Here is a 57,368-nt window from a genome sequence, read left to right on the forward strand (position 1 = left end):
GCTACCGCCATACCGGAGGAAAGATCATGGGTTTCTTCTCGAAGGACATCAAGACAATGGACGATCTCTTCGTTCACACGCTCCGCGACGTCTATTACGCGGAGAACAGGATCCTGAAGGCACTCCCTTCGATGATCGAGAAAGCCACCGACCCTCAGCTGAAGGCCGGCTTCGAGAATCACCTCAAGGAAACCGAGGGCCATGTGAAGCGCCTGCTGGAGGTGTTCCAGTTGCACGGCGTCGAGGCCAAGCCGGTGACCTGCCCGGCGATCGACGGCATCATCAAGGAAGCCGAGGAAGTGAGCGGCGAAGTCGCGGACAAGGAAGTTCTCGACGCCGCCCTCGCCGCAGCCGCTCAGGCAGTGGAGCACTATGAGATCACCCGCTACGGCACGCTGATCGCCTGGGCCAACCAGCTGGGTCGCTCCGACTGCGCCCGCGTGCTCCAGCGCACTCTGGAAGAGGAGAAGAAGGCGGACGCCCTGCTCTCCAAGGTCGCGATGTCCAAGCTCAACATGCGCGCCGCCAGCTAGCCACACGAGCACGGGCGACCGCGCGTCGTCGGCCGCCCGTCCGCTTTCCAAAAGACGAGGAGACCACCATGGTACGCGATCCGCGCCAACTCGATCAGAACCCGGTCGTCATCGATCCGGCCGATGTCGACGCCGTGCTCGAGGACCGCCCTACTCCGCCCGGTCCTCCCCTCCAGCCGGCGCTGGACGAAGTTTCGCATCCGCGCCCGCTGACGAACGACAACCACCGGAAATCACCGGCAAAGCGCCCCACTGGCCACCTGCCGGGCAATGCCCGCCCCTCACTCGACGGGAAGTAGCCTTCCCAGGTCAGCGCAGCATGCCCCAGCGACGGACGGTGGCGCTCTCCAGGCCACGGAACGCCACCGCTTCGACCAGCAGGCCGATGAGGATCACCGTGGCGAGGCCGGCGAAGACGCGATCGGTATAGAGCTCGTTGCGGGCGCGGAAGATGAACCAGCCGAGGCCGCCGGAGCTGGAGCTCACCCCGAACACCAGTTCGGCCGCGATCAGCGTGCGCCAGGCAAAGGCCCAGCCGACCCGCATGCCGGAGATCAGCGCCGGCAGCGCCGACGGGATGAGGATCTGCCGGACATAGGCCGGCCCCGTCAGCCCGTAGTTGCGGCCCACGAGGCGATGCGTCTCCGGCACCCCCTCGAAGCCCTGCAGGGCTGCGAGTGCGAAGGGCCACACCACCGCATTGATCAGCACGAACAGCAGGCTCGCCTGGCCAAGGCCGAACCACAGCAACGCCAGAGGCAGCAGCGCGATAGCCGGCAGCGGGCTCAGCATGGCCGCCACCGTCTGCAGGGCATCGCGCACGAAGCCGTTGGCCACGGCGAAGGCGACAATGACGGTGGCGATGACGATCGCCGCGACATAGCCCTTCACCAGCACGGCGAGCGAGGCGACGGCGGCCGCCAGCAATCCCTCGTTCAGGCTCGCCTCGCGAAAGGCGGCGAAGGCCTCGAGGAAACTCGGCAGCAGGATGGGATTGTCCTGCCATCGGGCCGCCAGTTCCCAGCCCAGTGCCAGCACCACCAGCACGGTGAGACGACGGAACCACAGCGCGCGCGTCAGGCGTCGCACGCCCTCCCGCCAGCGCGGCGCCGCAGCGGTGGCGGCGGCAGGATCTCGGGAGACGGCGTCGAAGACCGGAATATCGCTCATGATTTTGCTCCCGCCCTTAGTCCGCCGTCGCCTTGTCGAACAGCGCGGCATGCACGCGGCGGCTCACCGTTTCGAAAGCGGCGGTGCCGAGGTCGCGCATGTCGAAGGCGGAGACGTCGAGCGTGGTGATGGTGCGGCCGGGATGGGCGCTGAGCAGATGCAGCCGCGTGCCGATCAGCACGGCCTCGTCGATGTCATGGGTGACGAACAACAGCGTCAGGCCGGTCTCGCGGGCAATGTCCAGAAGGTCGCGCTGCATCTGCAGCCGGGTGAGCGCGTCGAGCGCAGCAAAGGGCTCGTCCATCAGCAGCACGTCCGGGCTCGCCGCGAGCGCCCGCGCTATGGCGGCACGCTGCTTCATGCCGCCGGACAGGGTATGTGGATAGCTGTGCAGCACGCGCTCCAGCCCGACCCGTCGCAGGGCGCCGGCGGCGATCTCGCGCGCCTCGTCCTTCTTCTTGCGGCGGGTGGCGATCAGCGGGAAGGCGACATTGTCGAGCACCGTCTTCCAGGGCAGCAGCTGGTCGAATTCCTGGAACACCACGATGCGATCCGGTCCCGGCCCGGTGATCGGCCGGCCGCGCAGTGTCAGCGTGCCGGCGCTCGGGGCGATGAAGCCGGCGGCTGCCTTGAGGATCGAGGACTTGCCGCAGCCGGAGGGACCGAGCAGCACCAGCCGCTCGCCCTTGGCGAGGGTGAAGTCGACGGCGTCGACCGCCCGCACCGGCCCGCGCTCGGTCGCGTAGTCGAGGGTCAGACCGCGCGCCTCGAAGAGCGGGGTGGCGGGTTTCACCTGATGCGCCGTCTCGGTGGCCGGTGCGAGCATCGGTCAGCTCCCCGCCTGGTCGTGCAGTTCCGGGAAGGTGTAGCTCTTCCAGCTACCGGGCTGGGTCTTGATCGCTCCGGTGCGGAACAGGAAGTCGCCGAACACCTCGCTCTTAAGCGGCACCAGGGTGAACTGCACCTCCGGATTGTCGATGATCTGCTTCACGAAGGCCGGATCGAGCTTGGACTTCTCGACCTTCACATAGGTATCCGCGGCCAGCTGGTGATTCTTGGCGGCAATCTCGGTCGCTTCCTTGAAAGCGCGGAAGAACGCCTCGTAGGTCTTCGGGTTGGCGTCGCGCCATTTCAGCGTCGTGTAGGCCACCGTCGGGGTGAAGGGGCCGCCGAGCACGTCATAGGACGACCACACCTTGTGGACCTTCGGGTCCTTCAGCGCCTGCTCCTGAAACGGCGAGTTGGAGAGATGCCCGGTGATCTCGGTGGAGCCGGAGATCAGCGCCGCCGTGGCGTCGGGATGCGGCAGTGTCACCTGGATCCCGTCGAGCTTGCCCTGATTGCCGGGACCGAACTCCTTCTCGGCGGCAATCTGCAGCGTACGCGCCTGCACCGACACGCCGGCCGCCGGGGTGGCGATACGGTCGTTCGGTCCGAAATCCTTCAGGCTCTTGATGTCCGGCTTGTTGGTGAGCAGGTAGTTCGGCGTCGCCCCGAAGGCACCGACGATCTTCACCGCTCCCTTGGTGCGATCCCACACCGTGAAGAACGGGCCGATGCCGGCGGAGGCGATGTCGACCGAGCCAGACAGTAGCGCGTCGTTCACCGCATTGCCGCCGGACAGCTTCGCCCACTCGACCTTGACGTCGATGCCCAGCTCCTTGCCGTGCTTCTCGATCAGGTTCTGGTCGCGAAGGATGTGGAAGGGAATGTAGAGCGTGCCGAACTGCTCGGAGATGCGGATGAGCCCTTCGGCGGAGGCCGAGCCGGCGGCGGCGCCGAACATGGCGAGGGAAAGCGCGGCGGCACGGATAAAGCGTTTCATCGATGGTGTCCTCAAGGTCGAGCGTCGGCCTTCGCGCGGGATGTCGTCTCGCGGCGGCGGCGGAAAGGGCGTGGCATGAGTGGAGGATGCGCGCTCAGCGCGCGGCGCTACATCGTTCCCTCGACCGGATGGCGGCGACGCTCATCAGCTCACTCCGCCGCGATCGCCAAGGGCAGGGTCGCGTGGCGGACCACGCTGACCGCCTCGTGCACCAACCGCTCGAAGCGCTGCTCCGCCGGCTCACCGATCAGGGCCGAGCCGGACCATTCACGCTCGGTGAGGAACAGGCCGGTGCCGAGCGGCTGGGCCTGGAAGAAGGCGAAGAGCGGCCGCAGCTGATGCTCGATCACCAGCGCATGGCGCTCGCTGCCGCCGGTCGCCAGCAGCGCCACCGGCTTGCCCACCAGCCCGCCATAATCGACAAAGTCGATGAAGTGCTTGAACAGGCCGGAATAGGAGCCCTTGTAGACCGGCGAGCCGATCACCAGCAGGTCCGCGGCCTCCACGGCGGCGAAGGCGGCGGTCTCCTCGCGCCCGGCGGCTTCGCGCGAGCGCATGAGGCCGAGCTGCGGCAGGCGGGAGACGTCCACCACCTGGACGCGGGCGTCGAGCTCTCGTCCCAGCCGCTCGGTGGCGAACTGCACCAGCGAGAGGGTCCGGGACGGGGCCGAGAGGCTGCCGCTAATACCGACGACGTTGAGTTTGCCGCTCATGACTGCGCCGCCTGCCGGACCGGCCGGTAATCATTGGCGATGGTCTCGCCGAACGGCCCGGTGTTCACCGTGGTGGCGGCGCGGGCGATGTCGTGGTTGAGCTTGAGCCGGGGCAGCACCAGCTCGCCGACGCGATAGGCTTCTTCCAGATGCGGGTAGCCGGAGAAGATGAAGCTCTCAATGCCGAGCTCGGCATATTCCTCGATCCGCGCCGCCACCGTCGCGCCGTCGCCGACGAGCGCGGTGCCCGCGCCGCCACGCACCAGACCCACGCCGGCCCAGAGGTTCGGGCTCACTTCCAGCTTGTCGCGACGTCCGCCATGCAGGGCGCTCATCCGCGCCTGCCCGACCGAATCCAGCCGGGAGAATACGCTCTGCGCCGCCGCGATGGTGGCGTCGTCGAGATGGTGGATGAGGTCTTCCGCCGCCTCCCAGGCCTTCGCATTGGTCTCGCGCACGATGACGTGCAAGCGGATACCGAAGCGCACCTTGCGCCCGCGCGCCTCCGCCTGCCGACGTATCTCGGCGATCTTGGCCTTCACCGCCGCCGGCGGCTCGCCCCAGGTGAGGTAGACATCGACATGCTCGGCCGCGACCGCGCTTGCGGCCGGTGAGGAGCCGCCGAAATAGAGCGGCGGCCCGCCCGGCTGCACCGGCGGGAACAGCACATTGCCGCCTTCTACCTTCAGATGCTTGCCCTGGTAGGTCACCGTTTCGCCGGCCAGTAGCGGCCGGTAGATGTCGAGGAATTCCTGCGTCACCTCGTAACGGGCGTCGTGATCGAGGAAGATGCCGTCGCCGGCATTCTCCACCGGATCGCCGCCGGTGACGATGTTGATCAGCAGCCTCCCCTCGGAGATGCGGTCGAGGGTGGCGGTCATGCGGGCATAGAGGGTCGGCGAGGCGAGACCCGGACGGACCGCCACCAGATAGCGCAGCCGCTTGGTGGCCGGCGCCAGCGCCGAGGCGACCAGCCAGGAATCCTCGCAGCTCTTACCCGTCGGGATCAGCACGCCGTAGAAGCCGAGCGAGTCAGCCGCCTGCGCCACCTGACGCAGATAATCGAGTGTCACCGCCCGCCCGCCGGTCGCGGTCCCGAGATAGCGCCCGTCGCCATGCGTGGGCAGGAACCAGAAGACGTTGAGCCCATCGGAGGGGCTCGGAGGCAATGTGGAAAGGGTCATGTCGAAATCCCCGGCAGGGAATGGAGGTCACGGATGCGCGGAACGGGCGTCAGCTTGCCCGGCTCAGGGCCGACATCGGCATATCCAGCGCATATCCGCATCCCTCGCTGCCACGGCCGTGCCGCGTATCGTGCTTCAAGAAAACGCAGGATCGGCGGCAGGTCAACATATTTTCTATAGAGTCTATGGTATTTAAGTTCAATCACAGGCAACGGCCGTGCAAATACCTGTCAGGCAATAAAAAACCCGCCGGCCACCAAGGGCCGGCGGGGTCGAGAAGCTGCGTTGCGTCAGGTGGTCGCGATCAGACCACGGTCACGTCGAGCGTGCCGACGCCGTCGACGCCACCTTCCATCTTGTCGCCGCGCACGATGGCGCCGACGCCCGCCGGCGTGCCGGACATGATGATGTCGCCCGGCCGCAGCTCAAACAGACCCGAGAGGTAGGAGATCATCTCCGGCACCTTCCAGATCATCTGGTTGAGATCGCCGCTCTGGCGCAGCTCGCCATTGACCTTCAGCCACACCTTGCCGTCGGTCGGGTGGCCGATCTGCGAGGCCGGAACCAGCGCCGAGCAGGGAGCCGAGGCCTCGAAGGCCTTGCCGACTTCCCACGGGCGGCCGAGCTTCTTGGCCTCGCCCTGCAGGTCGCGGCGGGTCATGTCGAGGCCGACGCCATAGCCCCACACATGCTCCATGGCGCTCTCGACCGGGATGTTCACTCCGCCCTTGCCGATGGCGACGAGCATTTCGAGCTCGTAGTGCACGTCCTTCGACTTGTCGGGATAGGGGAACGAGCCGCCGGTGATGACGTTGTCCGGGTTCTTCTGGAAGAAGAAGGGCGGCTCCTTGTCGGGATCGTGGCCCATCTCGATCGCGTGCTCGGCATAGTTGCGCCCGACGCAATAGATGCGGTGGATCGGGAACAGCTTGTCGCTGCCGGCCACCGGCAGGGTGGGAATGCCCGGCGGGGCGATGACATAGGCGGTGGTGTCAAGCGGCGCGTTCATCAGCGGACTCCTGCATAATATTCGACGCGTTTTTCGATGTTCTCGATCAGGGCCGACAGTCCCATCGCCGCGGCGAACAGGATGATGGTCAGCGCCCAGAAATTCTCCATGTCGAAATTGCGCGAGTAGAGTTCGAACAATTCGCCATAGCCGATGATGGAGACGAGCAATTGCCCGATCACCACGCCCTTCACGCCGCGCACCATGCCAAGCCGGATACCCGCGAGGATTTCCGGCAGGGCGGCGAGAAGGATGATCTTGGAATAGAGGCGCAAGCCCCCTGCCCCGTAGCTGCGGCCCATTTCCTCCAGCGAGCGCGGCACCGCCTGGATGCCAGCGCGGGTGTCGAGCACGATGATCCACACGGCGAACAGGAACACGGTGACCACCACCGTGGTCTCGCCCATACCGAACAGAATCATCAGCACCGGCACCAGCGCCGACAGCGGCGCCGACACGAAGATGTTGACCCAGATGCCCAGCAAATTGTCGGCCAGGGTGGAGCGCCCCATCAGCACGCCGATCACCACGCCGGCGACGATGGCGAGCGCCATGCCGATCAGGAAGCTGTTCAGCGTGGTGAGCGCCGCCGCCTGCCATGAGCCGGTCTGCACCAGCGAGAAGGCGGCGACCAGTACATCGGAGAGCGGCGGAACGAGGAAGGAAACACCCGCCTGCCCGACGATTTCCCAGATGACGCACCACGCCAGCAGCGAGGCCATCATCGGCACGCGATAGCCGAATAAGGTCATGTCCCGCCTCCCCTAGTCGACATAGCGCTTGAGGCCCTGCCAGATCTCCTCGACCGTATCGAGGTAGCCCTGGTCGCGGCGGATGGCATCGGGACTGGCAGTACGGTCGATCTCCGGCTCGATGATCTGCGCGACCCGGCCCGGCCGACGCGACAGGATGACGATGCGGTCGGAGCAGTAGACCGCCTCCTCGATCGAATGGGTGACGAAGATGAAGGTCTTCTTCTCCAGATCGACGAGGCGCAACAGGTCCTCCTGGAACTTGCGCCGGTTCTGCTCGTCGACCGCCGAGAACGGCTCGTCGAGCAGCAGTACGTCGGCGTTCACCGCGAAGGCGCGGGCAAGGCCGACGCGCTGGCGCATGCCGCCGGAAAGCTCGTGCGGGTACTTGTTCTCGAAGCCCGACAGCCCGACCTCGGCGATGTATTTCTGCGCCACCGCCTGGCGCTCATCCTTGCCGACACCTTTCAATTCAAGGCCGAAGGCGACGTTGCGCATCACGGTGGCCCAGGGCATCAGCGCGAAGTCCTGGAACACGAAGGCACGCTCGGGACCGGGCCCGGTGACCGGCTTGCCGTTGACCCGCACCTCGCCAGAGGTGGCCGGGATGAGGCCGGCGATGATCTTCAGCAGCGTGGTCTTGCCGCAGCCGGAGGGGCCGAGCAGCGTGGTGAGCTTGCCGGCGGGGAAGTCGAGGTCGATGGAGCGCAGCGCCTCCATCTCCGCGTACATCTTGCAGATGCCGCGCACTTCGACGGCCGCGTCCGGCGAGGGAACGGTGGCGGCCGCGCTGGCCGCGGCGGTGATGTTGCGCATGGCTCAGCCCTTCTTCTTTTCGGGACGCAGCACCCGGACCTCGAAAGCTTCGAGGGCGGAAAGGGTTAGCGTCGAGACGAGGATGATGGAGACGACGGCGGCGTACATTTCGGGGTAGTCGGCGACCGAGCGGTGATAGGTGATGAGGTCACCGATCCCGGTCGGGGTGATCAGCAGCTCGGCGAGAATCACACCGATGAAACCCGCGGCGAGACCCAAACGTAAGCCGGCAAAGATAATGGGGGAGGCGTCGGGCAGGATGATCTTCACGATCCGTTGCCACCAGCTTCCCTGAAAGGAGCGGCACATGTCAACCAATGACGGATTGGTATTTCGTACCGCCTTATAGCCATTGAGCGCGATCACCGGCAGGGCGAGCATCACCACCGCCAGCGTCTTGGAGACGAGGCCGATTCCGTAGACGAAGGTGATCAGCGGAATCAGCGCCGCCATCGGCGCCGCCTGCAGCACGATGAAGATCGGCGCCACCAACCATTCGGCGAAGCGCGACAGCCCCATCACGATGCCCAGCCCCACCCCGAGCACGGCGGAGATGGCGATGCCGATTACCAGCGGCTGCAGGGTCTCGGCATAGGCGGCGACGAAGGAGCCGTCGAACAGCATGGTCAGGAAGGCGCGCAGCGTCTCCAGGAAGGTCGGGAAGGCAAAGCTGATCGGAATCCGCCCGGCGATCTCCCAGACGAGAAAGAACAGGCCGATCGAGGCGGTGCGCCAGAGGGCCGTGCGATGCTCCAAAAGCTTCCCCCAGAAGGAGGAAGCCCCGGTGCCGGGAAGGGCTCGTGGCGAGCCGTTCGCGTGGGCGGGTGCCGACATGCCACCCGCCTCAGTTCGTGCCGACCTTGCCGAGCACGCGGTTCAGCGGCTCGAGCGCCCAGAACTCCTCGACCTTCAGGCTGGCCGGCTCGCCGGTCAGCTGGCCCGAGAGCGTGTAGAAGGCGAAATCGTCCTTGGCCGCCGTCGCGCCGCCGCCATTGAGCGGGAACGCCTTGCCCTGCGCCAGCTCGGTGAAATAGGGAGTGATTTCAGCGGCCTGGTCGGCCGGCAGGTCCGGCAGCAGCTTATACTTGGCGCGCCATTCGGCGACGATCGCCGGGTTCTTGGTGACCTCGCGCCAGGTAGTGAGGATCGACTCGACGATGATGTCGACGTCCTTCTGGTTCTTGTCGAGATAATCCTGGCGGGCGAACAGCGCCTCGTCAGTGGCGTTGACGCCGTCCATCGGCAGGATGACGAACTTGCCGGGCGCCTTCTGCTCCAGCAGCCGGCGACCGTTGGAATCGACAATGGTCGCCTTCACATTGCCCTGCAGCAGCGCGCCGGTGCGCACCTCCGAGCCGGGGATGTAGCTGATCTTGGAGAACTTGATCCCCTGCTTCTGCTCCATCAGCCTCATGATCGCCTCGGTGCCGGAGCCGCGCGAGTGCACCGCGACTTCCTGCCCGTTGAGATCCTTCCACGTCTTGTAGAACTCGGCGTTCACAGCCGGGTAGAAGCGCAGCGTGGAGAGCTGCAGGAAGATGCGCACCGGCACCTTCACCTTCTGGATCAGGGCGTAGGGCCCGCCGACGCCGATATCCGCCTGCCCGCTGACCACCGCCTGCGCGGCGATGTCCTCGGACTTCAGATAGGTCATCTCGACCTCGACGCCCTTGGTCTTGGCGAGCTCGAAGGCGGCGAGCAGATGCAGGTTCTCGACGCTGGCGATGTCGCCATAGGCGACGCGCACCTTCGCTTCCGCCTGCGGCGCCGCCAACAGTACGGCACCGAAACCAATCGCGAGCGCCGCGCCGGACAGTGTCCAAGGCCCCTTCGTCAAATTCTTGAGCATTTCCAGTCTCCCATGACGGCCAGGCGGTTGGATCCGCCGCTGATCAACCTGCGGATCGAGCCGCGAGGTCAGATACCAATTTGCATTTGGTCTATAATGGAGCTAACGCTTGGTCAAGGTCAAATCCACTTGACCCGGCGTAACAGCCGCGACATAGATTGAACCAATTCCATATTTGGTTGATGCGCATGGACAGCCTGACCACCGACGCCGACCCGCACACGCAGAAGAGCACCGTGACCCAGTTGCGGGCCTTTCTCGCCCAGAGCGACCTGCCCGACGACGGCCGGCTGCCGCCCGAGCGCGAGCTCTCGGCGGCGCTCGGCATCTCGCGCACCGAGCTGCGCAAGGCGCTCGACGTGCTGGAGGCGGAAGGGCAGATCTGGCGGCATGTCGGCAAGGGCACCTTCATGGGCAGCCGGCCGCTCGACACCTTCGCCGACATCGCGGCGCTGGCACGGCGCTCCAACCCGGCGGAAGTGATGCGCGCCCGCATCGTGATCGAGCCGGAGATCGCCCGCGCCGCCGCCTTCACCGCCACGCCGGCCGACATCACCGAGATGCGGCTGTGCCTCGCCCGCTCGCGGCAGGCCGACAGCTGGCGGCAATATGAGGGCTGGGACACCCGCCTGCACCGCACCATCGCCGAGGCGACGCAGAACGGCCTGCTGCTCGGCCTGTTCGACACGCTGAACGCGGTGCGCCGCGCCGTGACCTGGGGTCGGCTGCGCGCCCTGCCGGTGCGCCCGGCGCCGGATCATCACAGCTTCCGGGAGCACGAGGCGATCGTCGACGCCATCGAGCACCGCGACATGGCCGGGGCCGCCAATGCCATGCGCAACCATTTGCGCACGGTGGAACGCAAGCTGCTCGACAAGCAGCTGCGCGCCGCCGAAGAAGGCTGAATCGCCACCATATCGCGACCAATGATCACATTGGATTGATACCGGTCGGCCTTTGCGGCGACCATCGGGGAGGCATGGCAGCGTGCCGCCTCCCTCACCTCAAGGCCGGTGCGGTGGACGGTGCGGCCAATCCGGGCCACCGCGACCGATCCGGCCGGCATCATCGACCACGGGCCGGTGAGGTGGACGATCCGGGCGATACGGCGCCGAAAATGGCCGATGAGGACGACGCCGCGGCAGGCAGAGGATGCCGAACCGCTCTCTGGCTGCTAGGCTGGCGTGCCGCATCGCAACCTGGGGCTCCGCCGTGACCGATCCCGCTGCCGTCCCTGCCCTCTTCGTCGTCAATGCCGGCTCCTCCAGCATCAAGTTCAAGCTCTACCGGGTGGTGGGCGACGATATCGCCCTCGAGCTCGGCGGCGCGCTCGACGGCATCGGCCGGCTGCCGCGCCTCAAGGTGAAGGACGCCGCCGGCGCCACGCTGGTCGACCGCTCCTTCGCCGCCGACGAGGTCGCCACCGCCACCGTCGCGCAGCACGTGATCGGCGACTGGCTGCTGCCGCACCTCGACGGCTACCATATGATCGGCATCGGCCATCGCGTGGTGCATGGCGGGCCGACCTTTTCCGGCCCGGTGATCGTCGACGACAAGGTGATGGAGACCCTGACCGGCTTCATCCCGCTGGCGCCGCTGCACCAGCTGAGCAATCTCGACCCGATCCGGGTGCTGCGCGAGCGGCGGCCGGAGCTGCCGCAGGTCGCCTGCTTCGACACCGCCTTCCATCGCGGCCACCCCGAATTGTCCGAGCGCTTCGCCCTGCCCCGCGCGCTCTATGACGAGGGCGTGCGGCGCTACGGCTTCCATGGCCTGTCCTATGAATATGTCGCCTCGGCTCTGCGCCTCGCCGAGCCGGAGATCGCCGGCGGCCGGGTGGTGGTGGCGCATCTCGGCTCCGGCGCCTCCGCCTGCGCGCTGCGCGACGGGCGCAGCATCGAATCCACCATGGGCTTCACCGCGCTGGACGGGCTGCCGATGGGCACGCGCTCCGGCGCGCTCGACCCCGGCGTGGTGCTGCACCTGATCGAGCAGAAGGGCCTGTCCGCCGCCGAGGTCGGGCGCATGCTGTACAACCAGAGCGGGCTGCTCGGCCTCTCCGGCATCAGCAACGACATGCGCGAACTCATCGCCAGCCCGGCGCCGGAGGCGGCGCTGGCGGTGGAGTTCTTCTGCCTGAAGGTGGCGCAGGCGGTGGCGGCGCTGGCCACCACGCTGGGCGGGCTCGACGCCCTCGTCTTCACCGCCGGTATCGGCGAGCATTCGCCGGAGGTGCGCGCCGGCATCGCCGGGCGGCTGGCCTGGCTCGGCGTGCGGCTCGACGCGGCGGCGAATGCCGCCGGCGCGCCGCGCATCGAGGCGGCCGACAGCGCCGTGCCGCTGCTGGTCGTTCCCACCGACGAGGAACGCATGATCGGCCGCCACACGCTGCACATGCTGGCGGGACGGGCCGGCTAGAGCGGCGGTCTCTGCGGCCGGCGGGATAGAGGCCGCTGGCGCGAGCTGCCGACGGGGCATCGCGACTATCGGCCGGTTGACGGCTTCGCCGAACCGGAAGGCCCGGCCTGGACGACGTACTCGACCTTGCGGACGACGCCCGCAGCTCTTGAGAAGCCCACCGCCGAGAGGACCGTCCGGACCCGCTCGCCCGAAACGAAAAGAGCGGAGCCAGACCATCCTGTCCGACCCCGCCCTTCGAATGCTGCCAAAAGGATCTCGCGACCCCGTCCGGCCCGGAAAGCCGGCCTTGTCGGCCGGCCCGCCGATCAGAACTTGTAGTTCACGCCGATGCGGACGACGTTGGTGTTGATGTGGCCCCAGTTGTCGAAGCCGCCCGGCAGCTGCGGCTTGGTGTCCGGGTCGCCGAGATAGAGGTACTCGCCCTTGACGGTCCAGTTGTCGGCGAAGGCGTACTCGACGCCGGCACCCACGGTCCAGGTCCAGTAGTCGGCCGAGGCGTCGTAGGCAACGCCGCCGATGTTGCCGCTGACCGAAGTCTGGCCGTAGGCGGCACCGGCGGTGCCGTACACCAGGACGCGATCCCAGGCGTAACCGATACGGCCGCGGATGGTGCCGAAATAGTCGGAGTCCCAATCGTTGCCGTACCAGGTGGAGCCGGCGATGCCGCCATAGCTGCCGCTGCCGGCGACGCCCTGGATATCAGCCTCGATACCGAACACCCACGAGTCGACCTGGTAGTTGTAGCCAACCTGGGCGCCGTAGGTGAAGCCGCTGCCGCTGCCGGCCCACATACCGGAGCCGTAGCCGTCGATGGACGAGCCACCCGAGCCGTCCGCCCAGAGGTAGCCGATGTTGCCGCCGATGTAGAAGCCGGTCCAGGTGAACACCGGCACCGGGGCGATCGGGGCCTTCACCGGATACTTGGCGGCCAGATCGGCGGCGAGAGCCGGGCTGGCCAAGGCAACGACGCTGACAGCAGCAAGGAGAAACTTCTTCATGGCCAGAACCCTTCGAAATCTGAAGTCGACGTCAGCTTCCCAGCCCACACGCCAACATTCACTGGAAACTTTGATGAGCTGATCATGCCGCAACGCAGGGGCAGATAAAATGACAAATATGTCACACGCCCAAGTCATTCATCGCACTGCTACCCCGCCAACCCGGCCAAGGCGGCCTCCGACCGACGCCATCGCTAGTTTAGGAGGACGTGTCGTTCGCACTCCCGCCCGCGGGGACCGCGATTGCCTCACAGATAAACCTTCATCTCCTAGGTTAATATTCCATATCTTTTTCCGAAAAGGATAGCTTTCATCCGGACACTCGCCTGCGCCATGGCCGGAACATCACGCATCGCTGAATATTTTATTTTTTCTACTGAACAAAAATTGCGTGCAATTCACCACCAAGGTTGGATTGTTACGAGAATCGGCGATTGCAAGGCGTCGCTCCCTCGCCTTGCCCGCCATTGCACTGCCGTATTCTAGGTTGCATACCGATGTCCCGCGTGTATGCGCCGCCGCGGCCGTAAGGCCCGACGCCACCCGCAGCAGCGGCGTTGCAGTTCAGCCACAGGGATGCGGCTTTCCACATCACCGCCCTGTGATGAGGAGCGTACCTGCCGTTAGGTCAGGGCAGCATTTCCTCGGGTACCGCAAATGGCCGGCTACCCAGTTCGCCGTCGAGGCGCGGCAGGCGGCCGGCGGCGACTTCCTCGTCGTGCCAGTCGTTCCACGCCTTCCAATAGGCGATGCGCATCGGCGATTCACTGAATTCCGAAATCGCTCCCGCCCCGGACTGGGTGAGCGACAGCCCGTGCCGGCGGCCCAGCGTCAGCACCAGCCGGACCACCGACAGCGCCATCGAACCGAAATGCAGGCGCACCCGCTGCAGGAATTCGCGGTCGGCGCCGAAGCGCACCGGGTCGAACAGCCCGACCTCGGCGAACACGTCGGCGGTGAAGAAGGTCGAATGCGGGCACTCCTCGACATAGCGGCCGCGCATGCCGCATTCGATGGTGGCGTCCGAGCGCACCCGCAGCCATTGCGAGGTCGTGCATTTCAGCTCGGGCTGCGCCTGCATGACACGCAGATGATGCGCGACATGGGTGCGCAGCCAGAAATCGTCAGCGTCGCACAGGGTGACGTAGTCGCACCCGGCGCGCAGCGCCTCGGCGATGCCGAGATTCTTCGCCGCATAGGTCCCGACATTGCGCGGCGTGCGCAGATAGGTCAGCTGGCCCTCCGCCGCCAGCGGCGCGCAGATCGCCTCGGTGCCGTCGGACGAACAGTCGTCGACGACGATGAGGCGCACGCCCGGCACGCTCTGGCCGAGCACGCCCTCGATGGCGCGGGCAAGGTGCTCCTGCGCGTTGAAGGCGGTCATCACCACCGCCACCCGGGCGTCCGCCGCCTCGACGTCGCGGCTGAGATCGACGACGGTGTCGAGGCCGAATTCGTCCCAGGCGAGCTCCATGTCGTCGCGGCGGAACACGTCGCGCAGGATCCTGGTCTTCTCGCCGCGCTGGCTCAGCACGTTATGCAGCGCGATCAGATACTGCACCGGCGGCGGGGTTTCCGGCGGCTGGGCATCGATGACCTCGCGGATCGATACTTCCGCCTCATGCGTGCGGCCGCGCTCCAGATGGTACTCGCAATAGAGCACCTGGCCCGACACGGTGGAACGGCAGCTGAGCACGCCGGCCCGCTCCAGAAGGCGGCAGGCCTCGTCCTTGTCCTGATAGGCGACGAGCACCGCCCGGTTCACCAGCGGCTGCTTCAGCAGCGGGCGGATATTCGACCATTCCTCCAGCCAGGCGCGCGCCTCGTCGTGCCGGCCGAGGCGGAAGGCGGTGTACCAGAGCCCGTCGAGGAAGCGCGGGTCGTAATCCTGCCCCGGTGCGCGCCGGGCGGCCGCGCGGCTGAGCAGATCGTGCGCCCGCTCGAAATAGCGGACCTGCAGATAGTGGCGGACGGCGATGTCGAGCAGCATCTGCCGCTCCGGGCCGACGCTCTCCGGCGTGTCCAGCCATTCGAGCATGCGCAGCGCCGTCGCCCGCTGGGCGTGGAAGAAATCCTCCAGCCAGATCGCCACGGTCTGCTGGCCGAACGCCTCGGCGAACAGCCCGGTGCGCAGCACCTGCCGCAACAGGGCGTCGACCTGCGCGTGCGGCACCCTGTTCAGCGCCGCCGCCAGCTCGCGCTGGAGGTCCGCCCGCATCTCCACGAAGCCGGGCAAGGGCGGCAGCACGTCGCGCATGCGCGGAACGCGCTGCTCCGGCAGACGGGCGCGCAGCTCCTCGGCATGGCGCTCGAAGGCGCGGCTGGTGTGCACCGCCGCCACCTGATCGCCGATCCAGCTGGCCAGCCCGCGCTCGCTGGCACTGCCGAGATAGGAGGCGACGAGATTCGCCGTGTCGTCGCGCACCGCGAAGATCGGATGCGCGGCGATGTCGGGAAAGCCGGTCTCGTGCAGGAAGCCGCGGAACTTGCGGAAGCCAGCCAGCACGGGCCGGACATAGGCGGGCAGGAACTCGTCAGATCGGAGCTCGTGCGATCGGGGCTCGTGGGATCGGGGCTCGGCCAAGATCATGCGTCCGCCATTTGGAATCTGAGCGGTCCAGCCTCGGCGGCGGCCGCTCCGACCCGGTTTAGAGAATCCCTCGCGGCTTCACAATCGGCCGTCACAATTCGGCGCTGCCGGGCAGCGCGACGGCAAGGATGTCGAGTGCGAGGCGCAGCCGCAAGGGCATGTGCGGCGCCTGCGGCCACAGCGCATGGGTGGCGAAGACCAGTTGCGGCAGGTCCTTCAGCACCGGCACAAGGGTGCCGGCCCGCACCCGGTCGCGGACCAGCCAGCAGGGCAGCCAGCCGAGGCCGTGGCCGGCCTCCGCCGCGTCGGCGATGGCTTCGAGATCGTCGAGGCGCAGCCGGCTCGGCGGTGTCACCTCCCTGAGCCCGTCGGCCAGCGGAAACTGCCAGACGCGGATGCGGCCGGCCCGCCCATAGGTGACGGCGTGATGGGCGGCGAGAGCGTCGAGATCGCGCGGCGCGCCGTGCGCGGCGAGATAGGCGGGGGCGGCGCACACCACCATGCGCTGCATGCCGACCGTGCGCGCCATCAGCCCGGCGCCGTCGCCGAGGGCGCCGTTGCGGATGGCGAGGTCGAAACCGTCCTCGACGAGATCGACCGGCCGGTCGCTGAAGGAGAGGTCGAGTTCCAGCTTCGGGTGCCGCGCCGCCAGCTGGGCCAGCACCGGGGCGACGCAGCGCCGGCCGAACAGCACGGGCATCGACACCCGCAGGCGCCCGGTCGCCTCGCGCCGGCCCGATTCCAGCACGGCATGCCCGGCGCGCAATTCCTCCAGCGCGCGCAGACAGCGCTCGTAATAGAGCTGGCCGTCCTCGGTGAGCGCCTGGCTGCGCGTGGTGCGCTGGAACAGCCGGGTGCCGAGCCGCGCCTCCAGCCGTGCCACCGTCTTGGCGACCGCCGAGCGGGTGAGGTTGGCCCGCTCGGCGGCGGCGGCGAAGCTGCCCGCCTCCACCGCCGCGACGAAGACGTCGAGCCCGCTCAGCACCTCGCGCATCCGATTGGCTCCCATTCGGCGACAATTCGGCGAATTCTTATCGCCACTGCGTCCCATCCATCAACGATACATCGGAAGCCACCCTATCGCGCAAGCAGGAGTTGGCCATGAGCGAGACGATGAAACGCTGGGAGATGGACGGCCTCGGCCGCCACAGTCTGGAACTGCGGGAGGTGGCGCGTCCCACCCCGCGCGCCGGCGAGGTGCTGGTGCAGGTCCGCGCGGCGTCGCTGAACTATCGCGACAAGCTGATGATCGAGACCGGAATGGGTCTCGCCCTCGACTACCCGTTCACCCCGGCCTCCGACCTCGCCGGCACGGTGGTGGCGACCGGCGCGGGCGCGACCCGCTTCCGGGAGGGCGAGCGGGTGATCTCCACCTTCTCGCCGGGCTGGATCGAGGGCCGGCCGCTCGGCGACGCCCGCCGCCCGCCCTACCGCACGCTGGGCGGCACCCTTCCCGGCGTGCTGGCGGAATATGTCGCCTTCCCCGAGGACTGGTTCGTGCGGGCGCCGGCCAGCCTCGACGACGCGGCGGCCAGCACCCTGCCCTGCGCCGGGCTCACCGCGTGGTTCGCGCTGGTGGAAACCGGGCGGCTGCATGCCGGCGAGACGGTGCTGATCGAGGGCACCGGCGGGGTGGCGCTGTTCGGCGTGCAGATCGCCCACGCCCATGGCGCCGAGGTGATCGTGATCTCCGGCAGCGCCGACAAGCTGGAGCGGGCAACGGCACTCGGTGCCCGCCACGGCATCGACCGCTCGCGGACCGACTGGGTGGAGGCGGTGCTGGCGCTGACCGGCGATCGCGGCGTCGACCACATCATCGAGACCGTCGGCGGCGCGCATACCGGCAAGGCGGTGCAGGTCGCCGCCGTCGGCGGGCGCATCTCGCAGATCGGCGTGCTGGAAGGCTTCGAGATCACCCTGCCCGGCGGCCCGCTGATGCTGAAGAACGTGACGCTGCAGGGCATCAGCGTCGGCCATCGCCGGGCGTTGGAGGATTTCGTCGCCGCCGTCGAGCGTACCGGCCTCGAGCCGGTGATCGACGCCCGCTACCCGCTCGCCGCGCTGCAGGACGCGCTCGACCATCTCGACCGCGGCGCCTTCGGCAAGATCGTGGTGGAAATGGCGTAGCAGACGCTCGCCAGCGCTGGCGCTCAGCCGGGCCGGTCGATGCGGATGAGGGCGAGGCCGCTCTCCGCATCGACGCGCTTGTGCAGATGCGCCGGCGTCTCGGTCAGGATGATCTCCAGCGTCGGGCGGACATGGCCCTCGGTGAGATGGCCGGCCAGGGCGCTGCCGTCCCGCCGCCCGAGCACGACATGCACATGGATGGCCGGCTTGCCCTGCGGGTCGAGCGCGACGTCGCCGGACAGCGACGCCACCTCGACCTGCTCGCGCACCGGGATCTTGTCATAGGCCTTCCGCTCCCAGTCGAAATAGCTGATCACCGCCTCGCGGAAGGCACCGATGGCGGAGATATGCGCCGCCAACAGGCCTTCCCGCGCGGCGAAGGCCTGAAGCGAGGCCATCGCCTCGTCGCCGGTCTCCAGGATGATCGCGAATGTGCGCAGGCCATTCGCCTCGGCAAGCTTCTTCGTCTGCACGGGACACCTCGTCTTCGGTTGCGAACCGGCAACGGCGGGGGATGCCGGGCGTTCCCCCACCCGCGACATCGTGAAGCCGAAAGGGGTGCGCAATGAGGACGGCGGCGCGAAAAGGCTTTTTCTGTAATCGTTACAAACTGAAAGCCGCAAAAACCACAATGGCGGCACGATGACCTTGGCGACGGATGATCTATACTCGGGATGGTTTGACGCTGACCGAGGCGATGGCGTAAGCGGGAGGCGATGACACGCCGACGGCGCCCCGTCTTCAGGAAGGACACCGCTTGAATTCGCCGCTCATCTCGCCTCTGGTCTCCGCCACGCCGCTGGCTTCCGACGCCGTACCGCTGTTCGACCTCGACGGCGTGTGCTTCTCCGTGCCCGGACGGGTGCTGCTGGCGCCGCTGACGCTGTCGCTGCCGGCCGGCCGCGTCGTCGGGCTGATCGGCCATAACGGCTCGGGCAAGTCGACGCTGCTGAAGATCCTCGCCCGCCAGCAGCCGGCCTCGGCCGGGTCGCTGCGCTTTGCCGGGCGGGCGCTCGGCGAATGGAACGACCGCGGCTTCGCGCGCAAGCTCGCCTATCTGCCGCAGGCGACGCCGGCGGCGGCCGGGATGCTGGTGCGCGAGCTGGTGGCGCTCGGCCGCTATCCCTGGCACGGCGCGCTCGGCCGCTTCTCCGACCTCGACCGGCACAAGGTCGAGGAGGCGATCGAGCTGACCGGCATGGAAGGCTTCGCCGACCGGCAGGTCGACACATTGTCCGGCGGCGAGCGGCAGCGGGCCTGGCTGGCGATGCTGGTGGCGCAGGACGCCGACTGCCTGCTGCTCGACGAGCCGACCTCGGCGCTCGACATCGCCCATCAGCTCGAAGTGCTGGCGCTGGTGCGGCGGCTGTCGGCGGTGAAGGAACTGAGCGTCATCGCCGTGCTGCACGACATCAACATGGCCGCGCGCTTCTGCGACGAGTTGCTGGCGCTGCGCGAGGGCCGGCTGATCGCTCGCGGCACGCCGGCCGAGATCGTCACGCCGGCGCGGCTGGAGACGATCTACGGCGTGCCGATGGAAGTGCTGGCACGCGGCGACGGCACGCCGCTCGCCGTGCCGGCCTGAAGATGACCGGCGGCCGGGATCCGGCCGCCGGGTAACAGGGTTTCTGCCTCGGGTCTTGCTTCAGGTCGCGATGGCGGCGCGACGGGTGCGCACGCCGAGCAGCACGATGAGCGCGGCGCCGAGCAGCACCAGGCTGGCGCCGGCGAACACCCCGGCCGCGCCGTCCATCTCGAACACCAATCCGCCACCGGCGGCACCCAGCGAGATCGCCAGCTGCACGGCCGCCACCAGAAGGCCGCCGGCGGTCTCGGCCTGGTCGGGCACGGTGCGGGTGAGCCAGGTCGACCAGGCGACCGGCACCGCTCCGAAGGCCAGGCCCCACAGCGCGATCAGCCCGGCATGGCCCATCGGGTTGCCGTGCAGGGTGACGAGCGCGATGCCGAGCGCGCCCATCAGCAGCGGCATCGACAGCAGCGCCAGCTTCAGGCTGCGCTCGATCAGCGGGCCGGCGAGCAGCGTGCCGACGAAATTGGCGAGGCCGAAGCCGAGCAATATGCCGGACATGGCGTTGATGCCGACGCCGGTCACCGTCTCCAGGAACGGCCGGATATAGGTGAACACCGCGAAATGGCCGGCGAAGGCCAGCATCGCCGCCAGCATGCCGAGCGCGATGCCCGGCCGGCGCAACACTTCGCCCAGCGTGCGCAGGCTGGCCGAACCGCTCGGCGCCATGCGCGGCAGGGTGACGATCTGCGCGACGATGGTGAGCACGCCGAGGCCGGCCACCAGCAGGAACACCGCGCGCCAGCCGATGAGGTGGCCGAGATAGCTGCCGACCGGCGCGGCGAAGATGGTCGCCGCCGAGACACCGGAGAAGATCATCGACAGCGCGCGCGGCACCAGCGCTTCCGGCACCAGCCGCATGGCGAGCGCCGCCGACATCGCCCAGAAGCCGCCAATGGCGACGCCGAGCAGCACCCGCCCGGCCAGCAGCAGGGTCAGGTTCGGCGCGAAGGCCACCAAGAGGTTGGAGATCACCAGCAGCACGGAGAAGCCGATCAGCAGATGCCGGCGGTCGATTTTCTGGGTCACGGCGGCGACCAGCAGGCTGGCGACCAGCGCCACCAGCGCGGTCGCCGTCACCGCCTGCCCGGCGGCGCCCTCGGTGATGCCGAGTTCCGCCGCCATCGGCGTGAGCAGGCTGGCCGGCAGGAACTCCGCCGTCACCAGCCCGAACACGCCGAGCGTCATGGCGCCGACGGCGGCCCAGGCCGGCTGTTCCTGAGTCGCGGCGGCTTCTTCAAGCGTGAGCGCGTCGCTCATCTCGAATCCTTTCGAAGAGGAATGTTGCATGGCAGCAGGCTAGGCTGGATTCCCCGGACGAGATATGCCAGCCTGTCCGTCATGCTTGATCGTTCGTCCGAAAATGCTGCGATGCCGTTCCCTGCCCCGCCGCCCTTCGACGTGGTGAGCGAGCTGCTCGTCGGTATGCGCCTCGTCGGGCTGAACTACCGGCGGATTCAGATCTCGCCGCCCTTCGGGCTCGGCTTCGGCGGGGCGGACGATCGGGCACAGTTCCATTTCGTCGCGCAGGGCACGGTGTTCCTGCGCCGGCCGGGCGAGCCCGACCAGAAGCTGGAGGCCGGCTCCGCCGTGCTGCTGCCGCATGGCGGCGCGCACGACCTCGTCTCCGAGCCGGAGGTACCGAGCCGCGAGATCGCCGCCTTCTGCGCCGCGCCGCTGTGCCGGGCGGTGGGCGACATCAAGCAGTGCGACGACGGCGTCTGCCGCAGCAAGGACGTGGTGATCTTCAGCGGCTGCATGGGCTTCGAGCTCGGCAGCCTCACGCCGCTGGTGGCGGTGATGCCGGCGGTGATGTCGGTCTCGACGCTGCTGTGCCGCTACCCCGAAATGCTGCCGATGCTGGAAGCGATGGAGCGCGAGGCGCGCGGCGAGCGGGCGGGCTTCGCCGGCATCCTCGCGCGGCTTGCCGAAGTGGTATCGGCCTTCATCGTGCGGGCCTGGGTGGAGAGCGGCTGCGGCGCGGCGACCGGCTGGCCGGCGGCGCTGCGCGACCCGCGCCTCGGCCGGGTGATCGCCGCCGTGCATCGCGACCCCGGCCGCGACTGGACGGTGGCCGACCTCGCCGCCGAGATGGGCTCGTCACGCTCGGTATTCGCCGAGCGTTTCCTCGACGTGACCGGCATGACGCCGCTGCGCTACCTCACCGAGCTGCGCATGCGGCTGGCGGCGCAGTGGATCACCCGCGACCGCGTCTCGATCGAGGACGCCGCGCACCGGCTCGGCTACGGCTCGCAGGCGGCGTTCAGCCGGGCCTTCAAGCGGGTGATCGGCCACGCGCCGGGCGCCATGCGGGCCGGCAGCCGCGCGGGAGAAGCGACCTCGCGTGCGGCTGAGTAGCGGGACTGCCGATCGGGGCGACCGTCAGCCCTGATTGGCCTTGCGGACGATGTCGACCAGCTTCGGCACATAGTCGTCGCCATGGCCGAGACCCACCGCCAGCCCGAAGGAATTGCGCACCGCCGCGCCCATCGGGTTGCCGGTGCCGAGCGCGTTGGCGAGGCTCGCCAGATAGGTGGTGTCCTTGAAGGCGTTGCTCAGGGTGAACTTGTGCGCCTCCGGATCCTTGTCGAGGAACCATTTCGAGAAGGTCTGGTAGAAGCCGCAATCCATCCGGCCGCCGCGGATGACGCTGTCAAAGGTCTTGTCGGCGATGCCGGTCTTGTCGGCGATCATCAGCGCCTCGGCATAGAGCGCCGCGTAGCCCATCGACAGGAAGTTGTTGATGAGCTTCATGGTGTGGCCGGAGCCGAGCGGGCCGGTATGCACCACCTTGCCGGCGAAGGCGTCGAGGATCGGCTTGGCGCGGGCGAAGGTCTCGTCGCTGCCGCCGGCCATCACGTCGAGCGTGCCGGCCTCCGCCTCCACCGGGGTGCGCCCGAGCGGGGCGTCCATCAGGGTGATGCCGTCGGCCGCCAGCGACGCCGCCAGCTTCAGCGTCACCGAGGGGTCGGAGGTCGAGCAGTCGATCACCAGCAGCGGCCGGCCGGCGGCGCGCAGGCTGTCCGGCCCCTCGAACAGCGCCTGCACCTGCGGCGAGCCGGTGACGCACAGCACGACCACGTCGACCGTCTCGGCCATCTCGCGCGGGGTCTTCGCCTCGGTGGCGCCGAGGGAAATGAGGTTCTCGACCGGCGCGCGGTTGCGGTGGCCCATCACCGTGAGCGGCCAGCCCTTGGTGACGAGGTTCTTCGCCATGCCATGGCCCATGAGGCCGACGCCGATAAAGCCGATACGTTCTTTCGTCATGACCCGTCATCTGTGGTTGGAGGGAGCGCGTCCTGCCGGGCGCCCCGGTCGGTTCACCGCCATCCTCGGCGGCTGTAGAGGTAGCGCTGGAACGAGCGCAGGTCGGAGCAGCGCAGATGCCGCGCCGCCGTCGCGTCGCCGGCTTCGATCGCCATCACAAGTTCGTCCTGTATGTGCAGGGTAAAGCTCACGAAATCCGGATCATGCGGCAGGTCGACGGCGAGGCAGGAGGCGATGAACGGCGCGTAGCGCAGCCGCAGCCGCATCACCATGTCGATCAGCACCGGCGATTTCGAGCCGTGCACCAGCGCGATGTTCCAGCCGCGGATCGCCTTCATCGTCGCGAGGTGGTCCTGCTCGGGATAGTGCACCCGCATCGTGTCGGTGTGCCCGTAGAGCGGGCGCGCCTCCTCCGGGCATTTGCGGGCGGCGAACTGCGCCGCCGCCTCGCCTTCCAGCAGCATGCGGATGGTCCAGATCTCGTCCGCCTGCTCGCGCGAGAGCTGCGGCACGCGCACCGCCCGGCCGGGGATGACCTCCAGCGCCGAATCCGCGACCAGCTTGCTGACAGCCTCGCGGACCGGTTGCATGGAGGTATTGAGGAGGGTGGCGAGCTTGCGCAGGCTGATCCGCGTATCGGGAAGCCAGGCGCCGTCGACGATGCGGCTTTCCAGCTCCCGATAGATGTGATGCGCAAGCGTGGAACTCGACAGTCCCGGCCGGTCCACGATGCTGTCTTCGACCATGCCACTCCCCCCAGATATTGCCGGCGATATTGTCTTTATCGCCGGCAATATCACGGAACTCCCAGGCCACGTAGCTAGGCGCCGGCCTTCTCGGCGAGCTGGGCGGTGAGGCCGTCCATGGTCTTGCCGAACAGGTCGATGGCCTCGTCGCACTCCGCCTTGGTGATGCAGAGCGCCGGCGAGAACGACACCACCTCGATGAAGGGCAGCGCGCGGATCATCAGCCCGCTCTCCTGCGCCTTGCCCGCAACCAGACGGTGCACGGCGTCGGTGGCCTGGAACGGACGGCGGGTGGCGCGGTCGGCGCTGAACTCGACGCCGATCATCAGCCCCTCGCCGCGCACCTCGCCGACGAAGGGGTGCTCCGCCAGGCGCTCGCGCAGGCCGGCGAGCAGATAGGCGCCGGTATCGGCGGCGTTGCCGATCAGCCCCTCACCTTCCATGATGTCGAGATTGGCCATGGCGATGGCGGCGCCGACCGGATGGCCGGAATAGGTGAAGCCGTGCATCACCGGGCCGTATTCCGCCGAGCCGGCCTCGAACACCTTCCACATGCGCTCGGAGATCACCGAGGCCGACATCGGGAAATAGGCGCTGGTCAGCCCCTTCGCGAGCGTCACGATGTCCGGCTTCAGCTTGTAGAGGCCGGTGGCGAACCACTCGCCGGTGCGGCCGAAGCCGGTGATGACCTCGTCGGCGATCAAGAGGATGTCGTGGCGGTCGAGCACCGCCTGCACCCGCTCGAAATAGCCGGCCGGCGGAATGAGCACGCCGCCGGTGCCCATGATCGGCTCGGCGATGAAGGCGCCGATGGTGTCCGCGCCCTCGCGGGCGATCAGCGCCTCGAGATCGGCGATCAGCCGGTCGCAGAAGGCGGCCTCGCTCTCGCCCGGCGCGGCGAAGCGGTAGTAATGCGGGCACTCGGTGTAGACCACCTCGCCTTCCGGCAGGCTCCACGCCTTGTGGTAGGACGGGATGCCGGTGAGCTTGGCCGCCGCCATGGTCAGCCCGTGATAGGCGCCCATGCGGGAGATGACCTTCTTCTTCTCCGGGGTGCCGCGCAGATTGGCGTAGTAGCGGACCAGCTTGAAATTGGTGTCGTTGGCGTCCGAACCGGAGGTGCCATAGAACACCCGCGCCAGATGGTCGGCGCCGGCATGGTCGTGGAACAGGCCGAGGATGCGGTCCGACAGGCGGATGGTCGCCTCGTTGGAGGCCGAGCCGAACAGGTGCCAGTAATTGAGGTCGAGGATCGCCTTCTTCGCCGCCTCGGCGATCTCCGGCCGGCCATAGCCGATGTTCACGCACCACAGGCCGCCGGAACAGTCGAGGATCGGCTTGCCCTTGTGGTCGGTCAGGCGCACGCCCTTGGCGCTGCCCATGATCTGCGGGCCGCTCGCCATGTGCTGGGCGATCGAGGTCAGGGGATGGAACAGGCTGTTGCGGTCCATCTCCTCGAGCGAATAATTGCTGTCGGACGTATCGAGATCGAGCATGTCAGGGACTTTCCGAGACGGCGGGAGGGAACCGGCGGAGACCGCCGGCACAGGAAGGCGTTGAGGGGGAAGCCGGGTCCGTTCTTGTCGAGCTTCAGTTCTTGTCGAGCTTCAGTTCTTGTCGAGCTTCACGAACAGCACCCAGAAGAACGCGCCCATCACCGGCAGCGTCACCGCCAGCAGGATGGTGGTGAGCGAGAAGATGATCGGCACCTGCGATTGCTGCGACGCCGCCATGGCCCAGTTGTAGATCGGCATGGTGGTCTCGATGCCGCGCACGAACAGCGAGCGCGGCAATTCGTTGAACGACAGCAGGAAGCCGAAAATCCCGGCGCCGAGGATGCCCGGACGCAGGATCGGCATCTCGATGTCCCAGAAGCGCCGCCAGGGCGAGGCGCCGAGATCCTCCGCCGCGTCGAGCAGGCGCAGGTCGAAGCGGCTGGCCACCACCAGCACCAGAAGGATGCAGAACGGCAGCGCCCAGACCAGCTGGGCGAGGAAGATCGACCACATGCCCAGCGTCAGATTGAGCATGGTGCGCAGGAAGATGAACAGCGCCGCCCCCATGGTGAGGCCGGGCACGAAGAGCGGCATCAGCACCAGCAGCAGCGAGGCGCCCGGCCGCGCCATGCGGGTCAACGCCCGGCCGACCAGTGTCGACAGCGCCATGCAGACCACCGCCACGCCGGCGCTCATCAACAGGCTGGTGTAGAGCGGCGGCCGCCAGCGGGCATCGGCGAACAGGGTGGCGTAGTTCTGGAAGGTCAGCGGATAGGGAATGCCGGCCAGCGGATTGGCGGTGAAGGACATCACCGCCAGCCACACCAGCGGGATGTAGATCATGACGATGGCGAAGACGCCGGCGCCCTTGGCGAGCGTCGTCCAGCGCGGCGAAGTACTGAGCCGGCGACGGGCGGAAGGCGCGGCGACGGCGCGGCGGGAATAGGTTTCCATGGCGGTGGCGGACATATCGGCCTCCCTCAGCGGCGCATGGCGACGAACATGGCGGCAAGATCGATCCGCCGGTGGACGACGCGGATCAGCGCCACGAGACACAGGCCGAGCAGCAGCACGACCAGCGTCGAGAGCGCCGCCGCCGTCGGGTATTTCAGCTGCTGCAGCGCCGAATTGACCGAATTGCCGAGCAGGTCGACGAAGCCGCCGCCGAGCAGTTGCGGTTCGACGAAGGCGGCCATCAGCGGCACCAGAGTGAAGACGATTCCGGCGACGATGCCGGGCAGCGCCAGCGGCAGGATGACGTTGAACAGGGTCTGCGCCGGGCTGGCGCCGAGATCGCCGCTGGCCTGGATGAACTCGTCGTCGATCAGCGCGATCGACATGAAGATCGGGAACACCATCGGCGGGAAATAGGTGCCGAGCAGGCCGAAATGCACGGCGAACTCGGAATAGAGCAGCCATTCCACCGGCTGGTCGACCAGCCCGAGCGACATCAGCGCGGTGTTGATGGCGCCGGTGGTGCCGAGGATCGAGCGCCAGACGATGATGCGCGAGGCAGCGTCGAGGAAGAAGGGGATCGTCAGCAGGGTGATGACCGCCGCCTTGACCGTCTTCGAGCGGCAGCCCTTGGCGAGCCACAGCGCGAAGGGAAAAGCGAGCAGGAACTCGATCACCGTCATGGTGAGCGCGACGCGCAGCGTGCGCACCACCGCCATCCAGCGGCCGGAATCGATCAGCGAGATCCAGGTCGCCAGCGTCGGCTCGTAGACGACACGGAACTGGCGCACCTGAAGGAAGCTGAACAGCACGATCACCACCAGCGGCACGATCACCAGAAGCGACCAGAACAGCAGGAAGCCCGGCACCATCAGCCGCGACGGCGACAGCCCGTCGAGCACGCGTTTCATGAGCGACCGGCGTGTGCCGGTATCCTGTGGGCCGGCGTCTTGATGATCGAGGATCGCGGTCATCGGCAGGGTTCCCTGAGCGTCGCAAGGCCGGGACGGAGACGGAAAGCCCGCCTGCCCATGGCGGGTGCCGCGCGGCCTCGCCGCGGCACGGGCAAGCGGTCTCCTGCAAGCTCCTGCAAGCGAACTCTTGTTAGGAGACCACTTGCAGGCGGGCTGGGCCCGCTCCGGCGCGGCCGGAGCGGGCGTCGCGTCAGGCGTTGAGGAAGCGCTGCCACTCCTCTTCCATCACCGCAGCGTTCTCCGGTACGACCTTGCAATAGAAGGGCTTCTGGAACTTGCGCTTCACCTTCTCATCGGTCCATTTCAGGTTGTCGATATCGGCCTGCGACCAGCCATGGTCGATGGCGTACTGCACGCCGAGATCCATGTTGGGGCCGGCATAGCCGCGCTCCTTGGCCTGGTAGGCGCGGTACTCGCCGCCGAGGAAGTAGTTGAGCAGCTTGTAGATGTTGGCGACGTTGTCGCGCTGCATGGCGGCGGTGGCGACGTTGGCGCCGTGGCCCCAGAGATAGTAGCCCTCGACGGTGAAGGCGTAGATGGTGGCGTTCGGCCCCAGCGCGTTGTTGGCTTCCTTGGTGGCCGGCTCCCAACAGTTGATCATGTCGACCTCCTTGTTGGAGAGCAGCTGCACCTGCTCCTCGAAGGCCGAGAAGATGGTGCGGAAATGCCCGGCCTTCTTGCGCTCGACCAGATAGTCGGCGACCACGCGCGCCTTGTCGGCCGGCAGGTCGGCCGGATCCTCGACGTCGAGCCGGCCGTGATGCTTGAGGAAATTCGCCGTCTCCGACATCGATTGCAGCCAGCTGCGGTCGATGGCGACGCGGCCCTTGACCTTCTCGCCCTCGAAGAAGGTGGTCCAGGGGATCTCGTCCATGCCGTTCGGATTGGCGTCGATCGCCGCGGCGAAGTAGCCGAAGCAGTCGCCATTGCCGATCACCGGCACGCCATACTGCTTGTCGTTGGCGCGCAGATAGGCGGCGCGCTTCCACGCATCCGGGGTGCGCTCCCACAGCGTCAGCTCGGGATTTTTCTCGTCGATCTCGGCAAAGAAGCCCTCGGGACCGAGGATGTCCTCCGAACCGCCGTCGAAGATGAAGATGTCGTGGGTCTGCCCGAGATTGTTGCCCATGACGTCGCGCATGAACACGCCGATATCGGCGTTGGTCGGCGTGTAGTCGATGGAGAGGCCGGTGGACTTGGTCATGATCGACCAGTCTTTGAGCTGGGCGGTGGTGACGCCGTAGCCCTTGACCGTCTGGCCGGCAGCCCAGGCCTCCTGCGAGATGCCCGGCATCACCGAGGCGGCGGCGCCGAGCGCCGACATGGAAAGCACGGTACTGAGGAAGTCGCGACGTGACATGTCGAAGTCGGATTTAGCGATCTTGCCGTCTGTCATTACGGTCTCCTTCGCCGGTAAGGCGTGCTGGAAGGGTGTTGTTTTTCGCGGGTTCAGTACTCTTCAGGCGTTCATCACTATGCAGTCGCCCTTCTTCCATCGGACGAAGGACGGGTGCCGGGCCGACGAGGCCGCATCCCAGATGCGGGCCTTGAGCGGACCGAGCGCGGTCTTGACCGTTCGGTCGAGATACTTACCCTTGTAGATCGAGGCCTCGGCCACGCAGTCGAGCACGTTATGCTCCCCCGAGGCGTCGGGCGGCGCGTCGCTGAGTTGCAGCCATTCGGCGCGCATGCCGACCGCCACCTTGGCGCCCGGCTGCGGGGCGGACTTGCCGGTCCAGCGCCCGTCGATGCGGCGCTCGCCCACCGCGACGCTGGCCCAGCCATCGGACACCGCGACGAGTTCGCCCTCGAAGCAGTTGTCGACGCCCATGAATTTGGCGGCGAAGCTGCTGATCGGGCTGTCGAAGATCTCCGCCGGCGGGCCGGCCTGCTCGATCTTGCCCTTGCGCATCAGGATGATGCGGTCGCTCATGGTGAGCGCCTCTTCCTGGCTGTGGGTGATGTAGATGAAGGTCATGCCGAGCTGCTTATGCAGCTGCATCAGCTCCACCTGCATGTCGACGCGCAGCTTCTCGTCCAGCGCGCCCAGCGGCTCGTCGAGCAGGAGGATCGCCGGGCGCGGCACCAAAGCGCGGGCGAGCGCCACGCGCTGGCGCTGGCCGCCGGACAGCTGGTGGACCTTGCGGTCGTACATCTCCTGAAGCTGCACCAGGCGCAGCGCCTCGCGGGCGCGGGCCTCGCGATCCTTCGGCGGCACGCCACGCACCTTGAGGCCGTATTCGACATTGGCGCCGACCGTCATGTGCGGGAACAGCGCGTAGTTCTGGAACACGGTGGTGCAGTTGCGCTGGAAGGCCGGCACCTCGCGCACGTCGACGCCTTCGAGCTTCAGCGTGCCGACGCGATAGGGCTTCTCCAGCCCGGAGATCAGCCGCAGCAGCGTCGTCTTGCCCGAGCCGCTCTCGCCGAGAATGGTGAGGAACTCGCCGGGCGCCGCCGAGACGCTGACATTGTCGAGGGCGACGACGCCGTCATAGGCGTGGACGGCGTTGACGATCTCCAGAATGGGCGGTGCCGACCGGGCGGCGGCAGGGGCATCTGCGAATGTCGTCGAGCTGGACAAGGAACCGGACCTCCAGACAGCGTGGGCCTCGCAATCTGTGATCACAACGCAATCATCGTGCCATGTGCGAAAAAGCGCATTTTGCCCTCATCGACCGGCATGAGACGATATCTGGCTATTTCATGAGCGAAATTCGAAATGATTAAATCTTGTTCGATTGCCTAGGGCGAAAGGGCAATTTCGTGCATTCGAGGCTCGGAGGATGTCGGATCGCCGGCCTTACGGCGGAGAGGTGCGCGCCGGCGATCCGCCGATTTCGGCAAGCTGGATTCCGCCGCGGAAGAAGGCGGCGGATCCGGTTGCCGGGCGGTCCCGCCTATTTCGAGATCGACACATCGACGGCAAGAAAGGTCGCGGCGAAGGACACCGCCGCGCGCAGGGCGCCCGCCAGGATGCGTGCCGGCTCCGGCGCGGTATCGCCCGGGACGAGCGCGCGCGCCTCGACGTCAAAGGCCGGATCTTCCGCGGAACTCTCCAGCATGCGGGCGATGGAGGCGCCCTCAAGCCCGGCATTGCCGGCAATCGCCGCCAAGGGCTGCGACAGCGCTGCGGCGAAGACGGCGCCGACGGCCCGCCCCGCCTCGCCCGCCGGCAACGCCGCCCGGCCGCGTCGTCCGGCATGAATGAGCGCAGCCGCGCCTCCGGGCACGACGCCGCCCGCCGCGCTCGCCCGCAACGCCGCAGTGGCGGAGCGGGCGCGCGCCTCGCGGAAGGCGATCTCGGTCTCCGTGGCGCCGCCGATCCGCAGACGGGCAATGGCGGCGCCGAACCGCGCCAGGCGAGCCTGATGCTGTTCCCGGTCGAAGGCGAGATAGCGCTCCTTGCGGACCTGCTGGCGGATCGCCTCGCAGCGCGCGGAAATGGCGTCTTCGCTGCCCTTGCCACCGACGAGGTGAGTGGCCTGGCGGGTCATGCGCACCGCCTCCGCCCGCCCCAGCATGGCAGGCCGCAGGCCATCCAGCGTGGTGCCGAGCGCGGCGCCGATGACGGTCGCGCCGGTCGCCACCGCGATGTCCTCCAGTTGCAGTGCCCGCCACGTCCCGGCGCCGGGCGCCTTCATCGGCGCAACCTTGAGGCCGTTCTGCCGATTGGCGATCAGCGTCGCCATCGCCTCGCCGTCGAAGCTGTCGGCGACGATCAGCAATGGCTTGCCGGATTGCGCGATCATTTCGAGGATCCGCGCCACCGAGGCGAAGCTGTCGATCGGCCCCTGATGCAGCAGGATCAACGGATTGGCGAGCTCGATGCGCTGGCTCTCGGCATCGGTGAGAAAATGCGGCGACAGCCAGCCCTGCGGGAAGCTCATGCCGGCCTCGACGCTCAACTCGTCGCCGACGCCATGCCCGGCCTCGATGGTGACGACCCCCTCCGCGCCTGCCCGCGCATGTGCCTGCGCGACCAGATGGCCGATGTCGCGATCGCCGCCTGCCGCGCGGGCGGCGATGGCATCGAGAAGAGCGGGATCCGTGACCGGGCGCGCGGCCGCTTCGATCTCGCCGGCGACGACGGCACCATGGGCGAGCAGGGTCTCGCGCAGGGCGGGAACTGAAATTCCCGTTTGCAGCTGGCGAGTTGCGCCCCGCAGCAGCGCGCGGGCGAGGATGAGGGCGCGGGCCGTGCCATCGCCCGCCTGCGCGTCGACATCCGCCGCCAGCTGGCGCATGGCGACCGCGCCGGCCCGCAGTCCCGGCTGGTCGAATTCGACCTCCTTCGCAATGGCATAGCCGCCGCGCAGCAGGGCTGGGCGGGTATGAAGCCGCGACGACAGAACCGCCCGGCCGGCGGGGCCGATATTGGTCGCCACCACATCGGCCACAAGGTCGATGCCCTGCATCAGCGGCCGCTTCGCCCCGGCATCGAAACGCACTGTCGCTGCATTCACATCCCGCTCCTTGCACCCATCTCGGCCACGCATTTCCCGACGCATCGACCACGCCATCGCCCCATATGGCACGATGGTTGCTTTCGATTTCAAGGGAAAACTGTGATCACAGTTATTCCGATTTTGCCGAAGATTTTGCCCAAGATTCACTACGAGATGAGGTCGAAAGCGATGCGTCTGGCGTGTGATACAGGAGGTACCTTCACGGACCTCGTCGTGGAGAACGGTGAGGAAATCCGGCTGTTCAAGGCGTCGACGACGCCGGACGATCCGGTGCGCGGCGTCCTCAACGCCCTGACGCTGGCCGCCGAGCACTTCGGCGAGGACCGCACGGACTTCCTCGCCCGCGCCGACATGTTCATCCACGGCACCACCCGCGCGATCAACGCCATCCTGACCGGCAACACCGCGCGCACCGCCTTCCTCACCACCGAGGGCCATCCCGACGTGCTGGTGATCCGCGAGGGCGGGCGCATCGAGCCGTTCAACTTCACCGTTCCCTATCCCGAGCCCTATGTGCCGCGCCGGCTCACCTTCGAGATCCCCGAGCGCATCGAGGCCACCGGCAACGTCCGCACGCCGCTGGACGAGGCGGCCGCGCTCAAGGTGATCGAGAAGCTGAAGACGCTGAAAGTGGAGGCGGTGGCCGTCTGCTTCCTGTGGTCGATCGTGAATGCCGAACATGAGAAGCGGATGGGCGAGCTGCTCGCCGAGCACCTGCCGGGCGTGCCCTTCACGCTGTCGCACGCGCTCAACCCGACGCTGCGCGAATATCGCCGGGCGTCGGCGACCGCCATCGACGCCTCGCTGAAGCCGCTGATGTTCGACTATCTCGACAGCCTGACGCGACGTCTGCGCGAGGCGGGCTTTGCCGGCCGCACGCTGATGGTGACCTCCGGCGGCGGCATCATGGACGCCGAGGCGGTGGCGCGCGCGCCGATCCACTCGATCAATTCCGGCCCGGCCATGGCACCGATCGCCGGCCGCTTCTACACCGACCGCGACTTCGATCATGCCGAGGCCATCGTCGCCGATACCGGCGGCACCACCTACGACGTCAGCCTGGTGCGCGACGGCCGCATTCCGTGGACCCGCGAGACCTGGATCGGCCAGCGCTTCCGCGGCCACATGACCGGCTTCCCCTCCGTCGACGTGAAGAGCATCGGCGCCGGCGGCGGCTCGATCGCCTGGGTCGACGATGGCGGGCTGCTGCGGGTCGGCCCGCAGAGCGCCGGCTCCACCCCCGGCCCGGTGGCCTATGGCAAGGGCGGCACCGAGCCGACCGTCACCGACTGCTCGATCATCCTCGGCTATATCGACCCCGACTTCTTCCTCGGCGGCACCATGGTGCTCGACCGCGAGGCGGCCCGGAAGGTGCTGAAAGAAAAGATCGCCGACCGGCTCGGCCTCAGCGTCGAGGAAGCCGCCGCCTCGGTGCTGACGCTGGCGACCGAGAAGATGGTCGGCGCCATCGACGAGATCACCATCAACCAGGGCATCGACCCCTCCAACGCCGTGCTGATCGGCGGTGGCGGCGCGGCGGGGCTGAACGCGGTGGCGGTGGGGCGGCGGCTCGGCTGCGCCGGGGTGCTGATCCCCGAAGCCGGCTCGGTGCTGTCGGCGGCCGGGGCGCTGATGTCGGACATCTCCTCCGACTACGCCCAGATGCACTACACCACCAGCCGGCGCTTCGCCTATGATCAGGTGAACGCCGTGCTCGCCGAGCTGGAGGCGCGCTGCAAGGCGTTCGCCGAAGGCCCCGGCGCCGGGGCGCTGAAGGTGACGACCGAGTTTTCGGTCGAGGCGCGCTACATGCACCAGATCTGGGAGATCGAGGTGCCGATGGGCCTCAGCCGCGTCAAGGACGAGGCCGACCTCGAGGCGCTGAAGGAGGCGTTCCACGCCACCCACAAGATGATCTTCGAGATCACCGACCCGGATTCCGACATCGAGTTCGTGACCTGGCGCGCCAAGGTGGCCTGCAAGATCCGCGAGGGCGGCACCGGACGGCTGCCGGCGCAGGAGGTGGCGGCGCAGATCGACAAGCGGCCGATCTATTTCACCCAGACCGGCTGGACCAACGCCCAGGTGGTGCGCTTCGAGAGCATGCCGCCGAACGCGCCCGTCACCGGCCCCGCCATCATCGAATCCTCCTTCACCACCGTCGTCGTCGACCCCGGTACGCATGCGCTGCGCACCGATGGCGGCGGCCTGAAGATCACCTTCTAAGGGGCAGCCGGATGAACGTGAACGTCAGCATCCGCCGCACCGACGGCGTGAAGACGGCGATCCTCGCCAGCCGCTTCGAGAGCATCGCCCGCAAGATGCAGAACACCCTGTTCCGGACCGCCCGCTCGGGCATCCTGAACACCGCGCACGACTTCTCCTGCGTGATCCTCACCGCCGATTGCCGCCTGCTGGCGGCGGCGGAGAGCCTGCCCAGCCACACGCTGACCGGGCCGGACATCATGTGCCGCTACGTGATGAAGTATCATCCGAAGCTGCGCCGGGGCGACTGCTTCCTGCACAACAGCCCCTATGAGGGCAACTCGCACGCCGCCGACCATTGCCTGATCGTGCCGGTGATCGACGAGGACGGCATCCTGCGCTTCTTCGTGCTCGCCAAGGCGCACCAGGCCGATTGCGGCAATTCCCGGCCCTCGACCTATCTCGGCGACGTCGCCGACGTGTTCGAGGAAGGCGCGCTAATCTTCTCGGCGGCGAAGATCCAGTCCGACTACCAGGACAATGAGGACCTGATCCGCATGTGCCGCGCCCGCATCCGCGTGCCGGAACAGTGGTGGGGCGACTACCTCGCCACGCTGGGCTCGGTGCGCATCGGCGAGCGCGAGATACTGGAACTCGGCAAGAGCTTCGGCTGGGACGAGCTGGAGGACTATGCCGAAAGCTGGTTCGACTATTCCGAACGCAAGATGGCTGACGCCATCTGCAAGCTGCCCTCCGGCAAGCGGCTGGTAACGACCGCCCACGACCCCTTCCCCGGCATTCCCGACGGCATCCCGGTGAAGGCGGCGGTGGAGATCGACAGCGAGGCCGGCATGATCCGCGTCGACCTCACCGACAACCCGGACTGCCAGCCCTGCGGCCTCAACCTCACCGAGGGTACCTCGATGAGCGCCGCCATGGTGGCGATCTTCAACAGCCTGATCGACCACACCGTGCCGGTGAACGCCGGCAGCTTCCGCCGGCTGGACATCCGCATCCGCAAGAATTGCTGCGTCGGCATCCCGCAGCATCCGGCCTCCTGCTCGGTGGCGACCACCAATCTCGCCGACCGCGTCGCCAACCCGGTGCAGCGCGCGCTTGCCGAGATCGCGCCGGGCTACGGCATGGCCGAGACCGGGCCGATCATGCCGCCCGGCATGGGCGTCATCTCCGGGCGCGACCCGCGCCACGACAACGAGCCCTTCGTCAACCAGGTGCATATCGGCGTGACCGGCGGCGCCGGCACCCCGGTGACCGACGGCTTCCTGTCGATCATCCATGTCGGCAATGCCGGCATGTGCCATCTCGACTGCATCGAGGTGGACGAGCTGCACCACCCGGTGTTCATCGCCGGCCGCCGGCTGGTGCCCGATACCGAGGGTGCCGGTACCTTCCGCGGCGCGCCGTCCATGCTGGCCGAGTTCGGCCCGATCGACGACTGCGCGATGAAGGTGCTCTACACCGCCGACGGCACCATCACCCCGGCACTCGGCACGCGCGGCGGCGGCGCCGGCGGCAAGACCAAGGCCCGCAAGCGCGGGCTGGATGGCAGCCTCACCGAACTGCCGGCCTGCTACGGCGCCGAACTCAATGCGGGTGAGATGATCGTCTCCTACTCCTCCGGCGGCGGCGGCTACGGCTCGCCGCTGGAGCGCGATCCCGCCCGCGTGCTGCACGATCTGCGCGAGGGCTGGATCACCGCCGCCCGCGCCGACGCGGTCTATGGCCTCGTCACCACCGGCCGCGCCGAGGACGACACGCTGGCCGTCGACGTCGCCGCCACCACGGCCCGCCGGGCCGCGCTGGCCTCCGTCGCGTGAAGGGAGAGGGTACCATGTCGATCATCACCAAGACGCTCGAGGCGCCCGCCACCGGCGTGCGCATGGCAATCATCTCCAACCGCATGGAGGGCATCGCCCGCAAGATGCAGAACACGCTGTTCCGCACCGCGCGTTCGGGCGTGCTGAACACCGCGCACGACTTCTCCTGCGTGATCCTCACCGCCGACTGCCAGCTGCTGGCCACGGCGGAAAGCCTGCCGATCCACACGCTGATCGGCCCCGACCTGATGTGCCAATACGTCAAAAAGTACCACCCGGCGCTGAAGGCCGGCGACTGCTACCTGCACAACAGCCCCTATGAGGGCGACTCGCACGCGGCCGACCACTGCCTGATCGTCCCGGTGGTGGACGAGCAGGGCATCACCCGCTTCTTCGTGCTCGCCAAGGCGCACCAGGCCGATTGCGGCAACTCGCAGCCGACCACCTATATGGGCGGCGCCCGCGACGTGTTCGAGGAAGGCGCGCTGATCTTCTCCGCCGCCAAGATCCAGTCCGGCTACGAGGACAACCAGGACCTGATCCGCATGTGCCGCTCGCGCATCCGCGTGCCCGAGCAGTGGTGGGGCGACTACCTCGCCACGCTCGGCGCGGTGCGCATCGGCGAGCGCGAATTGCTGGCGCTCGGCAAGGAGATCGGCTGGGCGGCGCTGGAGGACTATGCCGAGGCGTGGTTCCAGTATTCCGAGGACAAGATGGTGCAGGCCATCTCCCGGCTGCCCTCCGGCAAGGTGACGGTGCAGTCCGGCCACGACCCGTTCCCCGGCGTGCCCAATGGCATCCCGGTCAACGTCACGGTGGAAGTGGACGCGGCGGCGGGGCGCATCACCGTCGACCTCACCGACAACATCGACTGCCAGCCCTCGGGCCTCAACCTGTCGGAAGGCTGCGCGCGCACGGCGGCGATGATCGGCATCTATAACGGGCTGATCGACCACAGCGTGCCGCCCAATGCCGGCAGCTTCCGCCGCGTCGACATCAGGCTGCGCGAGAACTGCGTCGTCGGCATACCCAGCCACCCGCATTCCTGCTCGGTGGCGACCACCAACCTCGCCGACCGCGTCTCGACGCCGGTGCAGCGGGCGATCGCCGAGATCGCGCCCGGCTTCGGCATGGCGGAGACGGGGCCGATCATGCCGCCGGCCATGGGGGTGATCTCCGGCAAGGACCCGCGCAGCGGCGAATCCTTCGTCAACCAGATCTTCCTCGGCGTCACCGGCGGGGCGGGCACGCCGGTGACGGACGGCTTCCTCACCATCATCCATTGCGGCAATGCCGGCCTGTGCCGGCAGGACAGCGTCGAGGTGGACGAGCTACACCATCCGCTCTTCGTCACCGATCGCCGGCTGCTGGCCGATACCGAGGGGGCCGGCACCCAGCGCGGCGCTCCCTCGATGCGGGCCGAGTTCGGCCCCATCGAGGGCTGCACCATGAAGGTGATCTACACCGCCGACGGCACGATCAACCCGGCGGTCGGCGCGCTGGGCGGCGGGCCCGGCGGGCTGTCGGACGCCTTCAAGCGCGAACTGGACGGCAGCCTCACCCGGCTGCCGGGCTGCTACGGCGTCGAGCTGAAGCCGGGGGAGACCGTCGTCTCGGTCTCGGCCGGCGGCGGCGGCTATGGCGAACCCATGCAGCGCAAGGCGGAAAGCGTGCTCGCCGACGTCCGCGAAGGCTGGATCTCGCCGGAACGCGCCCGCGAGGTCTACGGCCTCGCGGTAAGCGGCGCGGCCGAGGACGACACGCTCGCCATCGACGCCGCCGCCACCGCGACGCTGCGCGCCGGCGCCTGACGCCGGGCGCCCCTATCGAGATCGCGGCGGGACAGGTTTCCCGCCGCTGCTGTCGTCGCGTCCCCCAAACCGAACGAGATGAACGAGATGGAGACCAACCGCTTCGCCGCCGGCGCCGCCTATGTCGACGGCGCCTTCAAGCCGATGGCCGAGGCCGTCGTTCCGGTGAACGATTTCGGCTATCGCCGCTCGGACGTCACCTATGACGTCGTCGGCGTGTGGGAAGGCAATTTCTTCCGGCTCGACGACCACATCGCCCGCTTCCGCAACTCGATGAACGCGCTGCGGCTGAACCCGGCGGAGAGCGACGACGAGATCAAGGAGATCCTGCACAGGCTGGTCAGCCTCACCGGCCTGCGCTCGGCCTATGTGGCGATGGACTGCCTGCGCGGCGTGCCGATGCCCGGCAAGCTGCGCCACCCCGCCAATGCGCGCAACTATCTCGTCGCCTATGCGGTGCCGTGGATCTCCATCGTCACCGACGAGCAGTATGAGCGCGGCGTGCACATGATCATCGCCCAGACGCTGCGCATCCCGCCGGCGTCATTCGACCCCCGGGTGAAGAACTTCCACTGGGGCGATCTCACCGCCGGCCTGTTCGAGGCGCTGGACCAGGGCGCCGACACCGCCGTGCTGCTCGACACCGACGGCAACGTCACCGAGGGGCCGGGCTTCAACGTGTTCTCCATCACCGACGGCGTGGTGGCGACGCCGATCCGTGGCGGGCTCGACGGCATGACCCGCCAGTCGGTGTTCGAGATGTGCGAGGAGCTCGGCATTCCCTGCGTCGCCCGTGCGGTGCCGGCGGACGAACTGCGGCAGGCCGACGAGATCTTCACCTGCACCACCGCCGGCGGCATCATGCCGGTGTCGCGCATCGACGGCCGCATCATGGGCAATGACCGGCCGGGCGTCATCTCGTCGAAGCTGAAGGACCTGTTCTGGGCCAAGCGCGCCGAGGGCTGGCACGCCACGCCAGTGAAGTACGAGGCCGCCGTGGCGGAGCCGGCGGAGGCCTGAGCCGGCAGCCGAAGGCCAGTTCGCGCTCAGGCCAGCTCGCGCCGCCAGGGCGGATCGGCGCCGACGCGGGTGACGGAGATCGCGGCCGCCCGCACCGCGAAGTCGAGCGCTGCCAGCACGGCATCGCGGTCGAGGCGCGCCAGCGCATCGGGCGCCAGCGCGTCGCGCTCCGCCAGCGCGGCGAGGAAGCCGGCGTTGAAGGTGTCGCCAGCGCCGACCGTGTCGGCGACCTTGACCGCCGGCGCGGCGACGTGGCCCGTGAAGCCGGCGGCAAACGCATGAGCGCCCTGCCCGCCCGCCGTCACCAGCACCAGGCGCGGGCCCAGCGCCAGCACTTCGGCCGCCTGCGCGGCGATCTCGCCCGAGCCGACCAGCCAGGCGAGGTCCTCGTCGGACAGCTTGACGACGTGGCTGACGCCGATGAGCCGGCGGATGCGGGCGCGATAGGCCGCCTCGTCGCGGATGAAGCCCGGCCGGATATTCGGGTCGATCATGATCAGGCGGCCGCGCCCGTCGGCGGCGAAGCGCGCCGCCATGATCTCGATGGTGGCGCCGACCGGCTCGACCACCAGGCTGATGCCGCCGATGAACAGCGCGCCGACCTCGGCCGGAACCTCGGGGATGTCCGCCGTGGTCAGCATGCGGCCGGCGGTGTTCTCGTCGAGGAACAGGTAGCGCGCCTGCCCCTCGACCAGCGTCACGAAGGCCAGCGTCGAGGGCCGGTCGGCCGGACGGCACAGGCGGGCATCGACGCCGGCGTCGGCGAGCGCGGCGCGGAGCCGGTCGCCGAACATGTCGGTCGACAGGCCGTACCAGAACAGCGTCGGCACGCCGAGGCGGCCGGCGGCGATGGCGGTGTTGAACACCGCGCCGCCAGGCAGCGGCAGGAAGGCCTGCCCTTCCGGCGTCTGGCGCGGAACCATGTCGATCAGCGCCTCGCCCACGCAGAGCAGGGCCGGTGCCGCCGTCTTGTCCGCGCTGGTCATCCGCCCTGCCCCCCGTCGTTCTGTCGATCCGCGCCAAACGTCCCGACGCGGGACTCGGCTCGCCTCCACTGACTAGCATGCCCGCCGGCACCGCACGACGGCCTCCGAGACGGTCGGATCAAGCCATACCAAGGTATGTCGCCCTCGCCCGTTGGTTGCGGGTGTCCGAGACCGATGCGGCATTGAAGCCGGCATGCGCACCACGTCATAGATGCTATAGTTTCTAAACTAGGGTGCATCGCTGGCACGCGGACATACCCCGTGCGCGCCAGTTGCCGCCGCTCCCTGCGGCGACGGATGCGCCGGGATGCAACGCCTGAATGAAGTTGCGAGGTCCACGATGTCCTTTACGCTCAAGATCAACGGCACCAGCCACGAGGTCGATGTCGACGACGACACGCCCCTGCTCTGGGTGCTGCGCGACGTGCTCGGCATGACCGGCACCAAGTTCGGCTGCGGCGCCGCGCTGTGCGGCGCCTGCACCGTGCATATCGACGGCGCGCCGGCGCGCTCCTGCATCACCACCATCGACACCGTGGGCGATTCCGCGATCACCACCATCGAGGCGGTCGGCGCCTCGCCGGCCGGCCGGCACATCCAGCAGGCCTGGCTCGACCTCGAAGTGGTGCAGTGCGGCTACTGCCAGTCCGGCCAGATCATGTCGGCGGCGGCGCTGATCACCGACAACAAGGCGCCCTCCGACGACGACATCGACAACGCCATGTCCGGCAATATCTGCCGCTGCGGCACCTATGCCCGCATCCGTGAGGCGATCAAGCACGCCGCCACGGCGTATGCCGGCGAAGCGAAGTGAGGCGGCCATGCTGAACACCTACGCGCCCGTACAACCCGCTTCCGACACGCCGGCCCCGGGGCTTTCCCGGCGCTCCTTCCTCACCGCCAGCCTCGCCGCCGGCGGCGGCCTGCTGCTCGCCGTCAGCCTGCCGAGATTCGTCGGCGAGGCGCTGGCGGCCGACGGCCCCTTCGCACCGGATGCCTTCATCCGCATCGCCACCGACGGCACCGTCACCCTGGTGATGCCGCAGGTGGAGATGGGCCAGGGCATCTACACCGCGCTGCCCATGCTGATCGCCGAGGAACTGGAGATCGACCTCGCCGGCGTGCGGCTCGAACACGCCCCGCCGGACGGCAAGCTCTACACCAACCCGGCGATCGGCTTTCAGGTGACCGGCGGCTCGACCTCGATCCGCGGCTTCTACGAGCCGCTGCGCAAGGCCGGCGCCAGCGCCCGCACCATGCTGGTGGCGGCGGCGGCGCAGATGTGGGGCGTCGACCCCGCCTCCTGCGACGCCGCGAAGGGCGTCGTTCTCCACCCGGCCTCCGGCCGGCGGGCGACCTATGGCTCGCTGGCCGAGAAGGCGGCGGCGATCCCGGTGCCGAAGGAAGTCGCGCTGAAGCCGGTCGACAAGTTCAAGCTGATCGGCACCCCGGCCAAGCGGCTCGACGTCGCCGGCAAGGTCAACGGCACCGCGACCTACGGCATCGACGTGAAGCTGCCGGGCCTCAAGGTCGCCACCGTCGCCGCCTGCCCGGTGTTCGGCGGCAAGCTGAAGAGCGTCGACGACACTGAAGCGCGCGCCGTGAAGGGCGTGCGGCAGATCGTCAAGATCGACGACGCCGTCGCGGTGGTCGCCGACCATATGGGCGCGGCAAAGAAGGGCCTCGCGGCGCTGAAGATCGAGTGGGACGAGGGGCCGAACGCCACACTCTCCACCGAGGAGATCGTCAAGCAGATGGCGGCGCTGGCCACCTCGGGACCGGCTGTCGACGACAAGAAGGTCGGCGACGTCGCGGCCGCCGAGGCCGCCGCCGCCCGCACCGTCAAGGCAACCTACCAGATGCCGTTCCTCGCCCATGCCACCATGGAGCCGCTGAACTGCACCGTGCATGTCCGCCCCGACGGCTGCGAGGTGTGGGTCGGCTCCCAGGTGCTGGGACGGGCGCAGGCGACGGCCGCCGAGGTCACCGGCCTGCCGGCCGAGCAGGTGACCGTGCACAATCACCTGCTCGGCGGTGGCTTCGGCCGCCGGCTGGAGGTCGACAGCGTCACCCAGGCGGTGAAGATCGCCAAGCAGGTCGACGGGCCGGTCAAGGTGGTGTGGACGCGCGAGGAGGACATCCAGCACGACATCTACCGCCCCTATTATTACGACGAGTTCGCCGCCGGGCTCGACGCGCAGGGCAAGGTGACGAGCTTCCGCCACCGCGTGGTCGGCTCCTCCATCGTGGCGCGCTGGCTGCCGCAGGCCTTCGCCAACGGCCTCGACTTCGACGCGGTGGACGGCGCCGCCGGGCCGTACGGCTTCCCGAACCTGCACATCGACTATGTCCGGCACATGCTGCCGGACGGCTTCGTCACCGGCTGGTGGCGCGGCGTCGGCATCACCCACAACGCCTTCATCGTCGAGGGCTTCGTCGACGAGTTGGCCGTCGAGGCCAAGGCCGATCCGGTGGCGTTCCGCCGCGGCCTGCTGGCGAACGACGCGCGGGCGCGCGGCGTGCTCGACCTCGCGGCGGAAAAGGCCGGCTGGGGCACCACCCTGCCGGCGCGCACCGGGCGCGGCATCGCCGTGCTGTTCGGCTTCGGCACCTATATGGCGCAGGTGGCCGATGTCGAGATCGGCAAGGACGGCGCGGTGAAGGTGCGGCGCATCGTCTGCTCGGTCGACTGCGGCGTGGTGGTCAATCCCGACACGGTGAAGGCGCAGGTGCAGGGCGGCATCGTCTACGGCCTCTCCGCCGCGCTGTACGGGCAGATCACGCTCAAGGACGGGCGCGTCGAGCAGAGCAATTTCGACAACTACCAGGCGCTGCGCATCGAGGAGATGCCGGAGATCGAGGTGCATATCGTCGACAGCCGCGAGGCGCCGGGGGGTATGGGCGAGCCGTCGACGGCGGGTGTCGCTCCCGCCGTGGTCAATGCCATCTTCGCCGCCACCGGGCAGCGGCTGCGGCAGCTGCCGATCGACCCCGACCGCCTGAAGGGTGCCTGAGAAAGCGCCTGAGAAGGCGGCAAGAACGCGTCTCGCCATGCGTTTGCGATAGAGCGGACCCGACCGGTCCGCTCTATCGTGGCGGACACCGGGACGGGGGGCGAAGGCGATGGACCAGCGGGTCGACGGCAGCAAGGACACGGCACAAACCGCGCGCTCCATCGCCGTACCGCTGGTGCCGGCCTCATTCTTCGGCATGGTGCTGGGGCTCAACGGCCTCGGCGGCAGCTGGCGGGCGGCGCATGCGGTGTGGGGCCTGCCGGCTTTCATCGGCGAGGCGCTGATGCTCGCGGGCTCCACGGTGTGGGCGGTGCTCGCCGTGCTGTTCGCGCTCAAATGGATCTTCGCCCGCGACAAGGCGCTGGAGGAGGCCGCCCATCCGGTGCAGTGCTGCTTCATCGGCCTCGCCGGCGTCGGCGCGCTGCTGGTCGCCATTGCCGCCGCGCCCTATTCCCACGCGACGGCACTGGTGTTGCTGACGCTCGGCGCGCTGTTCACGCTCGGCTTCGCGCTGTGGCGCACCGGGCTGCTGTGGCGCGGCGAGCGCGACCCGGCGCACACCACGCCAGTGCTCTACCTGCCCACCGTCGCCGGCTCCTATGTGACGGCGATCGCCTGCGCCACGCTGGGGCTGAGCGATTGGGGCCAGCTCGCCTTTGGCGCCGGCGTGTTCTCCTGGCTCGCCATCGAATCCGTGCTGCTCGGCCGGCTCTACAACGCCTCGCCGCTCGCGCCGGCGCTGCGGCCGACGCTCGGCATCCAGTTGGCGCCGCCCGCCGTCGGGGCGCTCGCCTATCTCAGCGTGACGCAGGGGCCGCCGGACGTGTTCGCCCGCGCCCTCATCGGCTATGCGCTGCTGCAGACGCTGCTGCTGCTGCGCCTGTTGCCGTGGATCCTGCGCCAGCCGCTGTCGCCCGGCTACTGGGCCTTCACCTTCGGCTGCACCGCCTTCGCCACCGCCGCGCTCCGGCTGGTCGGGCGCGGCGAGAGCGGTGCCGTCGCCTGGCTGGCGCCCATACTTCTGGCCGGCGCGACGCTGGTGGTGGCGATCACCGCGCTGCACTCGCTGTGGCTGCTGGTCAACGGCCGGCTGCTGCCGCCCGCCGCCGCGCCGGCGCCTTCCAAGGCGGGATGAACGGCTTCTGCCGAGGTGCCGGCGGCCTCGTGGCGATGCGCCCAAGAATCGCCATCGCCGCCCCTGCCGGACTTGGCTAGACCGCACGGACCACTCTCGGGAGGAGACACGTCCATGCGCATCCTGCTTGCCGCCCTCGCCCTCACCGCCTCCATCGGCGCCGTCCAGGCCCAGGAGAGCGACCTCGCGAAATACTGCAAGGCCGACATCGACCGCCTGTGCCAGGGCATCCAGCCCGGCGGCGGCCGGCTGATGAAGTGCCTCAAGGCGCATAGCAAGGAAATGTCGGTCGGCTGCGCCCAGGCGCTGCAGAAGATGAAGGGCTGAGCGACCTTCGCTCCCCGGCACCTCGCCGCCGCAAAACGAAACCGCCGCCGCGCTCCCCCTCCTTCCCGGATGGAATTGAGCGCGGCGGCGGCTTGTCGTTGCCGTCCACCGGAATGTCGGCCGGCGGTCAGGCGCGCGAGCTCTCGCCGCCGGCGGGCACGCTGCGCCCGGAGCCGCGCACCAACTCGATCGCCTTGCCGATCAGCGGCCAGAACAGCATCACCAGCGCCAGGGTGGTGATGGTGCCGACCAGCTTGTTCGACCAGAAGATGCCGAGCCCGCCATCGAGCCCGATCATCGACTGGCGGAAGGCGTCCTCCGCCTTGTCGCCGAGCACGAGGGCCAGCGTCATCGGCGCCAGCGGGATGCCGGTCTTCTTGAACAGGTAGCCGACCACGCCGAAGCCGAGCATCAGCCAGATGTCGAACATGGCGTTCTGCACCGCGAAGGCACCGATGGCGCAGGACACGATGATCATCGGCGCGATGGTGGCGAAGGGCACGCGCAGCACCGAGGCGAACAGCGGCACGGTGGCGAGCACGATGATCAACCCGGCGATGTTGCCGAGATACATCGAGGCGATGAGCCCCCAGACGAAGTCCTTCTGCTCGACGAACAGCAGCGGGCCGGGCTGGAGGCCCCATACCATCAGGCCGCCGAGCAGCACCGCCGCGGTGCCGGAGCCGGGAATGCCCAGCGCCAGCATCGGCAGCAGCGCCGCGGTGCCGGCGGCATGGGCGGCGGTCTCCGGCGCCAGCACGCCCTCGATCTTGCCCTTGCCGAAGTTGGCGCCATCGCGGGAGAACCGCTTGGCAAGGTTGTAGCCCATGAAGGAGGCGGCGATGGCGCCGCCCGGCGTCACGCCCAGCCAGCAGCCGATGGCCGAGGAGCGCAGCAGGGTGAGCCAGTAGCGCGGCAGCGTCAGCCAGGTGCGCCACACCACCGACAGGCGGATCTTCGCCTCCTGCCCCTTGAAGGCGAGGTGCTCCTCCATGGCGAGCAGGATCTCGGAGATGCCGAACAGGCCGATCACCGCGACGAGGAAGTCGAAGCCGCGCAGCAGTTCGACCGAGCCGAAGGTCATGCGCAGCTCGCCCGACACCGTGTCCATGCCGACCGCCGCCAAAAGGAAGCCGAGCGCCAGCGAGATGATGATCTTGTGGCGGGATTCCTTGCCGAGGCCGACGAAGGTGCAGAAGGTCAGCAGGTAGACCGCGAAGAATTCCGGTGGCCCGAAGCGCAGTGCGAAGGTGGCGATCCACGGCGCCAGGAAGGTGATCAGCATCACCGCGGCGATGGACCCGAAGAAGGAGGCGGTGAAGGCGGCGGTGAGCGCCTCGGCCGCCTGGCCCTTCTGCGCCATCGGGTAGCCGTCGAAGGTGGTGGCGACCGACCACGCCTCGCCCGGGATGTTGAACAGGATCGAGGTGATCGCCCCGCCGAACAGCGCGCCCCAATAGATGCAGGACAACAGCACGATGGCCGAGGTCGGGTCCATGGTGAAGGTGAGCGGCAGCAGGATGGCGACGCCGTTCGGACCGCCCAGGCCGGGCAGCACGCCGACCAGAATGCCGAGGCAGATGCCGACCAGCATCAGCAGCATGTTGTGGAAGGTCAGCAGGACGCCGAAACCGTGGAGGAGGGATTCAAGAGCTTCCATCACGTCCTCCCGTCAGAAACCGAAGGCCGCTTCGAGCGGACCTTTGGGCATGAGCACGTTGAACTGGACGTCGAAGACGTAGAACATCAGCGCCGAGAAGACGAAGCCGGTGAGCAGCGATTTCCAGAGCTTCAACTTGCCGACGAACACCATGAAGGCGGCGATGAAGATGAAGCTGGCCACATAGAGCCCGATCAGCTGCACCAGGAACACGAAGCCGATGGTGGGCAGGAACACCCTGAGCACCCGGCCGAAGGCGGAGCAGCCGACGAAGATTTCCTCGCGCAGTTCCTCGCTGCGCAGCGCGGCGACGATGCCCCACAGGCTGGAGCCGCCGAGCAGCACCGAGAGATAGAACGGGAAGTAGCCGGCCTGCGGCCCGTCCGGCGCCCAGCCGGCGCCGATGCGCCAATTGTCCCAGCCGAGGAAGATCGACAGGCAGAAAAGCAGCGCCATCACCGCCAGCTCGACGCTGCGCGTCGACACCAGGGCGGGATCGACATCCGCGTGCGGTCCATCCGACATCGGAATTCTCCAGAAGAGGTCGTGAGCGGACGTGCCGGCGCGTGGCCGCACCGGCACGCGGCAGATCGCGTCAGTTGGTGGCGACGAAGCCCGCCTGGGTCATCAGGTCGCGATAGAGCGCCTCGTCCTTCTCGAGGAACTTCACCATCTCCGGCCCCTTAAGGTCGGAGGGCTTCAGCGCCTGCTTCTCGAGGTAGTCCTTGAACTCCGGGGTCTCGACGAGCTTGCCGAGCAGGTCCTGGTAGAAGGCCACCTGGTCCGGCGTCACGCCGGAGGGCAGGAACACGCCGCGCAGCATGATCCACTGGAAGTCGATGCCCTGCGACTTGCAGGTGGGGATGTCCTTCCAGGATTGATCGGCAGTCACCTTGGCCGGGTAATTCATCGGCTCGGTGTCGAACACGCACAGCGCCCGCACCTGCCCGGCGCGCCACACGGCGACATTCTCCGAGGGGTTGTTGACGTTGACCTTGATGTGGTCGCCGACCAGCTGGGTCGCCGCCTCGCCGCCGGACTTGTAGGGGATGTAGCTGAACTTCACCCCGGCGATGCGCTCGACGGTGGCGGCGAGGATGTGGTCCTCGCGCTTGGAGCCGGTGCCGCCGAGCTTGAAGGCGCCGGCCGGCTCCTTCTTCACCGCCTCGACGAAGTCCTGCGTGGTCTTGTAGGGCGAGCCGGCATTCACCCACAGCACGAAATTGTCGAAGGCGAGGATGCTGACCGGGGTGAGCTTGCGCCAGTCGAAGGGCAGCTTGTTGGCGAGCGGCAGCGTGTAGATGGCCGAGTTGGAGATGACCATCTTGTAGGGGTCGCCGGCGCTGCCCAGCATGTCCATCAGCCCCTCGCCGCCATTGGCGCCGCCCTTCAGCGTCACCACGATCGGGGTGGGCGAGAGTTTGTTGTTCTGGATGGCGGCCTGCATCATGCGCGCCATCTGGTCGGAGGCGCCGCCGGCGCCGGCCGGCACGATGATCTCCACCGGCTTGGTCGGCTGCCACGCCGCCATGGCCGAGGACAGGGCGGTGGCCCCAAGGCAGGCGGTCACGCAGGCGGTCAGCAGGGCGGCGCGTTTGGCGACGAAGCTCTTCAGCATGCGATGTTTCCTCTCTTGTTCGGGCGCCCGATTGCTTCGGGTCGGCCCAGGCGTTTCCTCAGATTTTTTGAGTTATGAATTCATAATGCAAACAGGAAGCAAGTGACGCAAGTACGTTTTGAGCGGATCGGGGATGAGCGCGGCCCCGCCCGACTATTCGGCGGCCTCCAGCCGGCGCCCCTCGCCTACCCGCGCCGCCGCCACGCTCGCCGCCAGCACCTGGACGACGTGAACCGCCTCGCGGGCGGCGCCGTCATGGATCTGGTGGCGACAGGAGGTGCCGTCGGCGACGATCAGCGTGCCCGGCCCGGCCTTGCGCACCGCCGGCAGCAGTGACAGCTCGGCCATGGCGAGCGAGGTGTCGATGGTCTCGGCGTGATAGCCGAAGGCCCCGGCCATGCCGCAGCAGCTACTCTCCACCACCTCCACCGCAAGGCCCGGCACCAGCCGCAGCGCCTTCTCCACCGCCCCCATGGCGCCGAAGGATTTCTGGTGGCAGTGGCCGTGCAGCAGCGCGGTGTCCGCCACCGGCGCCAGAGGCAGTTGGAAGCGGCCGGCATCGATCTCGCGGGCGATGAACTCCTCGATCAGCAGCGCATGGGCGGCAAGGCGCTGCGTCGCCTCGCCCGGCAGCAGGGAGGGCAATTCGTCGCGGAAGGCGAGCAGGCAGCTCGGTTCCAGCCCGATGACGGGGACGCCGCGCGCGACGAGGGGCGCGTAGGTGTCGATCACCCGCCGCGCCTCCGCCCTCGCCTCCTCGACGAGACCGGCGGACAGGAAGGTGCGCCCGCAGCACAGCGGCTGCGACCGGCCATCGACCGGGCGCGGCAGATGCACGCGATAGCCGGCGGCGGTGAGCACGGCGAGCGCGGCGTCGAGGTTCTCGCTCTCGAACCAGCGATTGAAGGTGTCGGCGAACAGCACCACCTCGCGGCCGTCAGCCGGGCCGACGGCAAGCGCGCCCTCGCGGAAACCGTCCGAGCGCCAGCGCGGCAGGCTGCGCCGGGCGCTGAACTGCGCCAGCTTTTCCGAGAGCTTCGCCGCGCCCGGCAATCGGTCGCGCAGATTCATCAGCCACGGCACGCGGGAGGCGAGCCCGGCATAGCGCGGCAGATAGGCGACGAGGCGCTGATGGAGGTTGATGCCCTTCGCCTTCGCCCGCGCCGCCAGCACCTCGATCTTCATCTTGGCCATGTCGACGCCGGTCGGGCATTCGCGCCGGCAGCCCTTGCAGGAGACGCATAGCTTCAGCGTCTCCATCATCTCGTCGGAGGCGAGCGCATCAGGGCCGAGTCGGCCGGAAATGGCGAGCCGCAACGTGTTGGCGCGCCCGCGCGTCACGTCGCGCTCGTCGCGGGTGACGCGGTAGCTCGGGCACATCACGCCGCCCGCCGCCTTGCGGCAGGCGCCGTTGTTGTTGCACATCTCGATGGCGCCCTGCAGGCCGCCGCCCTCGCCGGAATAGCCGGTCCAGTCGAGCGCCGCGCGGATCGGCTCCACTTTGTAGTCGGGTGCGTAGCGGAACAGCGAGCGGTCGTCGAATTTCGGCCCGCGGACGATCTTGCCGGGATTGTAGAGCCCGGCCGGGTCGAAGCGGTCCTTCACCTCCTCGAAAGCGCGGGTGAGCCGCGAGCCGAACATCGCCTCGTGGAACTCCGAGCGCACGATGCCGTCGCCATGCTCTCCGGAATGCGAGCCCTTGTATTCGCGCACCATGGCGAAGGCTTCCTCGGCGATGGCGCGCATCGCCTTGACGTCCTTCTCCTGCCGCAGGTTAAGCACCGGGCGGACATGCAGGCAGCCTTCGGAAGCGTGGGCGTACCAGGTGCCGCGGGTGCCGTTCCTCTCGAACACCTCTGTCAGCCGCGCCGTGTAGTCGGCGAGGTGTTCGAGCGGCACCGCGCAGTCCTCGACGAAGGAGACCGGCTTTCCCGCCTGCTTCATCGACATCATGATGTTGAGGCCGGAGGTGCGCACATCGGCGATGGCGGCCTGCAGGCCGGCCTCGCGCACCGGCACGACACCGCCCCATCGGGCGCCGTCGCGATCCCAGCCGAAGCCGAGATCGCCCATGGTGTCGGCAAGCAGCTTCAGCCGCCGCTCATTCTCCGCCTCGTCCTCGGCGAACTCGACCAGCAGGATCGCTTCCGGTCTGCCCTGCACGAACTGCTTCAGCGTCGCCTGGAACATCGGGATCTCGCTCGCCAGCGCGAGCAGGGTGGCGTCGACCAGCTCCACCGCGATGGGTTTCAGCTTCACCAGATGCTGCGCCGCGTCCATCGCCGCGTAGAAGCTGCCGAAATGGCAGGCGCCGATCACCTTCTTGCCGATCAACGGCCAGAGCTTGAGCTCGACCCGCGTCGAATAGGCGAGCGTGCCCTCCGAGCCGACGAGGATATGGGCGAGGTTGGTGCCGCGCTGGTCCGGCACCAGCGCGTCGAGATTGTAGCCGCCGACCCTGCGCTGCACCTGCGGGAAGCGGGCAGCCACCTCGCCGGCCTCGCGGCGGCCTATGTCGAAGAGGTCGCGCGCTAGCGGCGCCAGCGACGAGTCCGGAGGCAGGCCGGCGAGGTTGTGGTCCACCGGCCCGAAATGCGCCGGCGTGCCGTCCGCCAGCACGGCGTCGATGGACAGCACGTTGTCGCGCATGGTGCCGTAGCGCAGCGAGCGGCCGCCGCAGCTGTTGTTGCCGGCCATGCCGCCAATGGTAGCGCGCGAGGCGGTCGACACGTCGACCGGAAACCACAGGCCGTGCGGCTTCAGGGCGCGGTTGAGATCGTCGAGCACGATGCCCGGCTCGACGACGCAGCGCCGTCCGGCCACGTCGAGATCGAGGATGCGGTTCAGGTGCTTCGAGCCGTCGACGATCAGCGATTCGTTGATGGTCTGGCCGCATTGCGAGGTGCCGCCACCGCGCGCGGTGACCGGAATGCCCTCGGCGCGGGCCAGCGCGATGGCGCGCTCTGCCTCCTCGACGCTGCGCGGCACCACCACGCCCAGCGGCATGATCTGGTAGAACGAGGCGTCCGTGGCGTAGCGGCCGCGATTGAAGCGGTCGAACCACACATCCCCCGACATTTCCGCCTTCAGGCGCCGTTCCAGTCCCGGCGCCAGCCGTGCCGCCATGGTGCTTGCTCCCTGCTACCGCGCTCTTCATGTCGCGAACGACATCGGCGGGCTTGACTGCATTCTGCATTCATAATTCATTTGTGCAAGAGGTCACGGATCGGGAAGCTCGGTTCCCACCGGATGGAAAGGATGGCCGAAGGCGCGGGGACCGCCGCGCGGCCAAGGGAGAACACGCCGATGTCCAGCAATGCCGCCCGTGTCGCGGGTCGCCATTTCCTTCAGATCCCCGGCCCGACGCCGGTGCCGGACCGCATCCTGCGGGCCATGGACATGCCGACCATCGATCACCGCGGGCCGGAGTTCCAGAAGCTCGGCAAGCGCGTGCTGGAAGGCATGAAGACGATCTTCAAGACCGCCAATCCAGTGATCATCTATCCCGCCTCCGGCACCGGGGCGTGGGAGGGCGCGCTCGCCAACGTGCTGTCGCCCGGCGACAAGGTGCTGATGTTCGAGACCGGGCATTTCGCCACGCTGTGGAAGAACATGGCGCTGAAGCTCGGCCTGAAGCCGGAGTTCATCGCCTCCGACTGGCGCATCGGCGCCGATGCCGACGCCATCGAGGCGCGGCTGCGCGAGGACAAGGCGCACGAGTTCAAGGCGGTCTGCGTCGTCCATAATGAGACCTCGACCGGCTGCATCTCGCGCATCGACGAGGTACGCCGGGCGATCGACGCCGCCGGCCATCCGGCGCTCTTGATGGTCGACACCATCTCGTCGCTGGCCTCGATCGACTACCGCCATGACGAATGGGGCGTCGATGTCACCGTCTCCGGCTCGCAGAAGGGGTTGATGCTGCCGCCCGGTCTGTCCTTCAACGCCATTTCCGACAAGGCGCTGGCGGCGGCGAAGGCCTCGACCATGCCCAAGCTGTTCTGGTCCTGGGAGGAGATGCTGCCGCACAACGCCAAGGGCTTCTTCCCCTACACGCCCGGCACCAACCTGCTCTACGGCCTCGCCGAAGCGATCGACATGCTGCACGAGGAAGGGCTCGGCAACGTGTTCGCCCGCCACGACCGCCATGCCGAGGCGACGCGCCGCGCCGTGCGGGCCTGGGGCCTCGAGGTGCTGTGCCGCGACCCGAAGTATTATTCCTCCTCGCTCACCGCGGTGCTGATGCCCGACGGCCACGACGCCGACGCCTTCCGTGAGAAGACGCTCGACCATTTCGACATGTCGCTCGGCACCGGCCTCACCAAGCTCGCCGGCCGGGTGTTCCGCATCGGCCATCTCGGCGACACCAACGATCTGACCATTCTCGGCGCGCTGTCCGGGGTGGAGATGGGGCTGTCGGTGGCCGGCGTGCCGCACAAGAAGGGCGGCGTGCAAGCCGCCATGGACTATCTCACCGACTGCGCGGTGAAGCCGCTGCAAGCGGCCGCGTAAGCCGCATCGCCCCGGCTAGCTTGCGAAATTTGCCGGCCGGGGCAATTTATGAGCGAATCGTCGCTCCTCCGTTCACTCGCGTGGCGGGCATCGAGAGTAGATCGTCGCATGGTGCCGTCCGAAACCGCCCTCATTCCGCGCCGCAGCCTGCATCATGAGCTGGCCTCCCAGCTGCGCGACATGATGGTGCGCGGCGACCTCAAGGCCGGCGACAAGATCAACGAGCAGGCGCTGTGCCAGCGCTTCGGAGTCTCGCGCACCCCGCTGCGCGAGGCGCTGAAGGTGCTCGCCAGCGACGGGCTGGTGATTCTCGCCCCCAATCGCGGCGCCAGCGTCGCCCGCATCAGCCCCGGCGAGGTCTACGAGCTGTTCCCGATCATGGGCGCGATGGAGGCTCTGGCCGGCGAGACCGCCTGCGCCCGCGCCACCGACGCCGACATTGCCGGCGTGCAGGCGCTGCACGACGAGATGCTGGCCTTCTACCGCGCCGGCGACCCCGCCGGTTATCTGCGGCTCAACCGCCAGATCCACGAGAGCTTCTTCGAGATCGCCGGCAACGCCTCGCTCACCCAGCTCTACCGGACGCTGATGGTGCGCATCCACGCCGTCCGGTTCACCGCCCAGAAATCGATGGAGCGCTGGCGCGAGGCGGTCGAGGACCATGAAGAGATGATGGCCGCGCTGAAGGCGCGCGACGGCGCCCGGCTCGGCGCCATCCTCAAGGAGCACCTGCGCCACAAGGCGGCGATGGTGCTGGAAGCCTTGAGCCAGCTCGATACCGAAGCCGCCGAGTAGCGTCTCTCCCACGCAGGTTCCCCTCCGCGATCGCAGCGCTTCCAGCGCGGCGCGTACTCCCGTGCGCGCCGAGCTGGTCTGTTTGGAAGTCGCGCAGAAAACGTAATCTGTAATTATTGATTTGAAATGAGCGATGCGATAGCGTCGCCTCAATAAGTGCGGACAGCCACGATCCGCCCAACAAATCCAATGGGAGAGACTGATGCCGAAACACGCCCTTACTGCGCTTGCGCTCTGCCTCGGCCTTGCCGCGCCAAGCGTTGCCCTCGCCGAGTGGAAGCCCAATCGTCCGGTGGAGTTCGTGGCGGCGGCCGGCCCCGGCGGCGGCACCGACACCTTCGCCCGCGTGGTGCAGTCGGCACTCAGCAAGAACGAATTGCTGACCACGCCGATCATCGTCAGCAACAAGGCCGGCGGTTCCGGCGCCGAGACCTTCATCTATGCCAAGACGAACAAGAGCGATCCCTACAAGCTGTATTTCGGCACGCAGGACGCCTATGTGCTGCCGCTCGCCAACAAACTGTCCTACAGCCTGAAGGATCTCACCCCGATCGCCGCGATGGTGTTCGATCCCTTCATCCTGTGGGTGAACCCCAAGACCTCCGGCATCGAGGACGTGAAGGGCTTCATCGCCAAGGCCAAGGAAGCCCCCGGCCAGCTCAAGCTCGGCGGCGCCAAGGCGAAGGAAGCCGACGAGACGCTGATGACGCTCATCGAATATTCGACCGGCGTCGACCTCACCTACATCCCCTACAAGAGCGGCAGCGAGGCGGCGATCCAGGTCGCCGGCGGCCACATCACCGCCAACGTCAACAATCCCAGCGAGAGCGTCGAACAGTGGAAGGCCGGCGTGCAGAAGCCGCTCTGCGTGTTCGAGAATGAGCGCCTCGCCGACACCACCGTGATCGCCGACGGCATGTCCTGGCACGACGTGCCGACCTGCAAGGAGGCTGGCATCGCCGTCGACAGCTTCGCCCAGCCGCGCACCATCTGGGCGGCGGCGGACCTGCCGCCGGAGGCCCTCGCCTATTACACCGACCTGTTCACCAAGGCGGCGGCGGCCCCCGAGTTCAAGTCCTATCAGGAGCGCGGCGCGCAGATCCCGCGCCTGCTGACCGGCGACGCCTTCAAGGACTTCATCAAGAAGCACGAGGCGAGCTACGCCGAGATCTACAAGCGGAACGGCTGGCTGCGCGCCGAGCAGTGAGGCACTTCGAGATCGTCCCGCGCTCGTTCCCCCCCCGCGGGCGATCCCCTTGCGGACGGCGCACGGTCGCCGTCCGTCCTTCCCTCCCGCCGCGTCGGAGTGAGGCATATGGATATTTCGCGCAGCACCATGGACATCGCCGCCGCCTGCGTCACCGCCGCCGTCGGCGCGGTGGTCTGCTACGGCGCCACGCTGAACGGCTTCGCCTGGGGGCCTTCCGGGCCGGAGCCCGGCTATTTCCCCTTCTATGTCGGCTGCCTGATCATTCTCGGCAGCGCCGGCACCATCGTGCAGACGCTGCTGCGCCGTAACGCGGCGGGGCACACGGCCGGACATGCCGACGCGGATTCCTTCCTGGACGGCGAGCGGCTGCGCACCATCGTCGCCTTCTTCCTGCCGATCGTCGCCATGGTCGCCGTCTCGGCCTGGCTCGGCCTCTATATCGGCATGGGCCTCTACATCTTCTACGCCCTGCGCGTCGCCGCCGGCTTCCGCACCCTCTCCTCGCTGCTGGCGGCACTGGCGGTGGTGGCGGTGAACTTCGTCATCTTCGAGAAGCTGTTCATGGTCCCGCTGCTCAAGGGACCGATCCTCGAAGCCTTCGGCATCTACTGACGAACAATAAAACATCGAGGGACGCGCCATGGGCAATTTCGGGCAATTGATGGACGGCTTCGCCGTCGCACTCACCGCCCATCACCTGATGATCATGGTGATGGGCGTGCTTCTCGGGCTGGTGGTCGGCGTGCTGCCGGGCCTCGGCGCGCCGAACGGTGTGTCGCTGCTGCTTCCGCTCACCTTCACCATGGACCCGATCTCCGCCATCATCCTGCTGACCTCGATGTATTGGGGCGCGCTGTTCGGCGGATCAACCACCTCCATCCTGTTCAACATTCCCGGCGAGCCCTCCTCGGTCGCCACCACCTTCGACGGCTACCCGCTGGCGAAGCAGGGACAGGCGGCGCGGGCGCTCACCCTCGCCTTCACCTCCGCCGGCATCGGCGCGCTGACCGGCGTGCTCGTGATTACCCTGCTGTCCGGCTGGGTGGCGAATTTCGCGCTGCGCTTCGGCGCGGCAGAGTATTTCGCCGTCTATTTCATGGCGTTCGCCAGCTTCATCGGTATGTCCGGCGGCTCGCCGTTCAAGACGCTGGTGTCGATGATGCTCGGCTTTGCCGCCGCCACCGTCGGCATCGACACCATTTCCGGCGAGGCGCGCCTCACCTTCGAGTTCGACGAGCTAATCGGCGGCATCAGCTTCCTCATCGCCGTCATCGGCCTGTTCGGCCTCGGCGAGTTGCTGCTCACCATGGAAGAGGGGCTGAAGTTCGAGGGCGTGAAGGCCAAGCTCGACATCCGCGTCATCGCGCGCACCGTCGCCGAAGTGCCGCGCTACTGGGCGACGCTGATCCGCAGCGCGTTGATCGGCTGCTGGATGGGCATCACGCCGGGCGGGCCGACCGCGGCCTCGTTCATGAGCTACGCGCTGGGGCGCCGCTTCTCCCGGCGCGGCCGCTTCTTCGGCAAGGGCGAGCCGGAAGGCATCGTCGCGCCGGAGACCGCCGACCATTCCGCCGGCTCCTGCGCCCTGCTGCCCATGCTGGCGCTCGGCATTCCCGGCTCTGCCACCGCGGCGGTGATGATGGGCGGCCTGATGATCTGGGGCCTGTCGCCCGGGCCGATGCTGTTCACCTCGCAGCCGGACTTCGTGTGGGGCCTCATCGCCTCGATGTATATGGGCAACATCATCGCCGTCGTGCTGGTGCTCGCCACCGTGCCGCTGTTCGCCTTCATCCTGCGCGCGCCCTTCACCGTGGTCGGGCCGCTGATCACCGTCGTCTGCGTCATCGGCGCCTATACGGTGGCGAACCACATGTTCGACGTCTGGCTGGCGCTCGGCTTCGGCATCGTCGGCTATGTGTTCAAGAAGCTCGACTACCCGCTCGCCCCGTTCGTGCTCGCCATGGTGCTGGGCGACAAGGCAGAGGATTCCTTCCGCCAGGCCATGCTGACCTCGGATGGCTCGCCGGCGATCTTCTTCTCCAACGGCCTCGTCGCCACCATGATGGGCCTCGGCCTGCTGCTGCTGTGCCTGCCGGTGATCTCGGCCCTCATCAAGGGCGGCCGGGGGCCGAAGGACGGCACCGCCGCCGCGCCGGAAGGGAGGTCGGCATGATCGACTTTCCGATACCGGCGGTTCCCGCCTATTCTTCAACCGGGAAACGCACAGGCTCGCAGAAGCCGCCAGGAAAAGACCATATGTCCTCCGCCCCTATCGTCCGCCATTCGCTCCATGAATCCCTTGTCGCGCCGCTGCGCGAGATGATCCTGCAGGGCGAGCTGCGCCCGGGCGAAAAAGTGCCGGAGGAACAGCTGAGCGAGCGATTCGGCGTGTCGCGCACGCCGATCCGCGAGGCGCTGAAGGTGCTGGCGGCGGAAGGCGTGCTGCAGATCCTGCCGCATCGCGGCGCCATCGTCGCCCGGATCACCGAGGAGCAGATCGAGGAGCTGTTCCCGATCATGGCCTCGCTGGAGCGGCTCGCCGGCCTTTTGGCCTGCCAGAACGCCACCGACGCCGATATCGCGCGGGTGCGGGCGCTGCACGAGCGGATGCTGGAATGCTACGCGTCCGGCGACGAAATCGAGTATCTGCGCCACAACCGGTTGATCCACGAGGCGTTCTTCACCCTCGCCGGCAACGCCACACTCTCGGCCTTCTACCAGCAGATTCTCACCCGCATCCACGCCTGCCGCTTCGTGGTGCGCAAGAACCGCGAGCACTGGCAGGCGGCGGTGGACGAGCACACGCAGATGATCGAGGCGCTGGAAGCGCGCGACGCGCCGCGCCTCGCCGCCCTGCTGGAGACCCACGTCACCGGCACCACGGCCGGCATCGCCCGCGCCTTCATCCGCCGCATCGACACCGATAGTGCACCGGCGGAAGCGTCGCCGGCCAAGCCCCGTGCGCGCGGCCGCCGCCTCTCGGGCGCCCTCACCGACTGACCGCATCGCCGCTTCGCGTCACCGTTCCCCTCGGGGAGCGGCTTCCGCATTCGTAATTATTGATTGTGCATGCGGGACTCGCCCGCAGAAAGGCTCGAAACCGATGACCGATCTTCTGGACCATTCGCGGGAGAAGCCGGGCACCCAGCGCCGGGCCGACGAAGCGCCGGCGCCGCGCCCCCTCCCGCTGACCGGGGTGCGCGTGCTCGACGTCAGCCAGGTGATGGCCGGGCCCTATAGCTGCATGCTGCTGGGCGATCTCGGCGCCGACGTCATCAAGATCGAGCCGCCGGGCACCGGCGACCAGACGCGCGGCGCCATGGGGTTCAAGATGAAGGGGCCCGACAGCATGGGCTTCCTCAACATGAACCGCAACAAGCGCTCGGTGGCGGTGAACCTCAAGAGCGAGGCCGGTCGCGAGCTGTTCTACGAGCTGGTCAAGAGCGCCGACATCCTGGTCGAGAACTACCGGCCCGGCGTGATGAAGAAGCTGAAATGCGATTATGAGACGGTGCGCCAGTACAATCCGCGCCTTGTCTATGCGTCGATCTCCGGCTTCGGCCAGTCCGGCCCGTGGGCGGGTCGGCCCGGTTTCGATCTGATGGCGCAGGCCATGTCCGGCGTGATGAGCGTCACCGGCCATCCCGGCGGCCTGCCGGTGAAGGCCGGCGTGCCGGTCGCCGATATCGGCTGCGGCCTGTTCGCCACCTATGCCGTGCTCGGCGCCTATATCGGCGCCAAGAACACCGGCGAGGG

50 protein-coding genes (1 of these 50 only partly in view) are annotated in these 57,368 nt (G+C 68.0%); 22 read left to right on the plus strand and 28 right to left on the minus strand.

Going from position 1 to position 57,368, the window contains the following annotated elements:
- The first annotated feature begins 26 nt into the window (after positions 1-26).
- On the plus strand, positions 27-533 hold the full coding sequence (locus KHC28_RS18240; RefSeq protein WP_214009987.1) for a YciE/YciF ferroxidase family protein: 507 nt from the start codon (positions 27-29) through the stop codon (positions 531-533).
- Between the two features lie 68 nt (positions 534-601).
- A complete protein-coding gene (locus tag KHC28_RS18245) occupies positions 602-832 on the plus strand; it encodes a hypothetical protein (protein ID WP_214009741.1) in 231 nt (76 codons plus the stop codon).
- A 10-nt stretch (positions 833-842) separates the two neighbouring features.
- Here the strand turns inward: KHC28_RS18245 and KHC28_RS18250 are convergent, their stop codons facing one another.
- The 10 genes from KHC28_RS18250 to KHC28_RS18295 form a co-directional block, all read right to left on the minus strand.
- Positions 843-1,703 (minus strand): ABC transporter permease, encoded by an 861-nt coding sequence (locus tag KHC28_RS18250; protein WP_214009742.1) that lies wholly within the window; start codon positions 1,701-1,703, stop codon positions 843-845.
- Between the two features lie 16 nt (positions 1,704-1,719).
- The gene (locus KHC28_RS18255; protein ID WP_214009743.1) at positions 1,720-2,529 is read right to left on the minus strand and encodes an ABC transporter ATP-binding protein; all 810 of its coding nucleotides are present in this window, start codon (positions 2,527-2,529) and stop codon (positions 1,720-1,722) included.
- A 3-nt stretch (positions 2,530-2,532) separates the two neighbouring features.
- The gene (locus tag KHC28_RS18260; protein WP_214009744.1) at positions 2,533-3,528 is read right to left on the minus strand and encodes an ABC transporter substrate-binding protein; all 996 of its coding nucleotides are present in this window, start codon (positions 3,526-3,528) and stop codon (positions 2,533-2,535) included.
- 149 nt (positions 3,529-3,677) lie between these two features.
- Entirely contained in the window at positions 3,678-4,241 is a 564-nt protein-coding gene (locus KHC28_RS18265) for an NAD(P)H-dependent oxidoreductase (RefSeq protein ID WP_214009745.1), read from the minus strand.
- Positions 4,238-5,425, minus strand: coding sequence for an FMNH2-dependent alkanesulfonate monooxygenase (gene ssuD, locus KHC28_RS18270; RefSeq protein WP_214009746.1), 1,188 nt, complete (start codon positions 5,423-5,425; stop codon positions 4,238-4,240). The genes KHC28_RS18265 and ssuD overlap by 4 nt, the downstream gene beginning before the upstream one ends.
- Before the next feature lie 304 nt (positions 5,426-5,729).
- Positions 5,730-6,434, minus strand: a complete 705-nt coding sequence (locus KHC28_RS18275) for a fumarylacetoacetate hydrolase family protein (protein WP_214009747.1) — start codon at positions 6,432-6,434, stop codon at positions 5,730-5,732.
- Positions 6,434-7,186 carry an ABC transporter permease gene (locus KHC28_RS18280; protein WP_214009748.1) on the minus strand — a complete coding sequence of 251 codons (753 nt, stop codon included), beginning with the start codon at positions 7,184-7,186 and terminating at the stop codon, positions 6,434-6,436. Before KHC28_RS18280 ends, KHC28_RS18275 begins: the two co-directional genes overlap by 1 nt.
- A 12-nt stretch (positions 7,187-7,198) precedes the next feature.
- Positions 7,199-8,002, minus strand: coding sequence for an ABC transporter ATP-binding protein (locus KHC28_RS18285; protein WP_214009749.1), 804 nt, complete (start codon positions 8,000-8,002; stop codon positions 7,199-7,201).
- A 3-nt stretch (positions 8,003-8,005) separates the two neighbouring features.
- Complete coding sequence (locus tag KHC28_RS18290) at positions 8,006-8,836, minus strand: ABC transporter permease (RefSeq protein WP_214009750.1); 831 nt, start codon at positions 8,834-8,836, stop codon at positions 8,006-8,008.
- 10 nt (positions 8,837-8,846) lie between these two features.
- A complete protein-coding gene (locus tag KHC28_RS18295) occupies positions 8,847-9,851 on the minus strand; it encodes an ABC transporter substrate-binding protein (protein ID WP_214009751.1) in 1,005 nt (334 codons plus the stop codon).
- Between the two features lie 188 nt (positions 9,852-10,039).
- Between KHC28_RS18295 and KHC28_RS18300 the strand changes: the two genes are divergently transcribed.
- Positions 10,040-10,756 carry a FadR/GntR family transcriptional regulator gene (locus KHC28_RS18300; protein WP_214009752.1) on the plus strand — a complete coding sequence of 239 codons (717 nt, stop codon included), beginning with the start codon at positions 10,040-10,042 and terminating at the stop codon, positions 10,754-10,756.
- Between the two features lie 307 nt (positions 10,757-11,063).
- Positions 11,064-12,269, plus strand: coding sequence for an acetate/propionate family kinase (locus KHC28_RS18305; protein WP_312893247.1), 1,206 nt, complete (start codon positions 11,064-11,066; stop codon positions 12,267-12,269).
- 308 nt (positions 12,270-12,577) lie between these two features.
- Here KHC28_RS18305 and KHC28_RS18310 read toward each other — a convergent pair whose 3' ends face one another.
- The 3 genes from KHC28_RS18310 to KHC28_RS18320 all read right to left on the minus strand — a co-directional run bounded on the left by KHC28_RS18310 (position 12,578) and on the right by KHC28_RS18320 (position 16,854).
- The gene (locus KHC28_RS18310) at positions 12,578-13,270 is read right to left on the minus strand and encodes an outer membrane protein (protein WP_214009754.1); all 693 of its coding nucleotides are present in this window, start codon (positions 13,268-13,270) and stop codon (positions 12,578-12,580) included.
- Positions 13,271-13,898: 628 nt separating this feature from the next.
- Positions 13,899-15,854, minus strand: a complete 1,956-nt coding sequence (locus KHC28_RS18315) for a glycosyltransferase family A protein (RefSeq protein WP_214009755.1) — start codon at positions 15,852-15,854, stop codon at positions 13,899-13,901.
- 97 nt (positions 15,855-15,951) lie between these two features.
- Positions 15,952-16,854 carry a LysR family transcriptional regulator gene (locus KHC28_RS18320; RefSeq protein ID WP_214009756.1) on the minus strand — a complete coding sequence of 301 codons (903 nt, stop codon included), beginning with the start codon at positions 16,852-16,854 and terminating at the stop codon, positions 15,952-15,954.
- Positions 16,855-16,961: 107 nt separating this feature from the next.
- Between KHC28_RS18320 and KHC28_RS18325 the strand changes: the two genes are divergently transcribed.
- Positions 16,962-17,987, plus strand: a complete 1,026-nt coding sequence (locus KHC28_RS18325; protein WP_214009757.1) for a zinc-dependent alcohol dehydrogenase family protein — start codon at positions 16,962-16,964, stop codon at positions 17,985-17,987.
- 23 nt (positions 17,988-18,010) lie between these two features.
- Here KHC28_RS18325 and KHC28_RS18330 read toward each other — a convergent pair whose 3' ends face one another.
- Positions 18,011-18,460, minus strand: coding sequence for a PPC domain-containing DNA-binding protein (locus KHC28_RS18330; RefSeq protein WP_312893248.1), 450 nt, complete (start codon positions 18,458-18,460; stop codon positions 18,011-18,013).
- Positions 18,461-18,768: 308 nt separating this feature from the next.
- Here KHC28_RS18330 and KHC28_RS18335 point away from each other — a divergent pair, with 308 nt between their 5' ends.
- Entirely contained in the window at positions 18,769-19,572 is an 804-nt protein-coding gene (locus KHC28_RS18335) for an ATP-binding cassette domain-containing protein (protein WP_214009988.1), read from the plus strand.
- A gap of 60 nt (positions 19,573-19,632) precedes the next feature.
- Here the strand turns inward: KHC28_RS18335 and KHC28_RS18340 are convergent, their stop codons facing one another.
- A complete protein-coding gene (locus KHC28_RS18340) occupies positions 19,633-20,835 on the minus strand; it encodes an MFS transporter (protein ID WP_214009759.1) in 1,203 nt (400 codons plus the stop codon).
- Positions 20,836-20,916: 81 nt separating this feature from the next.
- On the opposite strand from KHC28_RS18340, the gene KHC28_RS18345 reads away from it, so the two are divergent.
- Entirely contained in the window at positions 20,917-21,933 is a 1,017-nt protein-coding gene (locus tag KHC28_RS18345; protein ID WP_214009760.1) for an AraC family transcriptional regulator, read from the plus strand.
- Between the two features lie 24 nt (positions 21,934-21,957).
- On the opposite strand, the gene KHC28_RS18350 is transcribed toward KHC28_RS18345, so the two are convergent.
- The 8 genes from KHC28_RS18350 to groEL all read right to left on the minus strand — a co-directional run bounded on the left by KHC28_RS18350 (position 21,958) and on the right by groEL (position 31,793).
- Entirely contained in the window at positions 21,958-22,842 is an 885-nt protein-coding gene (locus KHC28_RS18350) for an NAD(P)-dependent oxidoreductase (protein ID WP_214009761.1), read from the minus strand.
- Positions 22,843-22,895: 53 nt separating this feature from the next.
- On the minus strand, positions 22,896-23,588 hold the full coding sequence (locus KHC28_RS18355; RefSeq protein WP_214009762.1) for a GntR family transcriptional regulator: 693 nt from the start codon (positions 23,586-23,588) through the stop codon (positions 22,896-22,898).
- Positions 23,589-23,662: 74 nt separating this feature from the next.
- Positions 23,663-25,084, minus strand: coding sequence for an aminotransferase (locus tag KHC28_RS18360; protein WP_214009763.1), 1,422 nt, complete (start codon positions 25,082-25,084; stop codon positions 23,663-23,665).
- Between the two features lie 111 nt (positions 25,085-25,195).
- Positions 25,196-26,053 (minus strand): ABC transporter permease, encoded by an 858-nt coding sequence (locus KHC28_RS18365; protein ID WP_214009764.1) that lies wholly within the window; start codon positions 26,051-26,053, stop codon positions 25,196-25,198.
- An 11-nt stretch (positions 26,054-26,064) separates the two neighbouring features.
- Positions 26,065-26,949, minus strand: a complete 885-nt coding sequence (locus KHC28_RS18370) for an ABC transporter permease (RefSeq protein WP_214009765.1) — start codon at positions 26,947-26,949, stop codon at positions 26,065-26,067.
- 253 nt (positions 26,950-27,202) lie between these two features.
- Complete coding sequence (locus KHC28_RS18375; RefSeq protein ID WP_214009766.1) at positions 27,203-28,408, minus strand: hypothetical protein; 1,206 nt, start codon at positions 28,406-28,408, stop codon at positions 27,203-27,205.
- A 63-nt stretch (positions 28,409-28,471) separates the two neighbouring features.
- Positions 28,472-29,596, minus strand: a complete 1,125-nt coding sequence (locus KHC28_RS18380; protein ID WP_214009767.1) for an ABC transporter ATP-binding protein — start codon at positions 29,594-29,596, stop codon at positions 28,472-28,474.
- A gap of 316 nt (positions 29,597-29,912) precedes the next feature.
- The gene (groEL, locus tag KHC28_RS18385) at positions 29,913-31,793 is read right to left on the minus strand and encodes a chaperonin GroEL (protein ID WP_312893249.1); all 1,881 of its coding nucleotides are present in this window, start codon (positions 31,791-31,793) and stop codon (positions 29,913-29,915) included.
- On the opposite strand from groEL, the gene KHC28_RS18390 reads away from it, so the two are divergent.
- The 4 genes from KHC28_RS18390 to KHC28_RS18405 all read left to right on the plus strand — a co-directional run bounded on the left by KHC28_RS18390 (position 31,695) and on the right by KHC28_RS18405 (position 38,355).
- Complete coding sequence (locus tag KHC28_RS18390) at positions 31,695-33,707, plus strand: hydantoinase/oxoprolinase family protein (RefSeq protein WP_312893250.1); 2,013 nt, start codon at positions 31,695-31,697, stop codon at positions 33,705-33,707. The two genes, groEL and KHC28_RS18390, sit on opposite strands and share 99 nt — an antisense overlap.
- Positions 33,708-33,718: 11 nt before the next feature.
- Complete coding sequence (locus tag KHC28_RS18395) at positions 33,719-35,524, plus strand: hydantoinase B/oxoprolinase family protein (RefSeq protein ID WP_214009770.1); 1,806 nt, start codon at positions 33,719-33,721, stop codon at positions 35,522-35,524.
- Between the two features lie 14 nt (positions 35,525-35,538).
- Positions 35,539-37,335, plus strand: a complete 1,797-nt coding sequence (locus tag KHC28_RS18400; protein ID WP_214009771.1) for a hydantoinase B/oxoprolinase family protein — start codon at positions 35,539-35,541, stop codon at positions 37,333-37,335.
- A gap of 78 nt (positions 37,336-37,413) precedes the next feature.
- Entirely contained in the window at positions 37,414-38,355 is a 942-nt protein-coding gene (locus KHC28_RS18405; protein WP_214009772.1) for an aminotransferase class IV, read from the plus strand.
- Positions 38,356-38,381: 26 nt separating this feature from the next.
- On the opposite strand, the gene KHC28_RS18410 is transcribed toward KHC28_RS18405, so the two are convergent.
- A complete protein-coding gene (locus KHC28_RS18410) occupies positions 38,382-39,341 on the minus strand; it encodes a carbohydrate kinase family protein (RefSeq protein WP_214009773.1) in 960 nt (319 codons plus the stop codon).
- 340 nt (positions 39,342-39,681) lie between these two features.
- Between KHC28_RS18410 and KHC28_RS18415 the strand changes: the two genes are divergently transcribed.
- From KHC28_RS18415 to KHC28_RS18430, 4 genes are all read left to right on the plus strand, one after another.
- Positions 39,682-40,155, plus strand: coding sequence for a (2Fe-2S)-binding protein (locus KHC28_RS18415; protein ID WP_214009774.1), 474 nt, complete (start codon positions 39,682-39,684; stop codon positions 40,153-40,155).
- A gap of 7 nt (positions 40,156-40,162) precedes the next feature.
- A complete protein-coding gene (locus tag KHC28_RS18420) occupies positions 40,163-42,355 on the plus strand; it encodes a xanthine dehydrogenase family protein molybdopterin-binding subunit (RefSeq protein WP_214009775.1) in 2,193 nt (730 codons plus the stop codon).
- A gap of 109 nt (positions 42,356-42,464) precedes the next feature.
- Positions 42,465-43,490 (plus strand): dicarboxylate transporter/tellurite-resistance protein TehA, encoded by a 1,026-nt coding sequence (gene tehA, locus KHC28_RS18425; protein WP_214009776.1) that lies wholly within the window; start codon positions 42,465-42,467, stop codon positions 43,488-43,490.
- Between the two features lie 114 nt (positions 43,491-43,604).
- Positions 43,605-43,817, plus strand: a complete 213-nt coding sequence (locus KHC28_RS18430) for a cysteine rich repeat-containing protein (protein ID WP_214009777.1) — start codon at positions 43,605-43,607, stop codon at positions 43,815-43,817.
- 127 nt (positions 43,818-43,944) lie between these two features.
- On the opposite strand, the gene KHC28_RS18435 is transcribed toward KHC28_RS18430, so the two are convergent.
- From KHC28_RS18435 to KHC28_RS18450, 4 genes are all read right to left on the minus strand, one after another.
- Complete coding sequence (locus KHC28_RS18435; RefSeq protein ID WP_214009778.1) at positions 43,945-45,477, minus strand: tripartite tricarboxylate transporter permease; 1,533 nt, start codon at positions 45,475-45,477, stop codon at positions 43,945-43,947.
- 12 nt (positions 45,478-45,489) lie between these two features.
- Positions 45,490-46,002, minus strand: a complete 513-nt coding sequence (locus tag KHC28_RS18440; RefSeq protein ID WP_214009779.1) for a tripartite tricarboxylate transporter TctB family protein — start codon at positions 46,000-46,002, stop codon at positions 45,490-45,492.
- Between the two features lie 70 nt (positions 46,003-46,072).
- A complete protein-coding gene (locus KHC28_RS18445; protein WP_214009780.1) occupies positions 46,073-47,095 on the minus strand; it encodes a Bug family tripartite tricarboxylate transporter substrate binding protein in 1,023 nt (340 codons plus the stop codon).
- Between the two features lie 153 nt (positions 47,096-47,248).
- Entirely contained in the window at positions 47,249-50,221 is a 2,973-nt protein-coding gene (locus KHC28_RS18450; protein WP_214009781.1) for an FAD-binding and (Fe-S)-binding domain-containing protein, read from the minus strand.
- A gap of 180 nt (positions 50,222-50,401) precedes the next feature.
- On the opposite strand from KHC28_RS18450, the gene KHC28_RS18455 reads away from it, so the two are divergent.
- The 7 genes from KHC28_RS18455 to KHC28_RS18485 all read left to right on the plus strand — a co-directional run.
- Entirely contained in the window at positions 50,402-51,607 is a 1,206-nt protein-coding gene (locus KHC28_RS18455) for a pyridoxal-phosphate-dependent aminotransferase family protein (protein WP_214009782.1), read from the plus strand.
- 108 nt (positions 51,608-51,715) lie between these two features.
- Entirely contained in the window at positions 51,716-52,402 is a 687-nt protein-coding gene (locus tag KHC28_RS18460; RefSeq protein ID WP_214009783.1) for a GntR family transcriptional regulator, read from the plus strand.
- Between the two features lie 202 nt (positions 52,403-52,604).
- A complete protein-coding gene (locus KHC28_RS18465) occupies positions 52,605-53,609 on the plus strand; it encodes a Bug family tripartite tricarboxylate transporter substrate binding protein (protein WP_214009784.1) in 1,005 nt (334 codons plus the stop codon).
- 108 nt (positions 53,610-53,717) lie between these two features.
- Entirely contained in the window at positions 53,718-54,224 is a 507-nt protein-coding gene (locus KHC28_RS18470) for a tripartite tricarboxylate transporter TctB family protein (RefSeq protein ID WP_214009785.1), read from the plus strand.
- Between the two features lie 28 nt (positions 54,225-54,252).
- Positions 54,253-55,785, plus strand: a complete 1,533-nt coding sequence (locus KHC28_RS18475; protein ID WP_214009786.1) for a tripartite tricarboxylate transporter permease — start codon at positions 54,253-54,255, stop codon at positions 55,783-55,785.
- Positions 55,786-55,868: 83 nt separating this feature from the next.
- Positions 55,869-56,612 (plus strand): GntR family transcriptional regulator, encoded by a 744-nt coding sequence (locus KHC28_RS18480; RefSeq protein WP_214009787.1) that lies wholly within the window; start codon positions 55,869-55,871, stop codon positions 56,610-56,612.
- Positions 56,613-56,715: 103 nt separating this feature from the next.
- Positions 56,716-57,368: the 5' portion of a CaiB/BaiF CoA transferase family protein gene (locus KHC28_RS18485; protein WP_214009788.1), read on the plus strand. The gene runs 616 nt beyond the window's last position; only the first 653 of its 1,269 coding nucleotides appear in the window; it begins with the start codon at positions 56,716-56,718; the stop codon falls past the right edge of the window.

Origin of the sequence: Ancylobacter sonchi (assembly GCF_018390695.1) — a bacterium.
GTDB classification, from domain to species: domain Bacteria; phylum Pseudomonadota; class Alphaproteobacteria; order Rhizobiales; family Xanthobacteraceae; genus Ancylobacter; species Ancylobacter sonchi.

Bases quoted from the DNA above. Each gene is read 5' to 3' on its own strand.
- KHC28_RS18245 (WP_214009741.1), top strand. From the start codon at position 602: ATGGTACGCGATCCGCGCCAACTCGATCAGAACCCGGTCGTCATCGAT.
- KHC28_RS18255 (WP_214009743.1), bottom strand. From the start codon at position 2,529: ATGCTCGCACCGGCCACCGAGACGGCGCATCAGGTGAAACCCGCCACC.
- KHC28_RS18370 (WP_214009765.1), bottom strand. From the start codon at position 26,949: ATGAAACGCGTGCTCGACGGGCTGTCGCCGTCGCGGCTGATGGTGCCG.
- KHC28_RS18280 (WP_214009748.1), bottom strand. From the start codon at position 7,186: ATGACCTTATTCGGCTATCGCGTGCCGATGATGGCCTCGCTGCTGGCG.
- KHC28_RS18320 (WP_214009756.1), bottom strand. From the start codon at position 16,854: ATGCGCGAGGTGCTGAGCGGGCTCGACGTCTTCGTCGCGGCGGTGGAG.
- KHC28_RS18435 (WP_214009778.1), bottom strand. From the start codon at position 45,477: ATGGAAGCTCTTGAATCCCTCCTCCACGGTTTCGGCGTCCTGCTGACC.
- KHC28_RS18250 (WP_214009742.1), bottom strand. From the start codon at position 1,703: ATGAGCGATATTCCGGTCTTCGACGCCGTCTCCCGAGATCCTGCCGCC.
- KHC28_RS18460 (WP_214009783.1), top strand. From the start codon at position 51,716: ATGGTGCCGTCCGAAACCGCCCTCATTCCGCGCCGCAGCCTGCATCAT.
- KHC28_RS18405 (WP_214009772.1), top strand. From the start codon at position 37,414: ATGAACGAGATGGAGACCAACCGCTTCGCCGCCGGCGCCGCCTATGTC.
- KHC28_RS18400 (WP_214009771.1), top strand. From the start codon at position 35,539: ATGTCGATCATCACCAAGACGCTCGAGGCGCCCGCCACCGGCGTGCGC.
- KHC28_RS18360 (WP_214009763.1), bottom strand. From the start codon at position 25,084: ATGCTCGATCTCGATACGTCCGACAGCAATTATTCGCTCGAGGAGATG.
- KHC28_RS18475 (WP_214009786.1), top strand. From the start codon at position 54,253: ATGGGCAATTTCGGGCAATTGATGGACGGCTTCGCCGTCGCACTCACC.
- KHC28_RS18455 (WP_214009782.1), top strand. From the start codon at position 50,402: ATGTCCAGCAATGCCGCCCGTGTCGCGGGTCGCCATTTCCTTCAGATC.
- KHC28_RS18340 (WP_214009759.1), bottom strand. From the start codon at position 20,835: ATGAGCGACGCGCTCACGCTTGAAGAAGCCGCCGCGACTCAGGAACAG.
- KHC28_RS18395 (WP_214009770.1), top strand. From the start codon at position 33,719: ATGAACGTGAACGTCAGCATCCGCCGCACCGACGGCGTGAAGACGGCG.
- KHC28_RS18445 (WP_214009780.1), bottom strand. From the start codon at position 47,095: ATGCTGAAGAGCTTCGTCGCCAAACGCGCCGCCCTGCTGACCGCCTGC.
- KHC28_RS18365 (WP_214009764.1), bottom strand. From the start codon at position 26,053: ATGTCCGCCACCGCCATGGAAACCTATTCCCGCCGCGCCGTCGCCGCG.
- tehA (WP_214009776.1), top strand. From the start codon at position 42,465: ATGGACCAGCGGGTCGACGGCAGCAAGGACACGGCACAAACCGCGCGC.
- KHC28_RS18470 (WP_214009785.1), top strand. From the start codon at position 53,718: ATGGATATTTCGCGCAGCACCATGGACATCGCCGCCGCCTGCGTCACC.
- KHC28_RS18420 (WP_214009775.1), top strand. From the start codon at position 40,163: ATGCTGAACACCTACGCGCCCGTACAACCCGCTTCCGACACGCCGGCC.
- KHC28_RS18450 (WP_214009781.1), bottom strand. From the start codon at position 50,221: ATGGCGGCACGGCTGGCGCCGGGACTGGAACGGCGCCTGAAGGCGGAA.
- KHC28_RS18300 (WP_214009752.1), top strand. From the start codon at position 10,040: ATGGACAGCCTGACCACCGACGCCGACCCGCACACGCAGAAGAGCACC.
- KHC28_RS18350 (WP_214009761.1), bottom strand. From the start codon at position 22,842: ATGACGAAAGAACGTATCGGCTTTATCGGCGTCGGCCTCATGGGCCAT.
- KHC28_RS18410 (WP_214009773.1), bottom strand. From the start codon at position 39,341: ATGACCAGCGCGGACAAGACGGCGGCACCGGCCCTGCTCTGCGTGGGC.
- KHC28_RS18240 (WP_214009987.1), top strand. From the start codon at position 27: ATGGGTTTCTTCTCGAAGGACATCAAGACAATGGACGATCTCTTCGTT.
- KHC28_RS18310 (WP_214009754.1), bottom strand. From the start codon at position 13,270: ATGAAGAAGTTTCTCCTTGCTGCTGTCAGCGTCGTTGCCTTGGCCAGC.
- KHC28_RS18295 (WP_214009751.1), bottom strand. From the start codon at position 9,851: ATGCTCAAGAATTTGACGAAGGGGCCTTGGACACTGTCCGGCGCGGCG.
- KHC28_RS18375 (WP_214009766.1), bottom strand. From the start codon at position 28,408: ATGACAGACGGCAAGATCGCTAAATCCGACTTCGACATGTCACGTCGC.
- KHC28_RS18345 (WP_214009760.1), top strand. From the start codon at position 20,917: ATGCTTGATCGTTCGTCCGAAAATGCTGCGATGCCGTTCCCTGCCCCG.
- ssuD (WP_214009746.1), bottom strand. From the start codon at position 5,425: ATGACCCTTTCCACATTGCCTCCGAGCCCCTCCGATGGGCTCAACGTC.
- KHC28_RS18415 (WP_214009774.1), top strand. From the start codon at position 39,682: ATGTCCTTTACGCTCAAGATCAACGGCACCAGCCACGAGGTCGATGTC.
- KHC28_RS18440 (WP_214009779.1), bottom strand. From the start codon at position 46,002: ATGTCGGATGGACCGCACGCGGATGTCGATCCCGCCCTGGTGTCGACG.
- KHC28_RS18260 (WP_214009744.1), bottom strand. From the start codon at position 3,528: ATGAAACGCTTTATCCGTGCCGCCGCGCTTTCCCTCGCCATGTTCGGC.
- KHC28_RS18290 (WP_214009750.1), bottom strand. From the start codon at position 8,836: ATGTCGGCACCCGCCCACGCGAACGGCTCGCCACGAGCCCTTCCCGGC.
- KHC28_RS18430 (WP_214009777.1), top strand. From the start codon at position 43,605: ATGCGCATCCTGCTTGCCGCCCTCGCCCTCACCGCCTCCATCGGCGCC.
- KHC28_RS18325 (WP_214009757.1), top strand. From the start codon at position 16,962: ATGAGCGAGACGATGAAACGCTGGGAGATGGACGGCCTCGGCCGCCAC.
- KHC28_RS18265 (WP_214009745.1), bottom strand. From the start codon at position 4,241: ATGAGCGGCAAACTCAACGTCGTCGGTATTAGCGGCAGCCTCTCGGCC.
- KHC28_RS18275 (WP_214009747.1), bottom strand. From the start codon at position 6,434: ATGAACGCGCCGCTTGACACCACCGCCTATGTCATCGCCCCGCCGGGC.
- KHC28_RS18465 (WP_214009784.1), top strand. From the start codon at position 52,605: ATGCCGAAACACGCCCTTACTGCGCTTGCGCTCTGCCTCGGCCTTGCC.
- KHC28_RS18355 (WP_214009762.1), bottom strand. From the start codon at position 23,588: ATGGTCGAAGACAGCATCGTGGACCGGCCGGGACTGTCGAGTTCCACG.
- KHC28_RS18285 (WP_214009749.1), bottom strand. From the start codon at position 8,002: ATGCGCAACATCACCGCCGCGGCCAGCGCGGCCGCCACCGTTCCCTCG.
- KHC28_RS18480 (WP_214009787.1), top strand. From the start codon at position 55,869: ATGTCCTCCGCCCCTATCGTCCGCCATTCGCTCCATGAATCCCTTGTC.